The sequence below is a fragment of the Kitasatospora sp. NBC_01539 genome (assembly GCF_045040525.1).
Lineage (GTDB): Bacteria > Actinomycetota > Actinomycetes > Streptomycetales > Streptomycetaceae > Kitasatospora.
In genome coordinates this window covers 8467843-8524217 of the sequence record NZ_CP109390.1, presented here as the reverse complement: position 1 = coordinate 8524217, position 56375 = coordinate 8467843, and the positions used below count along the sequence as shown (strand labels likewise).

At 72.9% G+C, this 56375-nt stretch carries 50 protein-coding genes; 23 read left to right on the top strand and 27 right to left on the bottom strand.

What is annotated here, in order from left to right; translation table 11 throughout:
• Positions 1 to 96 precede the first annotated feature (96 nt).
• From OG335_RS36950 to OG335_RS36930, 5 genes are all read right to left on the bottom strand, one after another.
• Complete coding sequence (locus OG335_RS36950; protein ID WP_405009503.1) at positions 97 to 978, bottom strand: geranyl diphosphate 2-C-methyltransferase; 882 nt, start codon at positions 976 to 978, stop codon at positions 97 to 99.
• A 14-nt stretch (positions 979 to 992) separates the two neighbouring features.
• Complete coding sequence (locus tag OG335_RS36945; RefSeq protein WP_405009504.1) at positions 993 to 2342, bottom strand: family 2 encapsulin nanocompartment cargo protein terpene cyclase; 1350 nt, start codon at positions 2340 to 2342, stop codon at positions 993 to 995.
• 324 nt (positions 2343 to 2666) lie between these two features.
• Entirely contained in the window at positions 2667 to 4079 is a 1413-nt protein-coding gene (locus OG335_RS36940; RefSeq protein WP_405009505.1) for a family 2B encapsulin nanocompartment shell protein, read from the bottom strand.
• A 565-nt stretch (positions 4080 to 4644) separates the two neighbouring features.
• A complete protein-coding gene (locus OG335_RS36935; RefSeq protein ID WP_405009506.1) occupies positions 4645 to 5094 on the bottom strand; it encodes a MarR family transcriptional regulator in 450 nt (149 codons plus the stop codon).
• A complete protein-coding gene (locus tag OG335_RS36930; protein WP_405009507.1) occupies positions 5091 to 5585 on the bottom strand; it encodes a MarR family winged helix-turn-helix transcriptional regulator in 495 nt (164 codons plus the stop codon). Before OG335_RS36930 ends, OG335_RS36935 begins: the two co-directional genes overlap by 4 nt.
• 611 nt (positions 5586 to 6196) lie before the next feature.
• Between OG335_RS36930 and OG335_RS36925 the strand changes: the two genes are divergently transcribed.
• Positions 6197 to 7711 carry a glycoside hydrolase family 43 protein gene (locus OG335_RS36925; protein WP_405009508.1) on the top strand — a complete coding sequence of 505 codons (1515 nt, stop codon included), beginning with the start codon at positions 6197 to 6199 and terminating at the stop codon, positions 7709 to 7711.
• A gap of 333 nt (positions 7712 to 8044) precedes the next feature.
• On the opposite strand, the gene OG335_RS36920 is transcribed toward OG335_RS36925, so the two are convergent.
• From OG335_RS36920 to OG335_RS36905, 4 genes are all read right to left on the bottom strand, one after another.
• Positions 8045 to 9538: an NCS1 family nucleobase:cation symporter-1 gene (locus OG335_RS36920; protein WP_405009509.1), complete on the bottom strand. Its 1494-nt coding sequence runs from the start codon at positions 9536 to 9538 to the stop codon at positions 8045 to 8047.
• A 101-nt stretch (positions 9539 to 9639) separates the two neighbouring features.
• Entirely contained in the window at positions 9640 to 10656 is a 1017-nt protein-coding gene (locus OG335_RS36915; RefSeq protein WP_405009510.1) for a TIGR03842 family LLM class F420-dependent oxidoreductase, read from the bottom strand.
• 8 nt (positions 10657 to 10664) lie between these two features.
• Positions 10665 to 12068, bottom strand: a complete 1404-nt coding sequence (hydA, locus tag OG335_RS36910) for a dihydropyrimidinase (RefSeq protein ID WP_405009511.1) — start codon at positions 12066 to 12068, stop codon at positions 10665 to 10667.
• Positions 12069 to 12082: 14 nt separating this feature from the next.
• Positions 12083 to 12925, bottom strand: a complete 843-nt coding sequence (locus OG335_RS36905) for a nitrilase-related carbon-nitrogen hydrolase (RefSeq protein WP_405009512.1) — start codon at positions 12923 to 12925, stop codon at positions 12083 to 12085.
• A 325-nt stretch (positions 12926 to 13250) separates the two neighbouring features.
• Here OG335_RS36905 and OG335_RS36900 point away from each other — a divergent pair, with 325 nt between their 5' ends.
• Positions 13251 to 15749, top strand: a complete 2499-nt coding sequence (locus tag OG335_RS36900; RefSeq protein ID WP_405015298.1) for a DEAD/DEAH box helicase — start codon at positions 13251 to 13253, stop codon at positions 15747 to 15749.
• Positions 15750 to 15942: 193 nt separating this feature from the next.
• Here the strand turns inward: OG335_RS36900 and OG335_RS36895 are convergent, their stop codons facing one another.
• A complete protein-coding gene (locus OG335_RS36895) occupies positions 15943 to 16812 on the bottom strand; it encodes a hypothetical protein (protein WP_405009513.1) in 870 nt (289 codons plus the stop codon).
• Positions 16813 to 17021: 209 nt separating this feature from the next.
• Here OG335_RS36895 and bioB point away from each other — a divergent pair, with 209 nt between their 5' ends.
• From bioB to bioD, 3 genes are read left to right on the top strand one after another with little or no spacing between them, the layout of a single operon-like run.
• Positions 17022 to 18275 carry a biotin synthase BioB gene (gene bioB, locus OG335_RS36890; protein ID WP_405009514.1) on the top strand — a complete coding sequence of 418 codons (1254 nt, stop codon included), beginning with the start codon at positions 17022 to 17024 and terminating at the stop codon, positions 18273 to 18275.
• Complete coding sequence (locus OG335_RS36885; RefSeq protein WP_405009515.1) at positions 18275 to 19570, top strand: adenosylmethionine--8-amino-7-oxononanoate transaminase; 1296 nt, start codon at positions 18275 to 18277, stop codon at positions 19568 to 19570. Before bioB ends, OG335_RS36885 begins: the two co-directional genes overlap by 1 nt.
• On the top strand, positions 19567 to 20307 hold the full coding sequence (gene bioD, locus OG335_RS36880; RefSeq protein ID WP_405009516.1) for a dethiobiotin synthase: 741 nt from the start codon (positions 19567 to 19569) through the stop codon (positions 20305 to 20307). Before OG335_RS36885 ends, bioD begins: the two co-directional genes overlap by 4 nt.
• Before the next feature lie 16 nt (positions 20308 to 20323).
• Here bioD and OG335_RS36875 read toward each other — a convergent pair whose 3' ends face one another.
• Together OG335_RS36875 and OG335_RS36870 are read right to left on the bottom strand one after the other, a co-directional pair.
• On the bottom strand, positions 20324 to 20632 hold the full coding sequence (locus OG335_RS36875; protein WP_405009517.1) for an AzlD domain-containing protein: 309 nt from the start codon (positions 20630 to 20632) through the stop codon (positions 20324 to 20326).
• On the bottom strand, positions 20632 to 21348 hold the full coding sequence (locus OG335_RS36870; protein WP_405009518.1) for an AzlC family ABC transporter permease: 717 nt from the start codon (positions 21346 to 21348) through the stop codon (positions 20632 to 20634). The genes OG335_RS36875 and OG335_RS36870 overlap by 1 nt, the downstream gene beginning before the upstream one ends.
• Before the next feature lie 169 nt (positions 21349 to 21517).
• Here OG335_RS36870 and OG335_RS36865 point away from each other — a divergent pair, with 169 nt between their 5' ends.
• Positions 21518 to 22000, top strand: a complete 483-nt coding sequence (locus OG335_RS36865; RefSeq protein ID WP_405015299.1) for a helix-turn-helix domain-containing protein — start codon at positions 21518 to 21520, stop codon at positions 21998 to 22000.
• A 13-nt stretch (positions 22001 to 22013) separates the two neighbouring features.
• Here OG335_RS36865 and OG335_RS36860 read toward each other — a convergent pair whose 3' ends face one another.
• Together OG335_RS36860 and tnpA are read right to left on the bottom strand one after the other, a co-directional pair.
• Positions 22014 to 22517 (bottom strand): GNAT family N-acetyltransferase, encoded by a 504-nt coding sequence (locus OG335_RS36860; protein ID WP_405009519.1) that lies wholly within the window; start codon positions 22515 to 22517, stop codon positions 22014 to 22016.
• Positions 22518 to 22665: 148 nt separating this feature from the next.
• Complete coding sequence (gene tnpA, locus OG335_RS36855) at positions 22666 to 23094, bottom strand: IS200/IS605 family transposase (RefSeq protein WP_405009520.1); 429 nt, start codon at positions 23092 to 23094, stop codon at positions 22666 to 22668.
• An 11-nt stretch (positions 23095 to 23105) separates the two neighbouring features.
• Between tnpA and OG335_RS36850 the strand changes: the two genes are divergently transcribed.
• On the top strand, positions 23106 to 24278 hold the full coding sequence (locus tag OG335_RS36850; RefSeq protein ID WP_405009521.1) for an RNA-guided endonuclease InsQ/TnpB family protein: 1173 nt from the start codon (positions 23106 to 23108) through the stop codon (positions 24276 to 24278).
• 71 nt (positions 24279 to 24349) lie between these two features.
• Here OG335_RS36850 and OG335_RS36845 read toward each other — a convergent pair whose 3' ends face one another.
• The 5 genes from OG335_RS36845 to OG335_RS36825 form a co-directional block, all read right to left on the bottom strand.
• Positions 24350 to 25069 (bottom strand): class I SAM-dependent methyltransferase, encoded by a 720-nt coding sequence (locus OG335_RS36845; protein WP_405009522.1) that lies wholly within the window; start codon positions 25067 to 25069, stop codon positions 24350 to 24352.
• Positions 25070 to 25153: 84 nt separating this feature from the next.
• Positions 25154 to 25444, bottom strand: coding sequence for a hypothetical protein (locus OG335_RS36840; RefSeq protein ID WP_405009523.1), 291 nt, complete (start codon positions 25442 to 25444; stop codon positions 25154 to 25156).
• Between the two features lie 205 nt (positions 25445 to 25649).
• The gene (locus OG335_RS36835; RefSeq protein ID WP_405009524.1) at positions 25650 to 27785 is read right to left on the bottom strand and encodes an MMPL family transporter; all 2136 of its coding nucleotides are present in this window, start codon (positions 27783 to 27785) and stop codon (positions 25650 to 25652) included.
• A 323-nt stretch (positions 27786 to 28108) separates the two neighbouring features.
• Positions 28109 to 29491 carry an alpha-amylase family protein gene (locus OG335_RS36830; protein ID WP_405015300.1) on the bottom strand — a complete coding sequence of 461 codons (1383 nt, stop codon included), beginning with the start codon at positions 29489 to 29491 and terminating at the stop codon, positions 28109 to 28111.
• 458 nt (positions 29492 to 29949) lie between these two features.
• The gene (locus tag OG335_RS36825) at positions 29950 to 30873 is read right to left on the bottom strand and encodes an NADP-dependent oxidoreductase (RefSeq protein ID WP_405015301.1); all 924 of its coding nucleotides are present in this window, start codon (positions 30871 to 30873) and stop codon (positions 29950 to 29952) included.
• Between the two features lie 354 nt (positions 30874 to 31227).
• Between OG335_RS36825 and OG335_RS36820 the strand changes: the two genes are divergently transcribed.
• Complete coding sequence (locus tag OG335_RS36820; protein ID WP_405009525.1) at positions 31228 to 31899, top strand: enoyl-CoA hydratase-related protein; 672 nt, start codon at positions 31228 to 31230, stop codon at positions 31897 to 31899.
• 335 nt (positions 31900 to 32234) lie between these two features.
• Positions 32235 to 33395, top strand: coding sequence for an ROK family protein (locus tag OG335_RS36815; protein WP_405009526.1), 1161 nt, complete (start codon positions 32235 to 32237; stop codon positions 33393 to 33395).
• Positions 33396 to 33506: 111 nt separating this feature from the next.
• Here the strand turns inward: OG335_RS36815 and OG335_RS36810 are convergent, their stop codons facing one another.
• On the bottom strand, positions 33507 to 34283 hold the full coding sequence (locus OG335_RS36810; RefSeq protein ID WP_405009527.1) for a GntR family transcriptional regulator: 777 nt from the start codon (positions 34281 to 34283) through the stop codon (positions 33507 to 33509).
• Between the two features lie 261 nt (positions 34284 to 34544).
• On the opposite strand from OG335_RS36810, the gene OG335_RS36805 reads away from it, so the two are divergent.
• Positions 34545 to 35348 carry an exodeoxyribonuclease III gene (locus OG335_RS36805; protein ID WP_405009528.1) on the top strand — a complete coding sequence of 268 codons (804 nt, stop codon included), beginning with the start codon at positions 34545 to 34547 and terminating at the stop codon, positions 35346 to 35348.
• 205 nt (positions 35349 to 35553) lie between these two features.
• A complete protein-coding gene (locus tag OG335_RS36800) occupies positions 35554 to 36201 on the top strand; it encodes a dihydrofolate reductase family protein (protein ID WP_405009529.1) in 648 nt (215 codons plus the stop codon).
• A 106-nt stretch (positions 36202 to 36307) separates the two neighbouring features.
• Here OG335_RS36800 and OG335_RS36795 read toward each other — a convergent pair whose 3' ends face one another.
• From OG335_RS36795 to OG335_RS36780, 4 genes are all read right to left on the bottom strand, one after another.
• Complete coding sequence (locus tag OG335_RS36795) at positions 36308 to 36595, bottom strand: DUF1905 domain-containing protein (RefSeq protein ID WP_405009530.1); 288 nt, start codon at positions 36593 to 36595, stop codon at positions 36308 to 36310.
• Positions 36596 to 36698: 103 nt separating this feature from the next.
• Positions 36699 to 37259 carry a hypothetical protein gene (locus OG335_RS36790; protein WP_405009531.1) on the bottom strand — a complete coding sequence of 187 codons (561 nt, stop codon included), beginning with the start codon at positions 37257 to 37259 and terminating at the stop codon, positions 36699 to 36701.
• 212 nt (positions 37260 to 37471) lie between these two features.
• Positions 37472 to 37786, bottom strand: a complete 315-nt coding sequence (locus tag OG335_RS36785; RefSeq protein WP_405009532.1) for a DUF2316 family protein — start codon at positions 37784 to 37786, stop codon at positions 37472 to 37474.
• Between the two features lie 75 nt (positions 37787 to 37861).
• Entirely contained in the window at positions 37862 to 38803 is a 942-nt protein-coding gene (locus OG335_RS36780) for an aldo/keto reductase (RefSeq protein WP_405009533.1), read from the bottom strand.
• An 85-nt stretch (positions 38804 to 38888) separates the two neighbouring features.
• Here OG335_RS36780 and OG335_RS36775 point away from each other — a divergent pair, with 85 nt between their 5' ends.
• The 4 genes from OG335_RS36775 (at position 38889) to OG335_RS36760 (ending at position 41131) form a co-directional block, all read left to right on the top strand.
• Positions 38889 to 39542, top strand: coding sequence for a TetR/AcrR family transcriptional regulator (locus tag OG335_RS36775; RefSeq protein ID WP_405009534.1), 654 nt, complete (start codon positions 38889 to 38891; stop codon positions 39540 to 39542).
• A 219-nt stretch (positions 39543 to 39761) separates the two neighbouring features.
• Entirely contained in the window at positions 39762 to 40226 is a 465-nt protein-coding gene (locus OG335_RS36770) for an SRPBCC family protein (RefSeq protein ID WP_405009535.1), read from the top strand.
• Positions 40223 to 40561: an ArsR/SmtB family transcription factor gene (locus tag OG335_RS36765; RefSeq protein ID WP_405009536.1), complete on the top strand. Its 339-nt coding sequence runs from the start codon at positions 40223 to 40225 to the stop codon at positions 40559 to 40561. The genes OG335_RS36770 and OG335_RS36765 overlap by 4 nt, the downstream gene beginning before the upstream one ends.
• Positions 40562 to 40690: 129 nt before the next feature.
• Entirely contained in the window at positions 40691 to 41131 is a 441-nt protein-coding gene (locus OG335_RS36760) for an SRPBCC domain-containing protein (protein WP_405009537.1), read from the top strand.
• A 112-nt stretch (positions 41132 to 41243) separates the two neighbouring features.
• Here OG335_RS36760 and OG335_RS36755 read toward each other — a convergent pair whose 3' ends face one another.
• Positions 41244 to 42860 carry an ADP-ribosyltransferase domain-containing protein gene (locus tag OG335_RS36755; protein WP_405009538.1) on the bottom strand — a complete coding sequence of 539 codons (1617 nt, stop codon included), beginning with the start codon at positions 42858 to 42860 and terminating at the stop codon, positions 41244 to 41246.
• A gap of 231 nt (positions 42861 to 43091) precedes the next feature.
• Here OG335_RS36755 and OG335_RS36750 point away from each other — a divergent pair, with 231 nt between their 5' ends.
• Positions 43092 to 43769 (top strand): macro domain-containing protein, encoded by a 678-nt coding sequence (locus OG335_RS36750; RefSeq protein ID WP_405009539.1) that lies wholly within the window; start codon positions 43092 to 43094, stop codon positions 43767 to 43769.
• A gap of 149 nt (positions 43770 to 43918) precedes the next feature.
• Here OG335_RS36750 and OG335_RS36745 read toward each other — a convergent pair whose 3' ends face one another.
• Complete coding sequence (locus OG335_RS36745; RefSeq protein ID WP_405009540.1) at positions 43919 to 45172, bottom strand: PP2C family protein-serine/threonine phosphatase; 1254 nt, start codon at positions 45170 to 45172, stop codon at positions 43919 to 43921.
• Positions 45173 to 45445: 273 nt separating this feature from the next.
• On the opposite strand from OG335_RS36745, the gene OG335_RS36740 reads away from it, so the two are divergent.
• The 3 genes from OG335_RS36740 to OG335_RS36730 all read left to right on the top strand — a co-directional run bounded on the left by OG335_RS36740 (position 45446) and on the right by OG335_RS36730 (position 46763).
• Positions 45446 to 45916: an ATP-binding protein gene (locus OG335_RS36740; protein ID WP_405009541.1), complete on the top strand. Its 471-nt coding sequence runs from the start codon at positions 45446 to 45448 to the stop codon at positions 45914 to 45916.
• 237 nt (positions 45917 to 46153) lie between these two features.
• On the top strand, positions 46154 to 46396 hold the full coding sequence (locus tag OG335_RS36735) for a hypothetical protein (RefSeq protein WP_405009542.1): 243 nt from the start codon (positions 46154 to 46156) through the stop codon (positions 46394 to 46396).
• Between the two features lie 43 nt (positions 46397 to 46439).
• Positions 46440 to 46763 carry a plasmid stabilization protein gene (locus OG335_RS36730; protein ID WP_405009543.1) on the top strand — a complete coding sequence of 108 codons (324 nt, stop codon included), beginning with the start codon at positions 46440 to 46442 and terminating at the stop codon, positions 46761 to 46763.
• A 139-nt stretch (positions 46764 to 46902) separates the two neighbouring features.
• Here OG335_RS36730 and OG335_RS36725 read toward each other — a convergent pair whose 3' ends face one another.
• Positions 46903 to 47241 carry a carboxymuconolactone decarboxylase family protein gene (locus OG335_RS36725; protein WP_405009544.1) on the bottom strand — a complete coding sequence of 113 codons (339 nt, stop codon included), beginning with the start codon at positions 47239 to 47241 and terminating at the stop codon, positions 46903 to 46905.
• Between the two features lie 530 nt (positions 47242 to 47771).
• Between OG335_RS36725 and OG335_RS36720 the strand changes: the two genes are divergently transcribed.
• From OG335_RS36720 to OG335_RS36705, 4 genes are all read left to right on the top strand, one after another.
• On the top strand, positions 47772 to 48728 hold the full coding sequence (locus OG335_RS36720; protein WP_405009545.1) for a polyphosphate kinase 2 family protein: 957 nt from the start codon (positions 47772 to 47774) through the stop codon (positions 48726 to 48728).
• A gap of 20 nt (positions 48729 to 48748) precedes the next feature.
• The gene (locus OG335_RS36715) at positions 48749 to 51463 is read left to right on the top strand and encodes a cation-translocating P-type ATPase (RefSeq protein ID WP_405009546.1); all 2715 of its coding nucleotides are present in this window, start codon (positions 48749 to 48751) and stop codon (positions 51461 to 51463) included.
• Positions 51464 to 51560: 97 nt separating this feature from the next.
• Positions 51561 to 52055, top strand: a complete 495-nt coding sequence (locus tag OG335_RS36710) for a peptidylprolyl isomerase (RefSeq protein WP_405009547.1) — start codon at positions 51561 to 51563, stop codon at positions 52053 to 52055.
• 755 nt (positions 52056 to 52810) lie between these two features.
• Entirely contained in the window at positions 52811 to 56191 is a 3381-nt protein-coding gene (locus OG335_RS36705) for a CARDB domain-containing protein (protein WP_405009548.1), read from the top strand.
• Positions 56192 to 56375 lie beyond the last annotated feature (184 nt).

The window sequence follows — 56375 nt, the reverse complement described above, 5'->3', positions numbered from 1 at the left end:
GACCACCGGGCTCACCGACCGGCCGTCGGGCGACGGCCGGTCGGCACGCTCCGACGCGGCATGCTCCGCGGCGGATGCGGCGCCCGCCCCTGGTGGTCAGACGCGGTCGGCTGCGATCAGCAGGTACTGGAACGAGCCGTCCTTGTACGAGTTGATGAACGCCTCCTCGATGCCGGTGACCAGCGAGGACGTGGCCCGCAGCTCCCAGTACGGCAGGGTCGCCGGGGTCAGGTCGATGACGGCCTGCGGAACGAGGCGGTTGTCGGCCATGGCCCGCATGTACTCCCGGCGGGAGTGGATGTTGCATTCGAAGTGCGCGTTGATCTGGGAGACCCACTTCGACGGCTGGCCGTAACGGGGGTTCCAGCAACCGGTGATGGTCACGTAGCGACCGCCGACGCCGAGGATCCGGGAGTGCTCGGCGAAGAGGTCCTCCAGGTCGACGTACATGCTCGACTCGTTGTTCCACGACGCCGCGGCCCGGCCGGTCTCGAAGGGCATGGCGAGCATGTTGCAGACGCGGGCGCGCACCGAGTCGTCGATGCCCAGTTCGTGGGCGCGCCGGTTCGCGAAGTCGGCCTGCTTGGCCGACAGGGTGACGCCCTCGACCTTGCTGCCGAAGCGCTGGTGGGCCATCACCATCGAGCCCCCGCGGCCGCAGCCGGCGTCCACGAGGGTGTCACCGGGCCCGACGGCCCCGAGGTGGTCCAGGAGGACCTCGGCCTGTGCCGACTCCAGGCGGTGGAGTTCGGCGACCAGCTTCTTCTCGTACGTGCTGTCCTCGGTGTCGCCGAGGGCGGCGTGGTCGATGTCGCCGATGCCGTAGTGGTGGTGGTACAGACCGTCGACGTCGCCCAGGCGCAAGTTCACGGGCCGGGCCTCGTGGTCCCAGTACCGGGCGATGTCACCCTGGTAGGGCGTCGCCGGGCCGGGGATGAACGCCGGGGTGGTCGCGGTGGTGAGGTCAGTGCTGGTCACAGGTGAATCCGTTCTTACCAGAAATCGGGCAGGCTGTAGCGGTAGGTGTTGGTCCGGTGCCAGTAGTGGTTGCCGTCGACCCACACGGCGACGCCCCGCAGGAAGCGGAGCACGTTCGGGGCCGGGCAGCTGACGGCCAGGTCGGCGGCCTCGGCCTCGAAGGCGCGCATCAGGTCGTTGTGGACCTCGACGGCCTTCAGGTAGGCGTCGCGGACGGAGCAGTCCTCGCGTTCGGCGATCACCACCGGAAGGTTCAGGTGCCGACCGGGACTGGCGAGTTCCTTGGTGTACGAGTACAGGTCGTTGACGATGGTGGTGGCGTTCCCGGCGAGCGCGATGACCCGTTGCATGGCGGGCAGGGCGTGCACGTCCGCGGGGAGTTCGTAGCCGCCGACGGTGTCGGTGATGGTGGGGCAGGGGCGGAAGTTGTTGAACTGCCGCATCGCCAGGTACTCCCACACCTCCGGCACGTGGTCCGTCTCGGCCCAGGCCGCCTCCGCGAGGTAGCCCAGGTGCAACCGGGCCATGTCGTGCCGGTACCTGTCGGCCTGGGCGTGGCCGGCCTCCTGGACGAAGTACTGCATGGCCGAGCGGTAGGCGCGCCGCGGCGCGTCCGCGTGGAGCGATGCCGCCCACTCCGGTTGGTACTCGGTCGTCGTGTGGAGCGGGTCGAGCGCGGTGTGGGCCAGCAGCAGACGGCCGCCGAGCCCGACGGGCGAGCCGCCGTGGTCCTCGCAGTAGACGTCGTCCAGGGCGTTCTCCGCCGCCATCAACCGGGTGGCGATCATCAGGTGGTCGACGGTGGGGGCATCGGGATGGCAGGCGACCATGTAGCGCCCCAGCGAGAAGCCGTCGAACTGGTCCTCCCAGTCCGGCGGGAACAGCTCGACCTCGTCCACCGCCCAGGCCTTGATCCGACGGCCGACCTCCTCCACCCGCACGGGGTCGGGTTCGGCCACCGGGTGGTGGTAGAGACCCGGAACCGGATTGCCCGCCGCTGCCGGTTGCGCGGGCGCGGGCGGCTCCTCGTGACGGGTCATGTACAGCCCCGCCGTACCGAGACCGCTCGGGCCGCGGAGGATCCGTTCGAGCACGGGGCTCGGTGCTGTCCGCACCGCGGCAGCACCCTGCGGCACGGGGTTCACCGCCGGACCGACGCCCGGCTCGTCGACGGTCACGGAGACGGGGGCGGGGACGGAGACAGGGGCGGCTGCCGGGGCGGAGAAGGGCAGCGAGGGCGGTCCGGGGAGGCCGCCACCCCCGGTTCCGGGGACGGAACCGGCGCCGCGGCCGTGCGTGAGGGGCCCGGGGCCCGGGGCGGACGGCGGCCTCGACTGCGCGGGGGGAGGCGCAGGTACGGGCATCGGTAGCTCCTGGGTGAGTGGTGGGACGTCGCGGACCCCGGGCACGCCGGGCCGGACCGAGGGGTGTGTGCTGCGGTTTCATCGGGCGGGCCCGTCCGGCCGTCTCCCGGACCGGCTCTTCCGGACCGGTTCTCCCGGACCATGACGCCCGGGCCGGGCCGGCTGTGCCTCGGCGCCCCGCGCCCCGCCGGATGGCCACGGCTCCGGGGCAGGCCCGGCAGCCGACCGGGCCCGACGCCCGGTCGGGGTCCGGCGCCCCGCGGCGAACGACACCGCACGCTGCGTGCGCGGCCGGGCAGACCTGGCAGCCCTGGCAGAGGCGGTCTAGCCGTGCCTGCGGCCGATCTGCACGTCCTCCAGCACGCCGAGCGCGTCGGGCACCAAGATCGCCGCGGAGTAGTAGGTGCTGACGAGGTAGGAGATGATCGACCGCTCGTCGATCCCCATGAACCGGACCGACAGGCCCGGCTCGTACTCCTCCGCCAGGCCGGTCTGGTGCAGGCCGATGACGCCCTGCTTGTCCTCCCCGGTCCGCATCACGAGGATCGAGGTGGTGTTCTCCTTGCTGATCGGGATCTTGCTGCAGGGCAGGATCGGGACCCCGCGCCAGGCGGGGACCTGCTGTCCGCCGAGGTCGACGTGGTCCGGGTAGAGTCCGCGGGAGTTGAACTCACGGCCGATGGCCGCGATCGCCCGGGGGTGGGCGAGGAAGAACCGGGACCCACGTCGGCGGCAGAGCAGTTCGTCGAGGTCGTCCGGGGTCGGCGCACCCGAGTAGGTCTGGATCCGCTGCTTGAAGGCGGCGTTGTGGAGCAGCCCGAACTCGGGGTTGTTGATCAGCTCGTACTCCTGGCGCTCGCGCAGCGCCTCGATGGTGAGCCTGAGCTGCTCCTCGGTCTGGTTCATCGGCTCGTTGTAGAGGTCCGCGACCCTCGTGTGGACCCGCAGCACGGTCTGGGCGATGGACAGCTCGTACTCGCGCGGGTTGAGTTCGTAGTCGACGAACGCGCCGGGCAGTTCGGCTTCGCCGGTGTGGCCGGCCGACATGGCGATCTCGGCCTCGCCGTGCCGGTTCTGCCGCTGGAGCGGAATCTCGGCGAACCGCTCCAGGTGGGCCCGGAGGCCCGGCGCCGTGGACAGCACGGCGTGGAAGTCGGCGCGCGAGAGGGTGAGCAGGGTGCCGGCGGTCTCGGCCGTGACGGTGGACTCCCACCTCGCGTCGGCGTCCAGCAGGGCGTTCTCGCCGAAGTGGCTGCCGTCGGCCAGCACGCCGACCGCCACCACGTCACCGTAACGGCCTTCGGAGGTCTGGCCGACCCGGCCGTGGGCGATCAGCTGGATCGACTCGGCGGGAGTGCCCCGCTCGGCGAGCACCTCGCCCGCACGGAACTCGCGCTGGACGCAGCGGTCGGCGAGCGCGGTCAGTACGGCGACGTCCTCGAAGCCGCGCAGCAGCGCGAGTTCGCCGAGCTCGCGGGGGATCACCCGGACGCGGGCGCCGTCCTGGACGAAGTCGATGCGCCCGTCCCCGACGGTGTAGGTCAGCCGTCGGTTCACCCGGTAGGTGCCGCCCTTGGTCTCCACCCAGGGGAGCATCCGCAGCAGCCAGCGGGAGGTGATCTCCTGCATCTGCGGAGCGGACTTGGTGGTGGTGGCAAGGTTGCGCGCAGCCGCCGTGCCCAGGCTGCTCTGCCTGGTCGGCTCCGACTGCACGTGCTGGCTGGTGTCCACCGTCATCGGGCGGGCTCTCCTTCATAGGAACGGTGCCCGGCACACGTCCATGTCCTCTGTGACCGGGGATGAACAGGCGGATGCCCGCGCAATTCGCGCAAACCACGCGATCCGCTCGTCTCCAGAAGGAAGTTAGCCGTCGGCAGGGCCGATCGGCCCCGTAAACCCATGGGTTTAGCCCGATGCAGTGATCTTTTCGGGACCGGTGTTTGCGATCACCCTTCAGGGAGCCAGGGCTGCGCCCTGCGCCGCCGGGGTTTCCCGCGGGCGGCCGCCGCAGCGCGGACGGTCACCCTGCCGGCCGGGCCGCACGGGCGGCGCGCGGCCACGGGAGGTATGCCCTGACCTGCGACATCAAGGTGCTGGGCGAACCTCTGCGGTACCGGCAACGGCGCCCGGCTGCGCGGTGACATCACGCGCCCCACCGGTTGCAGGTCCCGACCGTCTCGGCCCGGCCCTGCGTTCGTACGACTGCGGCGGACGGACCTGTGGCGCCCGAGCGACCTGTCCGATCGCCATGATCCGGTACCGGGTGGCCGGTCACGACCGGCCACCCGGCCATGGCGGGCGGTCAGGTCAGCTTTGCGAGCTCCGCGTTGGCCCGTTCGGTGACCAGGGCGAGGACGCGGCCAGCGGCGGCGAGGTCCTCGTCGGGTATCCCGCCCCAGATGCGGGCGGAGACGGGGGCGGACTCCGCAGCGGCGGCGGCGAGCAGTTCGCGCCCCGCGTCGGTGGGGTGAAGGCGCGCGCCGTCCGCGACGAGCAGCCGTCGGGCCAGCAGTTCGTCGAACGTGGCGCGGATGTCGGCCGGATCCGCCTTGAGGGAGCCCCGGACCTGGGCGACGAGGTCGTCCGGCGTCTGCGGGGCGTCGGCCGTGACGACCGCGCGCAGGGCGACCTGTTGCTGGAACGTGACGCCGTGCCGGGCCAGGACGTGCTCCAGGACGCCGCGGGCGGCGTAGTGGGCCAGGCCGAGCGCGCGGGCGTCGGCGGGTGCGGGTGCGGCTGCGGTACCGGTCATGGTGTTGCCCCCTGAGTGTTCTCGTCGTTCGGTACGGATGGAGCGAGAGGTGCGTCGAGCAGGGCCGTCAGCTCGTCGGTGAACGCGCGTGCCCGCGGGGCGTCGAGGCCGCCGAGGGGCTCCAGCAACTGCTGGAGCAGGTCCTGGACCACCGCGAGGGCCTGCCGCGTGACGGCCTGGCCCTGCTCGGTGAGGGCGAGCTGCACCGCGCGCGGATCGCGGGGGTCGCGGGTGCGCTCGATCAGGCCGGCCGACTCCAGGGCGCGCGCCAGCTTCGAGACGTACAGCGCCTCCATGCCCGTGTGGTCGGCGAGCCGGCGCTGGCTGGGCCGCTCGCCGGCGCGCTGCATGCCGTACAGCGACGCGACCAGCGAGTACTGCGCATGGGTGAGGCCCAGCGGAGCCATCGCACGATCGACCGCGACGCGCCACTTGTTGGCGAGCCGCCACACCAGGAAACCGGGCGTGGGGCCCGGGGAAGCCTTGCTCATGCCCGACACATTACATGGCTATTATATCCATGGCTACTATTTTCAGGCAGCCCCGTACCGGCGCACGTGATCGCCGCAGCCGCACGGCCGCGCAGGCCGCCCGGAGCGACCGCCCCACGACCGCCACGTTCGCCGACTCACCGACGCACCGCCGACCCCGAACGCGACATCGGACACGGCGGAGGAGGCGGGCGACACAGGGACCCCTCGGGATGCCGACAGCGAGGCCCGCCACGGCAGGCACCGCGGACCGGCGATGCCCACGGCCCGGAACACCGGCCGACAGAAGGGCCGTCACCCACCTTTCGAAGCGCTTCGACTGTCGAGACATCCGGCAGGGGTGGACGAGGTCAGGCGCGGCCCCACCACCACGCGGGAGCCGTGCGGGGAGACACCAACTCCGGTGGTCACCGACGTTTTCGCGAGCCCATCTCTTGACACGGGGGTGGATGCCTGCCAGCGTCGAAGCGCTTCACCAACGGCGTCGAGAGGCTGTGGCGACCGCCGCACGGGCACCGGCTCTGCAAGGGACTTCCCGCCTGCATGTACGTGTACCCGGCCGCACCCGGGGAGCGCCGAACCGAACCATCCTGCCGAAAGGACCTGCAGAGGTGTCCGACGAGTACGCACCGGTGCCCGCCGCCAACCCGGTGATCCCGGGGTTCCATCCGGACCCCAGCATCTGCCGCGTCGGCGAGGACTACTACCTCGCCTGCTCCAGCTTCGAGTACTTCCCGGGCATCCCCGTGTTCCACAGCCGGGATCTGGTCAACTGGGTACAGATCGGCAACGCCCTGGACCGGCCCGGCCAGCTCCGCCTGCCCCGGGACACCCCCTCCTCCGGGGGCCTGTACGCGCCCACCCTGCGCCATCACGACGGGCGGTTCTGGCTGATCGTCACCAACGTCACGCCGGGCGAGGGCAATCTGATCGTCACCGCGACGGACCCCGCCGGCCCGTGGTCCGACCCGGTACGCCTCCCCGGCGTCCCCGGCATCGATCCCGACCTGGCCTGGGACGAGGACGGCACCTGCTGGTGCACCGTCGCCGGGGTCTCCCAGATCCGCATCGACCCCGGCACGGGTGAGACCTTCGGCGAGTTGCGGCCCGTGTGGTCCGGCACCCCGGGCGCCGCCGCCCCCGAGGCCCCGCACCTGTACCGCATCGGCGACCACTGGTACCTGCTGATCGCCGAAGGCGGCACCGAACGCGGCCACTGTGTCTCCGTCGCCCGCGGCCCCTCGCCCGACGGCCCGTTCGAGCCCTGTCCGGCCAACCCGATCCTGACCCGCCGCAGCACCAGCGGGCCCGTCCAGAACACCGGTCACGCCGACCTCGTCCAGGCCGTGGACGGCTCCTGGTGGATGGTGCTGCTCGGCGTCCGCCCGCAGGGCGGCACCCCCGGCTGGCACGTCCTGGGCAGGGAGACCTTCCTGGCCCCCGTCTCGTGGGTCGACGGCTGGCCCGTCGTCGGCGAGGTCGGACCCGAACTCCCCACCATGCCCTGGCCTCTGGTGCCGACACCGCCGTCCGCCGAGCGCGACGACTTCGCCTCCACCGAACTGCGGCACTCCTGGATCTCCCTGCTCGACCGCCCCGCCGAGCACTACAGCACCCGGGAGCGCCCCGGCTGGCTCACCCTGCGTGCCCGCGGCGCATCCCTGGACGAACCCGATGCCGTCCTGCTGGGACGACGCCAGCAGCACCTCACCTTCCGGGCACGCACCCTGATCGACCCCGCCGAAGGCAGTGGCGGCCTCGCCGTCCGCCTCGACGACCGGCACCACTACGCCGTCGAGGCCCGGCCCGACGGCACCGCCCGGGTGATCGCCCGGATCGGATCGCTGCGCACCGTGGCAGCGGAACTGCCACTGCCCACGGGGCCCGTCGTCCTGACCGTGCACACCGGCAGGGCCCCCGAGCCCCATGACGCGCGCACCGGCCCCGACACCCTGATCTTCGGTGTCGAGGCGTCCGACGGGACGATGACGGACATGGCCTCTCTGGACGGCCGCTACCTCTCGACCGAAGTCGCCGGAGGCTTCACCGGCCGGGTCGTCGGCCTGTACGCCACCGAGGGCGCCGTGCACTTCGACTGGTTCGACTACCTCCCCGGTCACCGCTGACGAGAACCGTGCTCCTCGCCCCTCCGACAACCGCCCTGGCCCGCACACGAGTCACGGCGGCGGCCCGGCGGCGGGCGTGCCGGACGGGAGGAACTCGCCGACGGGCAGCGGGACTTCCCGCCGGGCCCGGCCGTCGGCGGGCCGCCGGCGGTGTGAACGGCGGGCCGTTGTGCGTGCCGGGGAGCAGGCAGTGCCGCCTACTGCCGGCCCATGCTGTCCCCGGTGGCACCGGCCGACGGCGTGGCCGTGGCAGTGGGCCGGCCGGTCTGGTCGCTCTGGTCGGCGGCGGCGAGGGCGGGGGCCACCGGTAGTCCGGCGGCCCCCGCCCCACGGTCACGCGGCCGTACGGCGGGTGCCGGCGCTGAGGGCGAGGTAGAGGGCGAGGGAGGAGGTGACGCCGACGGCCCAGCCGTAGTCGGCGAGGGGCTTGAGGAACGGGATGAGGCCGTCGGCGGGGAAGGGGCCGCCGTAGGAGCCGCCGACGGCGAGGAGGCCGCCCACGAGCAGGGCGGTGACGGCGCGCCAGTTCCAGCCGCCCGCGTACCAGTAGCGGCCGCCTGCGCGGTAGAGGTCGGCGAGGTCGAGGCGGGTGCGGCGCAGGAGCCAGTAGTCGGCGATGAGGATGCCGGCGACGGTGCCGAGCAGGCCGCCGACGACGCCGAGCCAGGTGAAGATGTAGACGTGCGGGTCGGAGATCAGCTTCCACGGCATGATGACGACCCCGACGACGCCGGTGATGAACGCGCCGGTGCGGAAGGTGACCCGCTTCGGCAGCAGGTTGGCGAGGTCGTACGCCGGGGAGACGACGTTGGCCGCGATGTTGACCGACAGCGTGGCGATCAGCACGGTGAACAGCGCGAAGAGGATGCCCGCGGTGGAGTCCATCTTCGCGGCGAGTGCGATCGGGTCCCAGATCGGCTCGCCGTAGACGGCCTGCGAGCCGGAGGTGACGAGCACGGACAGCAGCGCGAAGAGGGTCATGGTGGTGGGCAGGCCGAGGGCCTGGCCGCGGATCTGGGCCTTCTGGGAGCCGCCGAAGCGGGTGAAGTCCGGGATGTTGAGCGACAGGGTCGACCAGAAGCCGATCATGCCCATCAGCGCCGGGAAGAAGACCTTCCAGAAGTCGCCGTCCCAGCCCAGCTTCGAGGGCTGGTCCAGCAGCGGCCCGAAGCCGCCCGCCTTCACGGTGATCCACACCAGCAGCGCGAGCGCGCCGACGATGACGAACGGCGCGGCCCAGTTCTCGAAGCGCCGCAGGGTCTCCATCCCCCGCGCGATGATGGCCATCTCGATGACCCAGAAGATCAGGAACGACAGCCACTGCGTCCACGGGTAGCCGCCGATCTCACCGGCGGTCTGCCAGCCGGAGCCCAGCAGTTTGCCGGCGAGGAGGAAGATGCCCTCGCCGCCGATCCAGGTCTGGATGCCGAACCACGCGCACGCCACCGCCGCCCGGATCATCGCGGGCAGGTTCGCCCCGCGCAGCCCGAACGAGGCCCGCGCGAACACCGGGAACGGGATCCCGTACTTGGTGCCCGCGTGCCCGGTGAGCAGCATCGGCACCAGCACGATCAGGTTCGCCAGCGCGATGGTGAGGACGGCCTGCTTCCAGTCCATGCCGAGCGCCACCAGACCCGAAGCGAGCGTCCAGGACGGGATGTTGTGGGCCATGCCGACCCAGAGGGCGAGGAAGTTGTAGGTCGTCCAGCGGCGTTGTGCGACGGGGACGGGGTTGAGGTCCGCGTTGGCGAAGCGGGGGTCGGAGAGGTCGGCGTCGGCGGCGAGTTCGACTCTGCCGTCGGGGTGCGGGCTCTGGGTTATCGACATGGGCGACCGCCTTGTGGGGGACGGGCGGAGGCCACCCCGGCGGGGTGGCCTCCGTGGCGACGGTGGGTCGGGGGGAGAGGCGGAGGAAGACTGACGATCCGTCAGGAGAGCGCGGGGATGACGCTCTTGCCGTAGGCGTCGATGGTCTGCTCGATGGCGTCGTGCATGGCGTAGACGGCGAACTGGTCGACGCCGAGGGAGCGGAGGTGTTCGAGCTTGGCGAGCTGCTGCTCGGGCGGGCCGATCAGGCAGAAGCGGTCGACGATCTCGTCGGGCACGAAGGCGGTGTCGGGGTTTCCGGCGCGGCCGTGGTGGCTGTAGTCGTAGCCGTGCCGGTCCTTGATGTAGGCGGTGAGCTCCTCGGGCACCATGGCGGAGTGCTCGCCGTAGCGCGAGACGAGGTCGGCGACGTGGTTGCCGACCATGCCGCCGAACCAGCGGCACTGCTCGCGGGCGTGGGCGAGGGCCTCGGGCGAGTCGTCGGCGGTGACGTAGGCCGGTGCGGCGACGCAGATGGTGACGGACGCGGGGTCGCGGCCGGCCTCGGCGGCGGCGTCGCGGACGGCCTTGACCATCCACTCGGTGAGGTAGGGGTCGGCGAGCTGGAGGATGAACCCGTCGGCGGCCTGCCCGGTGAGGTTCAGGGCCTTGGGGCCGTAGGCGCCCATCCAGACGGGCAGCCGGGCGCCCTCCCTGACCCACGGGATGTGGATCTCGGTGCCGTCGATCTCGACGGTGCGGCCCTCGGCGAGGTCCCGGATGGCGTGGATGGCCTCGCCGAGCGTGGCGAGGCCGGCGGGCCGGCGGCCGGCGACGCGCTGTGCGGAGTCGCCGCGGCCGATGCCGCAGACCGTCCGGTTGCCGTACATGTCGTTGAGGGTGGCGAAGAGGGAGGCGGTGACCTCCCAGGTGCGGGTGACGGGGTTGGTCACCATCGGGCCGACGGTCATGCGCTCGGTCTCGGCGAGGATGCGGCTGTAGATGACGAAGGGCTCCTGCCAGAGCACGACGGAGTCGAACGTCCACCCGTGGGTGAAGCCGGCGGCCTCGGCACGCTTCATCCGGTCGATGAGCAGCTGGGCGGGCGGGTCGGTCTGGAGGACGAGGCCGATGTCCACGGTGTTTCCTATCGGTCGAGGTACTGGCAGGTGGCGCGCGGCTGGTAGCGGCCGTGGCCGGCGCGGCCGAGGTAGGTGTCGCCGTCGATGACGACGGTGCCGCGGGAGAGCACGGTGCGGACCTTGCCGGTGATCTGCTTGCCCTCGTACGCGGAGTAGTCGACGTTCATGTGGTGGGTGTCGGCGGAGATCGTCTGGACGGCGTTCGGGTCGTAGACCACGATGTCGGCGTCGGCGCCGGGGGCGATGGTGCCCTTGCGGGGGTAGAGGCCGAACATCCGGGCCGGGGTGGCGCAGGCGATCTCGATCCAGCGGCGGCGGCTGATGCGGCCCTCGACGACGGCCTGGTGGAGGAGGTCCATGCGGTTCTCGACGCCGGGCAGGCCGTTGGGGATCTTCGAGAAGTCGCCGCGGCCGAGTTCCTTCTGGCCGCTGAAGCAGAACGGGCAGTGGTCGGTGGAGACGACCTGGAGGTCGTTGGTGCGCAGGCCCTTCCACAGCTCGGCCTGGTGCTCCCTGGGGCGCAGCGGGGTGGAGCAGACGTACTTGGCGCCTTCGAAGCCGGGCTCGGCGAGGTTGTCGGTGGAGAGGAAGAGGTACTGCGGGCAGGTCTCGCCGAAGACGGGGAGGCCGGCGTCGCGGGCGGTGGCGATCTCGGCGACGGCGGAGGCCGCGGAGACGTGCACGACGTACAGCGGGGAGCCGGCGACCTGGGCGAGTTTGATCGCGCGGTGGGTGGCCTCGGCCTCCAGGAGCTCGCGGCGGACCTCGCCGTGGTGGCGGGGGTCGGTCTTCCCGGCGGCGAGGGCCTGTTCGACGAGGACGTCGATGGCGATGCCGTTCTCGGCGTGCATCATGATCAGGCCGCCGTTGTCGGCGCCGCGCTGCATGGCCCGCAGGATCTTGCCGTCGTCGCTGTAGAAGACGCCGGGGTAGGCCATGAACAGCTTGAAGGAGGTGACGCCCTCCCCCACGAGCAGGTCCATCTCCTTGAGGCTGCCCTCGTTGACGTCGGCGAGGATCATGTGGAAGCCGTAGTCGATCGCGCAGTTGCCCTCGGCCTTGGCGTGCCAGGCGTCGAGTCCCTCGCGCAGGGAGGCGCCGACGCCCTGGACGGCGAAGTCGACGATGGTGGTGGTGCCGCCCCAGGCGGCGGCGCGGGTGCCGGTCTCGAAGGTGTCGGAGGCGGCGGTGCCGCCGAAGGGCAGCTCCATGTGGGTGTGGGCGTCGACGCCGCCGGGGATGACGTACGTCCCCGTGGCGTCGAGGGTGCGGTCGGCCGTCCAGCCGTCGGCGACGGTGCTGCCGGTGGTGGCGAGGGCGACGATCCGTTCGTCCTCGATCAGGACGTCGGCGTGGAGCTCCTCGGCGGCGGTGACGACGAGGCCGCCGCGGATGACCGTACGGGTCATGGGCCGTTCTCCTCTCAGGCCTCGGTGAGCGGGCCGTAGGCCTCGGGCCGGCGGTCGCGGTAGAAGGCCCACTGCTGGCGGACCTCCTCGATGACGTCGAGGTCGAGGTCGCGGACGACGAGCTCCTCGTCCTTGTCGGAGGCGACCTCGCCGACGAACTGGCCGCGCGGGTCGACGAAGTAGCTGGTGCCGTAGAAGTCGTTGTCGCCGTACTCCTCGACGCCGACGCGGTTGATGGCGGCGATGTAGTACTCGTTGGCGACGGCGGCGGCGGGCTGCTCCAGCTGCCAGAGGTAGGCGGAGAGGCCGCGGCTGGTGGCGGAGGGGTTGTAGACGATCTCGGCGCCGGCGAGGCCGAGTGCGCGCCAGCCCTCGGGGAAGTGCCGGTCGTAGCAGATGTAGACGCCGACCTTGCCGACGGCGGTGTCGAAGACGGGCCAGCCGACGTTTCCGGGCTTGAAGTAGTACTTCTCCCAGAATCCCTTCACCTGCGGGATGTGGTGCTTGCGGTACTTCCCGAGGTAGCTGCCGTCGGCGTCGATGACGGCGGCGGTGTTGTAGTAGAAGCCGGACTGCTCGACCTCGTACACCGGGACGACGATCACGATGCCCAGCTCGCGGGCGAGGGCCTGCATGCGTTGCACGGTGGGGCCGTCGGGGACGGGTTCGGCCCAGGCGTAGTGCTCCGGCTCCTGCACCTGGCAGAAGTACGGGGCGTTGAAGACCTCCTGGAATCCGATGATCTGGGCGCCCTGCGCGGCCGCGTCGCGGGCGGCCTTTTCGTGGGCGGCGACCATGGTTTCCTTGTCGCCCGTCCAGGCGGTCTGGAAGAGGGCGGCCCTGACGACTCGGCTCATCGCTCAACTCCTTGCGGAAGTCGGTGGTAGACCGCTGACATTAGGAGTTTCCCGGCGGAAGGTGCAGTACCACGCTGTAACGCTCTCCGGCGTTTTGCGTTCCGTCGCGAAACCATGATCGGATGTAAATCCGATGCGGATAACGGAGTACCGCCCGACGGGTTACACCGGCGTTTCGAACGGGGATACTCGGTTAATTCGAACCACCCCCCGTGCGGGGCGTGTACGAGCCGTGCCGCGGCGGGTCCGCGGCCCGGCTCCGGCCCGGGCTTTGCCCCCGGTGATCCCGGCCAGGCAAGATGGGCCGGTGACCCTCCTGGACCTGATGCCGAAGCCCGCCACCCCCGACGCCCTGTTCGAGACCTTCGCCGAGTGGGCGATGGAGCGCGGCATCACCCTCTACCCCGCCCAGGAGGAGGCGCTGATCGAGCTGGTCTCGGGGAACAACGTCGTCCTGGCGACCCCCACCGGCTCCGGGAAGAGCCTCGTCGCGGCGGGTGCGCACTTCGCCGCGCTGGCCGAGGGCAAGCGGACGTTCTACACCGCGCCGATCAAGGCGCTGGTGTCCGAGAAGTTCTTCGACCTCTGCAAGATCTTCGGCACCGAGCAGGTCGGCATGATGACGGGCGACGCGAGCGTCAACCCGACCGCGCCGATCATCTGCTGCACCGCGGAGGTGCTCGCCCAGATCGCGCTGCACGACGGCGAGCGGGCCGACATCGGCCAGGTCGTGATGGACGAGTTCCACTTCTACGCCGAGCCCGACCGCGGCTGGGCCTGGCAGATCCCGCTGCTGGAGCTGCCGCACGTGCAGTTCCTGCTGATGTCGGCCACCCTCGGCGACGTCCGCCGCTTCGAGGACGACCTCACCCGCCGCACCGGCCGGCCCACCACCGTCGTCCGCTCCGCGACCCGCCCGGTGCCGCTGTTCTACGAGTACCGCCGGACGAACATCCACGACACCCTGGAGGAGCTGCTGACGACCGGCCAGGCGCCGGTCTACGTCGTGCACTTCACCCAGAAGGAGGCGGTGGAGCGGGCGCAGTCGCTGATGAGCATCAACATGTGCACCAAGGCCGAGAAGGACGCCATCGCCGACCTGATCGGCGGCTTCCGCTTCACCACGAAGTTCGGCCGCAACCTCTCCCGCTTCGTGCGGCACGGCATCGGCGTGCACCACGCCGGCATGCTGCCGAAGTACCGCCGCCTGGTGGAGCGCCTCGCCCAGGCCGGCCTGCTCAAGGTCATCTGCGGCACCGACACCCTCGGCGTGGGCGTCAACGTGCCGATCCGCACGGTGCTCTTCACCGCCCTCTCGAAGTACGACGGCCAGCGGGTGCGGGTGCTGCGCGCCCGTGAGTTCCACCAGATCGCGGGCCGCGCGGGCCGGGCCGGGTTCGACACCGTCGGCCAGGTCGTCGCGCAGGCGCCCGAGCACGTCGTCGAGAACGACAAGGCGCTCGCCAAGGCCGGCGACGACCCGAAGAAGCGCCGCAAGGTCGTCCGCAAGAAGGCGCCGGAGGGCTTCGTCGGCTGGTCGGAGGAGACCTTCGAGCGGCTCATCGGCGCCGATCCGGAGCCGCTGGTCAGCCGCTTCAAGGTCAGCCACGCGATGCTCCTGTCGGTGATCGGCCGGCCCGGCAACGCCTTCGAGGCGATGCGCAAGCTGCTCACCGACAATCACGAGGACCGTCCCGCGCAGCGCCGGCACATCCGTTCCACCATCGCGATCTACCGCTCGCTGCTGGAGGGCGGCGTCGTGGAGCGCCTGGAGGAGCCGGACGCCGAGGGCCGCATCGTGCGCCTCACCCTCGACCTGCAGGAGAACTTCGCGCTCAACCAGCCGCTCTCCACCTTCGCCCTCGCCACCTTCGACCTCCTCGACCCGGAGTCCCCCGGCTACGCGCTGGACGTCGTCTCCGTCGTCGAGGCCACCCTCGACGACCCGCGGCAGATCCTCGCCTCGCAGGAGAACAAGGCCCGCGGCGAGGCCATCGGCGAGATGAAGCGCGACGGCGTCGAGTACGAGGAGCGGATGGCCCGGCTCCAGGACATCACGTACCCCCGGCCGCTGGAGGAACTGCTCGGCCACGCGTACGAGGTCTACCAGCGGGCGCACCCGTGGATCGGCGACCACCCGCTGCGGCCGAAGTCCATCGTCCGCGACCTGTACGAGCGGGCGATGACCTTCAGCGACTTCGTCGGCCACTACGACCTGGCGCGCACCGAGGGCATCGTGCTGCGCTACCTCGCGAGCGCGTACAAGGCGCTGGAGCAGACCGTCCCCGAGCACATCAAGACCGACGACCTCAAGGACGTCATCGCCTGGCTCGGAGAGCTGGTGCGGCAGGTCGACTCCTCGCTGCTCGACGAGTGGGAGCAGCTCGCCAACCCGACCGACCCGCAGTCGGCCGAGGTGCGGCTCGACGACAAGCCGGCGCCCGTCACCGCGAACGCCCGCGCCTTCCGCGTGCTGGTGCGCAACGAGATGTTCCGCCGTGTCGAGCTGGCCGCGCTGGAGAACTACCACGCGCTGGGCGAGCTCGACGGCGAGGACGGCTGGGACTCCGACCGGTGGGCGGACGCTCTGGACGGGTACTGGGAGGAGTACGACGACCTCGGTACCGGCCCCGACGCCCGCGGCCCGAAGATGCTGCTCATCGAGGAGGTCGAGGACGAGGGTCTGTGGCGGGTCCGGCAGATCTTCGACGACCCGGCGGGCGACCGCGACTGGGGCATCAGCGCCGAGGTCGACCTGTTCGGCTCCGACGAGGAGGGCCGGGCGGTGCTGCGGGTGACCGGGGTGAACCGGCTCGGCGGCTGATCCGGCAGGCCCGGCCTGCCGGGCTGACCGGGCTGACCGGGCGGGCCTGACCTGCCGTGACGGACCCTGCGGGCCCGGTGCCTCCCGCACCGGGCCCGCAGGGCGTCCGACGGCCGGCGGCTGGCGCCCGGCGTCCGGTCGGCGAGGGAACGGGAGGGCGCGAGCCGTTCCCGGTCGGGGCTACATGCCGGGGCTACATCCAGAGGAACGGTGCGCGGACGACGTAGGAGAGCGCCCGGGCCGCGTGGTCGAGCGTGCGGTCGTCGGGCGGCGTCGTGGTGCGCCCGTCCGCGTAGCGGGAGACGGTGACCGTCAGGTAGCGGCCCACGGGCTCGACCCGCACCGCGGTCACGGGCTTCGGCGCGGGCTGCGTGGCGGACGCGCCGGGCTGGGCGGTGGCCGCGGTCTGGGTGGACGGGGCCGTGCCGGCCGGTGCGCCGGGCGACGCGCTCGCGGTGCCGGCCCCGGGGCTCGCCGTCGAGCCGGTCGTCGGGGAGGGTGTCGCGGGGGCGGAGGTCCGGAAGAGCAGCGCGCCGGGGTCGGTGAGCGCCTGCCGGGCCTTCCGCGCGCCCTCCTCGTCGGCGAAGCGGAACACCGTGACGCTGCTGACCACCTTCTGGTCCACGTGGTCGAAGGCGACTCCGACGTACGCCTGGCAGCCGGTGTCGTGCAGCGGGTCGTGGGCGCGGTCGAGGAGGGTCTCCGCGCAGTCGCCGCCGCCGGCGGCCGCGGTGCGGCGTGCCTGCACGCCGTCCTGGTCGACCGTCCGGTCGCCCGGGAAGTAGTGGTCGGCGGTGAACACCTGGGCTTCCGTCAGGGGCTGCTGCGAGTCGAGGCCGGGTGCGGGCTGGGCCTTCGGGCCGCCCGCGGTGGAGCCGAGCCCGGGTATGAGGTCGCCCGGGTGCGGCAGGCTGACGACGAAGCCGACGGCGGCGGCGGCCACCACCAGGGCGCACCACAGCGCGGTGCGGCGGCGTCCGAAGCGCCGCCCGCGGCGGTCGGCGGCGGGCGTCCCGCCCTCCTGGCCTGCGGCGGACTGGTCGGGCTCCCCCTGCGAAGTCATGCGGGTGATTGTAAGCAGATGATCAGTCGGGCCCGGAGGGAGGGCCCGGAGAAGGGCGCCGGACGCGGCCGGGGGGCGCGCGTGAGCTGCGCACCACCCTGCGCCACTACCCTGTGCGGCGGCACTGTGACAACTCGCACACCGCCGCGCCGATCTTCTGGCGGGTTCCCTCTGGCGGAACGCGACGTGCCCCGGGCAGGATCGAGCGCATGGATCTGCTCGACACCCTCACCGCCAAGGGCCTGCGCCGGGAACTCCCCACCCGGGAGGAGGCCCTGGCCGTCCTCGCCACCACCGACGACGAACTGCTCGACGTCGTCTCGGCCGCCGGCAAGGTGCGCCGCCAGTGGTTCGGACGGCGCGTCAAGCTCAACTACCTGGTGAACCTCAAGAGCGGCCTCTGCCCGGAGGACTGCTCCTACTGTTCGCAGCGGCTCGGCTCGAAGGCGGAGATCCTCAAGTACACCTGGCTGAAGCCGGAGCAGGCCGCCGAGGCCGCCAGGGCGGGCGTGGCGGGCGGCGCCAAGCGGGTCTGCCTGGTCGCCAGCGGGCGCGGCCCGACGGACCGCGACATCGACCGGGTCAGCGACACCATCGCCGCCATCAAGGACGCCGACGAGCAGGTCGAGGTGTGCGCCTGCCTGGGCCTGCTCTCCGACAACCAGGCCGAGCGCCTGAAGGCGGCCGGTGCCGACGCCTACAACCACAACCTCAACACCTCCGAGGCGACGTACGGCGACATCACCACCACCCACACCTACGCGGACCGCGTCGACACCGTCGCCAAGGCACACGGCGCGGGCCTGTCGGCGTGCTCGGGCCTCATCGCGGGCATGGGCGAGAGCGACGCCGACCTCGTCGACGTGGTCTTCGCGCTGCGCGAGATCGGCTCGGACTCCGTGCCGGTCAACTTCCTGATCCCGTTCGAGGGAACGCCGCTCGCCCAGGAGTGGAACCTCACCCCTCAGCGCTGCCTGCGCATCCTGGCGATGGTCCGCTTCGTCTGCCCCGACGTCGAGGTGCGGATCGCCGGCGGCCGCGAGGTGCACCTGCGCAGCCTGCAGCCGCTCGGCCTGGAGATCGCCAACTCGATCTTCCTCGGCGACTACCTCACCAGTGAGGGCCAGGCCGGGCAGGCCGACCTCGACATGATCAAGGACGCCGGCTTCACCGTCGAGGGCGCGGGCGAGGCCACCCTGCCCCGGCACCGGGCCGACGCCGCCGCTGCGGCGAGCGAGCACGGCTGCGGCACCGCCACCCCGGGCGGCTGCGGCTCCGCGGCGTCCGGGGCCGGTACGGCGGCGGACGCCGCGGACGGCGGGCACGCCTGCGGCAGCGGCGGCTGCGGCCCCTGCGGCGGACACGTCCCCGCCCCGGCCGGGGAGGAGGCCGACGAGGCCCGCACCGACCTCGTCCGGGTGCGCCGGCGCGGCGCCGGCACCGAGCTGGCGCCGAACGCCTGATGGGCGACGTGCACCAGCTGCTCGACCTCGACCGGGCGCACGTCTGGCACCCGTACGGGCCGATGCCCGGCACCGTCACCCCGTACGTGGTGGAGTCCGCGTCCGGGGTGCGGCTGCGGCTCGCCGAGCCGGTCGCCGGGCACCGCGAACTCGTCGACGGCATGTCGTCCTGGTGGGCCGCGATCCACGGCTACCGGCACCCCGTGCTCGACGAGGCCGTGCGCGACCAGCTCGGCCGGATGAGCCACGTCATGTTCGGCGGCCTCACCCACGAGCCCGCCGTCCGGCTGGCGGCCAGGCTCGTGGAGATCACGCCTGCGCCGCTGCAGCACGTCTTCCTGGCGGACTCCGGGTCGGTGGCCGTCGAGGTCGCGCTGAAGATGTGCCTGCAGTACTGGCGGTCGGTGGGCCGGCCGGCCAAGCGCCGGGTGCTGACCTGGCGCGGCGGCTACCACGGCGACACCTTCCACCCCATGTCGGTGTGCGACCCCGAGGGCGGCATGCACCAGCTGTGGGGCGGGGTGCTGCCGCGGCAGCTCTTCGCCGGCGAGCCGCCCGCCGGGTTCGACGCCCCCGTCGACGAGGCGTACGCCGCCTCGCTCGCCGACCTGGTCGAGCGGCACGCCGACGAGCTCGCCGCCGTCATCGTCGAGCCGGTCGTGCAGGGCGCGGGCGGCATGCGCTTCCACTCCCCCGCGTACCTGCGCCTGCTGCGCGAGCTGTGCGACGCGCACGGCGTGCTGCTCGTGTTCGACGAGATCGCGACCGGCTTCGGCCGCAGCGGCGCGCTCTTCGCCGCCGACCACGCCGCGGTGTCGCCCGACGTCATGTGCCTGGGCAAGGCCCTCACCGGCGGGTACCTGACGATGGCGGCGACCCTGTGCACCGCCGAGATCGCGGACGGGATCAGCCGCGGCGAGGTGCCGGTACTCGCCCACGGCCCGACCTTCATGGGCAACCCGCTGGCCGCGGCCGCCGCCAACGCCTCCCTCGACCTGCTCCTCGGCCAGGACTGGGCACAGGAGGTCAAGCGGATCGGGGCCGGCCTGGTCGCGGGCCTCGCCCCGCTCGCCGGGGCACCGGGCGTCCGCGACGTGCGGGTGCTCGGCGCGATCGGCGTCGTCCAGCTCGACCACCCGGTCGACATGCGGGCCGCCACCGAGGCCGCCGCCCGGGAGGGCGTGTGGCTGCGGCCGTTCCGCGACCTCGTCTACACCATGCCGCCGTACGTGACCGGCGACGACGACCTGGCGCGGATCACCGCCGGGGTGACCGCGGCGGCGGTGGCCGGATGACCGTGCTCTTCGTGACCGGCACCGGGACGGAGGTCGGCAAGACCGTCGCCACCGCGGCGGTCGCCGCCCTCGCGGACGGCCCGGTGGCCGTCCTGAAGCCGGGGCAGACCGGTGTCGCCCCGGGCGAGCCCGGTGACGTCGCCGAGGTGCTCCGGCTGACGGGCCGCGAGCTCACCGTGCGCGAACTCGCCCGCTACCCCGAGCCCCTGGCCCCCGACACGGCGGCCCGGCGCTCCGGCCTGCCGCCCGTCGGCCCCGGGCAGGTCGCCGAGGCCGTGGCCGAACTCGCCGCGGAGCACGCGCTGGTGCTGGTGGAGGGCGCGGGCGGGCTGCTCGTCCGCTACGACGACGAGGGCCGCACCCTCGCCGACATGGCCCGGGCGGCCGCCGCGCTGGGTCTGGCGCCGGCCGTGCTGCTGGTCGCCTCGGCGGGCCTCGGCACCCTCAACACCACCGCGCTGACCGCGGAGGCGCTGCGGGCGCGCGGGCTGGACCTGCGCGGCGTGGTGATCGGTTCCTGGCCCGCCGAGCCGGACCTCGCGATGCGCTGCAACCTGGCCGACCTGCCGACCGCGGCGGGTGCACCCCTGCTCGGCGCGCTCCCGCTGGGTGCGGCGGCGGTCGGCGGCGCGCCGTTCACCGCAGCGGCCCGCACGGCACTGGCGCCCGCGCTGGGCGGCACCTGGGACGCGGCGGCGTTCACCGCCGCGCACGCGGTGGCCGCACCGGGGCGGTAGCGGGACGGGCCCGGGGTCACGGCACCCCGCCGAGCCGGAGCAGCGCCGTGGTCGCCGCCGCGGCCACCACCACCAGCGGGAACGGCGCCCGGCGCAGCACGAGGACCCCGGCGACGAGCACCCCGGCCGGGCGGGCCCAGCCGGCGAAGCCCTGCGCCTGGGTGAGGGCCGCGGTGGCCACCAGGGCGATGAGCAGGACGGCGGTGGCCGTCGACAACAGCTGCTCCAGGCCGGCGGAGAGCCGGAGCCGGTCGCGGAGCAGCGGCCCGGCCAGCCGCAGGCCGTACGTGCCGAGGGCGAGCAGGAGGATGGCGGGCAGCGGCATCAGCGGGCCTCCCCCGCGGTGGCGACGGCCCGGGCGGGTGCGGCCCGGAGTGCCGAGCGGACGGCGGGCAGGAGCGCGAGCAGTGCGCACAGCACCGGCAGTCCGGCAGGCAGGAACGGTGTCGCGCCGACCGCGAGCACCGCGCCGAGGAGGGCCGGGTTGCGGACCGAGCGGTCGCCGAGCGAGGGCAGGACGAGGGCGAGGAGGACGGCCGGGAAGGCCGCGTCCAGCCCGAGGGCGTCGGTGTCGCCGATGACGCCGCCGGCCAGCGCACCGAGCAGGACGGCGATGTTCCAGAAGGCGAACAGCGCCGCGCCGGATATCCAGTAGGCGGCGCGGCGGGCGGCCGGGTCGCGCTGGAGCAGGGTGAAGGCGGTGGACTCGTCGGTCAGCAGGTGGCTGCCGAGCAGGCGGTCGCGCCACCGGCCGCCGAGGACGTCACCGACCGCGAAGCCGAACGGCAGGAGGCGGGCGTTCAGCACCAGGCCGGTCACGACGGCGGCGACCGGGCCGCCGCCGGCCAGCACCACGCCGACCGCGGCGAACTGCGAGCCGCCGGCGAAGACCAGCAGGGACATCACGACCGGCACCCACGGCGGCAGGCCGCCGGAGACCGCGATCGCGCCGAAGGACGCCCCCACGAGGGCGTCGGCGAGACAGACGAGGGCGATGTCGCGGAGCGTGCCGCGATCGAGTGTTCGCAATACCGAACGCATGTCCATTAGAATGAACAGCATCACCGCCGTTCGTCAAGTCGAACGATCGGCAGTCTGGAGCGAACACGTGGACAACGCGTCGGCAGCGGGCGGACACCGTTCCTCGCTCGACCTCATCGCCCTGATCTCCGCCTCGATCCGCCGGGAGCGCGAGCGGGCCGGACTCTCCATGGCCGAGCTGGCCCGGCGGGCCGGGATCGCCAAGTCGACGCTCTCCCAGCTGGAGTCGGGCGCGGGCAACCCCAGCGTGGAGACCCTGTGGGCGCTGGGCGCCGCACTGGAGGTGCCGTTCAGCCGGCTCGTCGACCCGCCGCGACCCCACGTGCGGGTCATCCGCGCCGGGGAGGGGCCGGTCACCTACGCCGAGCGCGCCGACTACGCGGCGACCCTGCTCGCCTCCTGCCCGCCCGGCGCCCGCCGCGACATCTACCGGATCACCGCCGAGCCCGGCGAGCCCCGGATCTCCGATCCGCACATCCCGGGCTCGGTCGAGCACCTCGTGCTCGGCGCCGGGCGCGCACTGGTCGGCCCGGTCGAGGCACCGGTCGAGCTCGGCCCCGGCGACTACGTCACCTACCCGGGCGACGCCCTGCACGTCTTCGAGGCGCTCGCGCCCGGCACCGCGGCGGTGATCGTCATGGAGCACGTCTGACGGCCGGCGGCGGTCAGCCCTCCAGGGGCTTCACCCAGCGCCGCCACTGCTCCTCGGGCCGGTAGCCCGCGGCCTCCCACGCACGGCGGCCGAGGTCGTTGTGCTGCAGCACCATGGCATCCGCTCGGCGCCCGCCCAGTGCCGCGAACCGCCGCTCGGCCGCCGCCACCAGGGCCGCCCCGACGCCGCGGCGCCGCAGGTCCGGGGCGACCGCGAGGCGGTAGAGGTGGCAGCGCCAGCCGTCGAACCCGGCGATCACGGTGCCCGCGAGCACCCCGCCGACCTCCGCGACCAGCAGGGCCTCCGGGTCGCGCGCGACCAGACCGGCGACGCCCGCCGTGTCGTCGGTGATGCTCGCGCCCTCCGCCGCCCGGGCCCAGAACTCCAGCAGGGCGGGGACGTCCGCCGACACCGCAGCCCGGATCCGCACGGCACGGCCGTCCGGGCCGACCGGGTCGGCCGGGTCGGTGGCGCTGCGGTCCTGGGTCCGGGCGTCCGCCGCGGGGCTCTCGTTCATGCGGACTGTCTAGCAGCCGCACCGCCCGGCGGCCCGGCGTTTTCAGCGGGATCTAGCGAGGAACTCCGGCCGTTCATGGCCGGGAGGAATCGCTTTCTGGGCTCGGAGGCGCGGAGCGCCGGAGTGTTGTGCGCCTCCGTAGTGACGGTTAGACGGGCTGCTTCTGGTTCTCGATGTACTCCTTGATGATGCTCAGGGGTGCGCCACCGCAGGATGCGGCGAAGTAGGACGGTGACCAGAAGTGCGTTCCCCACAGGTACCGGCGGATGTGGTCGGGATACTCCTGGCGCAGTCGGCGCGCGGATACGCCCTTGAGTGATCCGACCAGTCGTGACAAGGCGACCTTCGGCGGGTAGTGAACCAGCAGATGTACGTGATCACGTTCGCCGTTGAACTCGACCAGCTCGGTTTCGAAGTCCGCGCACACGGCGCGCATGACCTCTTCGCAGCGCGTCAGGATCTCGTCGGTGAACGGTCCGCGTCGATATTTCGGGGTGAAGACCAAATGAGCGTGCAGGGTGTAGACGACGCTACGACCCCTGCGGATGCTGGGGTTTGGTTCCCATCGTGGTGACATAGATCAATGCTATGGTCTTGCTCGTGAAGATCGTGACGCAGGTGAAGCTGTTGCCGGAGGCCGACCAGGTCGCCGCGCTGCGCTCCACCCTGCGCGCGGTCAACGATGCGGCGTGCTGGGTGTCGTCCGTGGCGTTCGAGCGCGGTGTCCCTCGTGAGTACGAGCTGCGCAAGCACACCTACGCGGAGTTGAAGGCGCGTGGGCTCGGGGCTCAGGTCGCACAGCACGTGATCAGGAAGACGTGCCATGCCTATGCGACGTTGAAGGCCAACATCAAGGCCGGGAACCTCGGGAAGCCGGGTTCGAAACGTCGGACCAAGGCGGAGTCCAAGCCGATCGCGTTCCGGCTGAAGGCCGCTCAGCCCTATGACGATCGCTGTCTGTCATGGCAGTTGGATGCGAAGACGGTGTCACTGTGGACGACGGGCGGCCGGTTGAAGGGCGTTCGGTTCACGTGCTCGCCGGACGCGTTGAAGATGCTGCGCGACTACCGTCAGGGTGAGTCGGATCTGATCGAGCGTGACGGGTCGTTCTACCTGATCGCGACCTGCGACGTCCCCGAGGCGCCTCCAAACGGGACGCCGACCGGATTCGTCGGTGTGGATCTCGGGATCGCCAACATCGCCACCACCAGCACCGGATACCGGGCCACCGGACGCGGCCTGAACCGCCGTCGCACACGGCAACTCGACCTGCGGAAGAAGTTGCAGGCCAAGGACACCAAGTCCGCGAAGCGGCTGCTCAAGAGGCGCCGCCGCGCCGAGGCCCGGCACACCGCGAACGTCAACCACATCGTCTCGAAGACCATCGTCACGACCGCTGAACGCACCGGCCACGGGATCGCCCTGGAAGACCTCACGGGCATCCGAAGCCGGGTACGGCTCCGAAAGGACCAGCGGACCTCGCTGCACTCGTGGAGCTTCCACCAGCTCGCTGCCTTCGTGGAGTACAAGGCGCGCCGGGTTGGGGTGCCGCTGGTGTATGTCGACCCGGCGTACACCAGCCAGCAGTGTTCCCAATGCGGACACATCGACCGGAAGAACCGGTCGAAGCAATCCGAGTTCGCCTGCCTGGCCTGCGGGTTCATGGCACACGCGGACGACAACGCGTCCCGCAACATCGCTCGCAAGGGCGAGATTATGTGGACAGCGGGGCGTGAGTCACGCGTCCCAGCACCCGTATAGGTGCTCAGACGTGGGAGGCCACGCGACAGCCAGTCGCGCCCTACCCACAAACCCGGCCGCTCACGGCCAGGTCAAGTTGACCGCTCGGACGCCGCCCCGCCGGCGGCGAGGGGCACGAGCTGCCAGACGGTGGTGCGCTTGAGCGCCGTGTCCTCCAGATCCGCCACGACCGGCACCTCGTACGAGGCCAGTTCCGTGAACCGCTCCCGCGGCAGGTAGGCCCGGCCCGGGTCGCCGACCACGACGACGGCACCGCGGGCCAGGGCGCGCTCCAGGAACGGCAGGAAGCGCGCCGCCATCGCGCGCTCGTAGAAGACGTCCCCGGCGAGCACGACCTCGGCGGGTCCGCCATCGCCGTCGAGGAGGTCCTCGACGGCCGCGTCGACGTGCACGCCGTTCGCCTCGGCGTTGATCCCGACCGCCGCCACCGCGTAGGCGTCGATCTCCGCGGCACGCACCGCCGCGGCACCGGCCAGCGCCGCCGCGATGCCCACCAGACCGGAGCCGGCCGCCACGTCGAGGACCGTCCGGCCCCGCACCAGCCCGGGGTGGTCGAGGACGTACCGGGCCACCGCCACACCGCCCGCCCAGGCGAACGCCCAGAACGGCGGCGGCAGGCCGACCTCGCCGCGCGCCGACTCCGTGGTCTCCCACAGCGTGATGGCGTCGTCCGCCATGTGCAGGCTGACCTCGGGCACGAAGGGAACGAGCGCCGGGCTGGTCTCCCTGCGGACGAAGGCCGCGTCCACGGGAGCGGCCCGGTCCGGAAGGGTGGGGGTCTCGTTCGGCATGCCCGCAGCATAGAGGGCCGGCGACCGGCCGGAGCGCCGCCGCCGACGCCCGGAGCCGTCGGCGGAGGCCGACGGCTGCCGGGTTCAGTATGCGGTGAGGTGGTGCACGGCCGCGGCGCAGTCGTCGCAGACCCGCTGGGCCCAGCGCGCCGGGTACCACTCGCCGTCGGCGTCGTCGGGCTGCGCCGGGTCGCGCTGCAGCCCGGCCGTGTCCAGCCCGCAGAAGGTCCGCGGCCCTGCCCGGGACGGGTCGGCTGCGGGCCCGGCCGCGTGGACGACCAGCGCGGCCCTGCCCGGCGTGGGGTGCTCGCCGCCACCGAGGTCGCGCGCGGCGTCGAGCTCCTCGATCTCCAGCATCACCACGATCCTGGCCATCGTCGGGGCCGCCTTCCGTCGGGACCGCTCCCCCGTGTGCTGCCGGGAGCCACCTTCCACTCTGGACCCGGGCACTCCCGCTCCGCCTGCGCAGCGGGAGCCGGGCCGGACGGGACCGGTGCCGGACGCGCGGACGGCCCTGCCCGCGCACCGGTCGGTCCGGTGCGCGGGCAGGGCCGGGGCAGCACGCCGGCGGCGGGTTCGGCTACCGGTGGGCGTCCTCGGGGAGCCCGGCGGAGTCCGCCGTGTCGTCCGGGCCCGTGCGGGCGGCGGCCGGGGCGGGCAGGCGTGCGGGCCACCAGACGCGGTCGCCGAGGTCGTGCACGAGCGCGGGGACGAGGAGCGAGCGCACGAGCAGCGTGTCGAGCAGGACGCCGAAGGCGACGATGAACGCGATCTGGGCGAGGAACGCGAGCGGGATGACGCCCAGGGCGGCGAACGTCGCCGCGAGCACGACGCCCGCCGAGGTGATCACGCCGCCGGTCGCGGTGAGGCCGCGCAGCACGCCCTCCCGGGTGCCGTGCCGGAGGGCCTCCTCGCGGACCCGGGTCATCAGGAAGATGTTGTAGTCGACGCCGAGGGCGACGAGGAAGACGAAGCCGTACAGCGGCACGGAGGGGTCCGTCGCGCTGAAGCCGAAGACGTGCGGGAAGACGATCGCCGAGACGCCGAGCGTGGCCAGGTAGGAGAGGGCCACGGTCGCGGCGAGCAGCACGGGCGCGAGCAGGGAGCGCAGCAGCAGCACGAGGACGGCGAGGATGCAGACGAGGACGACCGGGATGATGACCGCACGGTCGTGCCGGGCGGTGGTCCGGGTGTCGTACTGCTGGGCGGTGTAGCCGCCGACGCGGGCGTCGGAGCCGGGCACCGCGTGCACGGCGGCGCGCAGCCGCTGCACGGTGGCGACGGCGGCGTCGCTGTCGGCCGGGTCGTTCAGCGTCGCGTCCAGGCGGACCCTGCCGTCGACCGTCTTCGCGGGGGCGGACGGGTCGCCGCCGGTGTACGGGCGGACGGAGGTCACGCCGGGCACCGTGCGGGCGGCCGCGGCGACGGCGTCGGCGCCGCCGACGGAGGTGACGATCACCGCCGGGTTGCCGGAGCCGCCGGGGAAGTGCGCCGACAGGACCTTCTGCGCGGTGACGGAGGGCTGCTCCTTGATGAAGAGCTCGGTCTGCGGCACGCCGCTGCTGTCGAGCGCGGGGGCGAACGCGGCCAGGGCGGTGAGGACGACGAGGCTGGCCGCCCAGGTGGTACGGGGGCGGCGGCCGACGATCGCGGCGACCCTGCGCCAGATGCCGTGCACCGGGGCGGTGCCGTCGGCGGGCGGACGGGCGGGCCAGTAGGCGGCGCGGCCGAGCAGCACCAGCGCGGCGGGCAGGAAGGTGAGGGCCGACAGGACGGAGCACACGATGCCGATGGCGCCGACCGGGCCGAGGGCGCGGTTGTTGGTGAGGTCGGAGAGCAGCAGGACGAGCAGGCCGAGGGCCACGGTCATGCCGGACGCGGCGATGGGTTCGAGCGACTGCCGCCAGGCGATGCGCATGGCGGTGAAGCGGTCGCCGTGCTGCTGGAGCTCCTCCCGGAACCGCGCGGAGAGGAGCAGCGCGTAGTCCGTGGCGGCGCCGATGACCAGGATCGACAGCAGGCCCTGGACCTGCCCGTCGACGCGGACGATGCCGTGGTCGGCGAGCACGTAGACGACGGCGCAGGAGACGCCGAGGGCGAAGACGGCGCCGAGGATGACGAGGAAGGGCAGCAGGACGCTGCGGTAGACGGCGAGCAGGATGATCAGCACGACGCCGAGGGCGACGCCGAGGAGCAGGCCGTCGATGCCGGCGAAGGCCCCGGAGAGGTCGGCCTGGATGGCTGCCGGTCCGGCGATGGCGACGGTGGTGCCGGGCACCTTCTCGGCCAGGCCGCGGATCGCGTCCACGCTGTCCGGGGTGGCGGTGCCGAGGTCGGCGCGGAGCTGGAGGATCGCCTCGGCGGCCTTGCCGTCGGACGACGGGATGACCGGCGACGGTCGGCCGACGGCGCCGGGCACGGAGGCGGCGGACTCGATCGCGCGGCCTGCGGCCTCCTGCTGGGCGGGCTCCAGGGCGCCGCCGCCGCTGTGTTCCCAGATGACGATCACGGGGAGGGTGGAGTCGGCCTGGAATCCCTTGTCGAGGCGGACGACCTCGGTGGACTCGGCGCTCCGGGGGAGGAACGCGGCGTTGTCGTTGGTCGCGACCTCGGACAGTTTTCCGGCGTAGGAGCCGAACGCGCCGCCCAGGGCGAGCCAGGTGATCAGGAGGGCGAGGGGCAGGAGGAGTCTGAGGCGACGTCGGTTGGCGAGCATGGCGAAGGAGCCCTTCGGGCGTGCTGTGAAAGACCGGACGGCCGATGGTATCTCAATGATTGAGAGTCTTTATCGGTGAACCACAGCACCGGGGACCCGCGGACGCCGACACCCGCCCCGTCTGCCCGCGATCCTGGACCGAATGCGCCTCACACCGGTGTCGCATCGATCGTGCATCGAATGATCCGGCCTCCTCGCCGCCACCGCCGCCCGCTGCCACCCAGCCACCGCCGGGCCCGCCGCCCCGCCTGCGCCGCGGGGCCCGGTCCGCGCTGCTCGCACAGCGCGCACCGGACCCCGCGGTCACGGCTCCGGGGTCGGCGCTACGCCGTGGCCCCGACGTAGAGCGCCACCGCGTCACCCGCCCCGACGGTGGCGGTGAAGGTGCCGGTCGAGCCGACGGTGTAGGTGGGTCCGGTGCAGCCGCCGCCGGCGGTCGGGTCGCCGTGCTGGACGTCGCAGTAGGTGCCGGCCGGCAGCGAGGTCTGGAACGTCCGGCTGATCGCGCCCGACTCGCGGTTGACGGCGACGTACCCCTTGCCGCCGCGGCCGAAGGCGATGGCGTTGTTGCCGTTGGACCACCAGTTCGTCACCGAGGCGCCCGCGACGGCGTTGCGGAAGCCCACCATGTTGGCGATCTGCCGCCACTTGTGCTGACACTTCCAGCCGTCGGAGAAGCAGGCGTTGACGGTGCCGCCGTTGGGCGGGCCGGCGTCGGCGTTCGAGAACTCGTAGCCGGAGTGGACGTTGGGCGAGCCGTACGGCCAGGCCAGCATGTAGACGTTGGCGAGGGTGTAGGTGGAGCCGTACGTGTAGTTGAGCGTGGAGCCGTTGCGCTCGGTGTCCCAGTTGTCCGTGAAGGTACGGGCGCTGGCGCCCGGCAGGTAGCCCGCGCCCCAGGAGTCGTTCCAGTTGCTCAGGTAGGCGAGCTTCTCGGAGGTGAAGATCCGCTTGAGGTCGTACGCGCCCTGGAACGCGTCCACGTCCCCGGTGCCGGTGTACTCCCCCGGCTGGACGGCCTCGCCGGAGCCGTAGATCACCTCCTGGACCCAGTAGATGCCCGGCTTGCTCAACTTGGCCTTGATCGCCGCCAGATCGGCCGCGGCCATGTGCTTGGCGGCGTCGATGCGGAAGCCGTCCACGCCCGCGGCGATCAGCGTGTTGAGGTAGGCCGCGATCGTGGAGCGCACGTAGTCGCTGCCGGTGTCGAGGTCGGCCAGCCCGGAGAGCTCGCAGTTCTGCACGTTGCCGCGGTTGCCGTAGTCGCTGATGTTCGTGCGGCAGGAGTGGAAGTCCTGGGTCTGGTAGTAGCCGGGGTAGTTGTACTTGGTGTAGGCGGTGCCGCCGGTGCCGGTGCCGGACCCTGCGCTCATGTGGTTCACCACCGCGTCGGCGACGACCTTGACGCCCGCCGCGTGGCAGGTGTTCACCATGGCCTTGAAGGCGGTGGCGTCACCGAGCCGGCCGGCGATCCGGTAGCCGACGGGCTGGTAGGAGGTCCACCACTGCGCCCCCTGGACGTGCTCCTGGGGCGGGGAGACCTCGACGTAGCCGTAGCCCTTCGGGCCGAGCGTGGCGGTGCACTCCTTGGCGACCGAGGCGAACGTCCACTCGAACAGCGTGGCGGTCACCGTCCTGGCACCGGGCGGGGTGGCGTGCGCGGCGGGGGCCTGGGCGAGGCCCGCGCCGAGCGGGAGGCTCAGCACGGCGGCGGTGGCGAGCACGCCCGCGGTGCGCGGCCTGCGGTGCCCGCGCCGGGGCTCGCGTCTGCGCTGCGGCTCGCGTACGGATCGGTCCACGGCGTCTCCTTGCGGGTGGGGGCAGCTCGGGGAGCTGGGCTGGGGCGCATGGGCACACAGGGGCATGCAAAGTCATTCGGAGAATTTCCGAAACAGTCCTGAAATTTGCTGGAAACTTTCCGAGCCCAGAACGTACGGTTTTGATGAATCGCCGTCAAGACTTCGCGCGGGGAACGCTGCTGAACACCCCTGGAGCGCACCCCGCTCCGGCCCGCGCCGGACGCCGCACGGCACGGCGACGTCCCCGCCGCGACCCGGCGCGGAGCCGGAAAGCGACGGGGGCGTCAGCGTCGCGGGTCAGATGCCCTGCGATCCGCGCCGCCGCGGCCCACCGGCCGCGCACGACTGCCCGCAGGCGCCCGCGGTCAGTCGGACACCCGGATGACGATCTTGCCGTGGGTGTGGCCCTCGCGGCTCAGGTCGAACGCCTCGCCCGTCCGCTCCAGCGGCAGCACCGCCGCCACCGGCACCACGAGCCGCCCCTCGTCGACCAGCACGGCCAGCGCCCGCAGTCCGTCGCCGTCCGGGCGCACCCACATCCACTGCCCGCCCGCGCCGACCACCCGGTCGTCGGCGATCGAGGCGTGCCGACCGCCCTCCCGCAGCACGGCCAGCGTGGTGTCGAGGACGCCGCCGACGTAGTCCGCGACGACCGTCACCCCCGACGGCGCCAGCCCGCGGACCCGCTCCGCCAGGCCCTCGCCGTACGCCACCGGCTCGGCACCCAGCGCCCTCAGGCGCTCGTGGTTGGCCGGCGACGCGGTGCCGATCACCCGGGCGCCCAGCGCCACCGCGATCTGCACGGCGAACGTCCCGACGCCGCCCGCGGCGCCGTGCACCAGCACGACGTCGTCCGGTCCCGTCCCGAGCCGGGTGAGCGTCTGGTGGGCCGTCAGCCCGGCCAGCGGCAGGCCCGCGGCCTCGTCCCACCCGAGCGAGGCCGGCTTGAGGGCCACGTCGCGGGCGGCCACCGTCACGAACTCGGCGAAGGTGCCGCCGTGCACGTGATCGCGGCGGGCGTAGGAGCAGACCTCGTCACCGGGCGCGAACTCGGGGGTGTCCAGACCGACCTGCTCCACGACGCCGGCGACGTCCCAGCCGGGCACGGCCGGGAAGGCGATGTCCATCAGCCCGTCCAGCCCTCCCGCCATCACCTTCCAGTCGACCGGGTTGACCGCGGCGCTCCGCACCCTGATCAGCACCTCGCCGGGCCCCACCTTCGGGCGGGGCAGGGTGGTCGTCGCAAGGACCTCGTTGCCGCCGTACTCGCGGTAAGCGACCGCTCTCATCACCCCGGCGTCGGACGATCCGGCCATGGTGAACCTCCACGTGCGCGCTCGTGGGCGGGGCGGGACGCCACGCCCGGCTCGACCACCATCGGACCACGACGGGCGGGCGGCGGGCGACCGCACGGCCGAGGGGCCACCCCGCCGGAGGTCGCCCGCGCGCCCCGGGTCGGCGCCCCGGGTCGGCGCCCGCGCGAACCGGGCCCCGCAGGACGGCGCTCCGCGGACCTTGCACGCACGCGGTCGCGCGCCATATGTTACCGACTGGTAGGTGAGGGTCCCGGTGCCCGGTGTCCGCAGGGCCCGTGACCGGGCCGCACACCCCGGCCCGCCGTCCGCCCCGCCGAAGGAGCCACCATGCCCGTGCTCGACCGCCACGACGACGTGTTCGTCCTCGACCTCGGCGACGGCGAGAACCGCTTCCACCCCGACTGGATCGCCTCCGCCGACGCCGCCCTCGACGAGGTGGAGAAGACCGATGGGGCCCGCGCCCTCGTGACCGCCGCCACCGGCAAGTTCTACTCCAACGGCCTCGACCTGGAGTGGCTCTACGCCAATGCGGACCGGTACGAGGAGTACGTCGTGTCGGTGCACCGGCTGTTCGCCCGCATGCTGTCGCTGCCCGTGGTCACCGTCGCCGCCCTCCAGGGGCACACCTACGCCGCCGGAGCCATGCTCTCCCTCGCCCACGACTTCCGGGTGATGCGCGCCGACCGCGGCTTCTGGTGCCTGCCCGAGGCCGACATCGACATCCCCTTCACCCCCGGCATGTCCGCCCTGATCCAGGCACGGCTGGCACCGCAGGTCGCCCACGAGGCCATGACCACCGCGCGGCGCTACGGCGGCACGGACGCCCTGGCCGCCGCCGTCGTCGACCACGCGGTGGGCGAGGACGCCGTACGCCCGACCGCCGTCGGCATCGCACGGGCCCAGGCCGCCAAGGCCGGCCCCACGCTCGGCACCATCAAGGCCCGCATGTACGCGACCACCCTGGAGACCCTGCGCTCCGAGGACAACCCCCTCGGCTGACGCCGCCGGACCGTCCCGGCCCGGACCCGGCGGTCGACCTCCCACCCCGGTCGCCGGGCCCGCCGGACCCGGCCGCCGCCGGAGCCCCCGCCTCCCGGTCGGCGGACGCACGGGAGCATCACCGGCTAAGTACCGTTTCCATACCGAAGCCATGATGAGCTGCGGAAACGCTCGCGGCCGAACGGGCGCCCGAGTACCATCCGGCTGACGCCCAGGGCGCCGGGAGGCCACGTGCCGCACCGGCCCGACGGCGGGCTCTCGCGGGGCAACGGAGGTCACCGCGCACTCGGCACCGCGCGCCAGAGCTGTCGCGCGAACGCGGGAAAGGCAGCGACTTGACGGATCGGCTCACCGGCGGGGACTCCTCACTGCTGCGTCGTATCAACGCGGCAGTCACCCTGCGGGCGCTGCGGGACGGGCACTCCGTGACCCTGACCCGGCTGGTCGGCGACACCGGGCTCTCCCGGCCCACCGTCGAGGGCGTCATCGAGGGACTGTTGGAGGCCGGGCTCGTCGCCGAGGTCGAGAACGGCCAGGACGGCGGAGGCCGCCGCGGCCGCCCCGCCCGCTGGTTCCGCTTCCGTGCCGAGGCCGGCCACGTGCTGGGCATCGAGATCGGCGTGCACGACGTCCGCGTGGTGCTGGCCGACCTCGCCGGCGAGATCCTCGCGAGCCACGCCAAGCCCGTTCACGAGACGCTCGACGCCGAGGAGCGGCTCGGCGTCATGCGCACGACGGTCGCCGAGGTGCTCCGCAAGGCCGGTGTCTCGCGCGACAGCCTGTGGGCGGTCGCCGTCGGCACGCCCGGCATCGTCGACGGCGAGGGCACCGTGCAGCTCAGCACCGCCATGCCCGGCTGGACCGGCCTCGACCTCGGCGCCCGGCTGCGCCGCTCGTTCCGCTGCACCGTCACCATCGAGAACGACGCCAACCTCGCCGCGATCGCCGAGCACTGGAAGGGCGCAGCCGTCGGCAAGGGCGACGTCGTCTTCGTCATGGCCGGGCTCAGCCCGGGTGCGGGCTCCCTGATCAACGGGCGGCTGCACCGCGGCTACGGCGGCGCGGCCGGCGAGATCGGCGCCCTGCACCTGCTCGGCCAGGAGGCCACCCCCGAACGGCTGTTGTCGACCACCGGCAAACCCCTCGACCCGCTGGACGAGGCCGCCGTGGCCCGCGTGCTGCGGCTGGCCCGCGAGGGCGACGAGGTCGCCCAGGTCGCGATGGACCGCTTCATGCGACGGCTCGTCCACGACGTCGCCGCGCTCGTGCTCGCCCTCGACCCGGAGCTGGTCGTGGTCGGCGGCTGGGCGGCCGGGCTGGACGGCGTGCTGGAGCCGCTGCGCGAGCGGCTCGCGCAGTTCACGCTGCGCGCACCCGAGGTGTCGCTCGCCACGCTCGGCACGGAGGTCGTGGCGACGGGCGCGCTGCGGGTCGCTCTCGACCACGTCGAGGTGCAGCTCTTCGCCGTCGACCCGCCCGGCACCGGCAGCCGCTGACCGGCCGTCGGCGGCCCGGCCGGCCACCACGTGCAGCCCCGGCCCGCCACCACGTGCAGCGGCGCCCGCCCCCGAAGGGACCGGCGCCGCGTACGGGTGGTGCGGGCGGGCTCAGGCGGAGCGGACCGCCTCGACCGGGGTGACCTCGACGGCCCCGGCCTCGCCGAACGTGAGCTTGCAGGTGTCCGCACGGTAGGTGCAGACCGCACGGGCGATCCGGCGGCCGGCCGCGGCGTACTGCGTGGTGACGATCAGCACCGGCGTGCCCGGGGGACGCTCCAGCAGGACCGCCTGCTCGGCCTCGGCGACGCCCAGTTCCACGGTGCGCGACTCCCCGTCGACCCCGCACCGCTCCAGCTGGCGCAGCACCGAACGGGCGCGCTCGCCCTCGGCCGTCGAACCGACGAGCTGCGGGAGTGCGGGCAGGTGCGGCACCGCGGAGTCGGGCACGTGCAGCGACTCCGTCGCCATCACGCGGCCCTGCACCAGCCGCAGCCGGCGCACGGTGTGCACGATCTCGCCCTGGGGGATGCCCAGTTCGGCGGCGAGCCGCTCGGCGGCGGGGGCACTCGTGCAGTCCACCACCCGCCAGGCCTGGCTGCGCGAGGCACTCGGCCAGCCTTCCTCGCTACTGCTCACCGGCACACCGACCCGCGGGGCGGCGATCAGGGTGCCGATGCCGCGGCGGCGGACGAGCCGGCCCTCCAGCTCCAGCTGGTCGAGGGCCTGCCGCAGTGTCGCCCGGGCCACCCCGAAGCGCGCTGCCAGCTCACGCTCGTTGGGCAGCACCTGCCCCGTGGAGAACTCCGAGTCGATGGTGCGCACCAACACGGTGCGCAGGTGCCAGTACTTCGGCTCCGGGGCCGCCGTGAGCTGTCCTTGCGCCACCGTGTCCTCCACCCTGAAGGTCCTGAAGGTGTGGGCCGCCCACCACTCCCCTGTTTCGGCAGGTGGGGAGGGTGGGCTTTATCCGTCCTTCTTTATTAAAGGTCTTTGCAGTATGTGACCTTAGGGGGTGCCGAAGGACATGGTCAAGACCAATGACGGGCCGCCGACCGACCCCTGCCGCGGCCCGGCCGTTCGTGGGCCCCGCCACACCCGGGGCCTGCCGCTTCGGCGATCCGGGCCGCCGCCCGGTACCCTCCCGGGGTGATCGTGGTTTCAACCGTCAACGTCAACGGCATCCGTGCAGCCGCCAAGAAGGGCCTCGTCGGCTGGCTCGCCGACACCAAGGCCGACGTGGTCTGCCTGCAGGAGGTCCGCGCCGAACCCGGCCAGCTCCCCCCGGAGATCCGCGACCTCGACGGCTGGCACGCCGTGTGGGCACCCGCGGCGACCAAGGGGCGCGCGGGGGTCGCCGTGCTATCCCGCCGCGCGCCCGAGCGCACCGCCGTCGGGTTCGGCTCCACCGAGTTCGACGGCTCCGGCCGGTACGCCGAGATCGACCTGCCCGGCCTCACCGTCGCCAGCCTCTACCTGCCGTCCGGCGAGGTCGGCACCGAGCGCCAGGACGAGAAGGAACGCTTCATGGCGGAGTTCCTCGTCCACCTCGACGACCTGCGGCGCCGGGCCGCCGAGGACGGCCGCGAGGTGCTCGTCTGCGGCGACTGGAACATCGCCCACCGCGAGGACGACCTCAAGAACTGGCGCGCCAACCAGAAGAACGCCGGCTTCCTCCCCCAGGAGCGCGCCTGGCTCACCCGCCTCTTCGACGAGGTCGGCTACGTCGACGTCGTCCGCCGCCTCCACCCCGACCGGCCCGGCCCGTACTCGTGGTGGTCCTACCGCGGCCGGGCGTTCGACAACGACTCGGGCTGGCGCATCGACTACCACATCACCACCCCCGGCCTGGCCGCACGGGCGCTCTGGGCGGAGACCGAGCGCGCCGCGACCCACGACGAGCGCTGGTCCGACCACGCGCCGGTCACCGTGGCGTACGACGACAAGGTCTGACGGCAGCGCGGCCGGAACGGCCGCGCTGCCCGTGGCCACCTCCCCGGCGGTCGGGTCGGGTCGGTGCGGACCCGGCGGACGCCGGTGAACGGCCGGGATCCCTCCGTCACCGTGCACCTGCTTCACGATGCGGCGGCGGGTTTTCCCGGCCCGGCCGGTCTACCGTTCGTCAGGTGAGCAGCGAGCGCGAAGCAGGAGGAACGGGATGAGCCAGTTGCTGCGGGTCCAGAACTTCACCGTGTCGAGCGACGGGTTCGGTGCCGGCGAGGGCCAGAGCCTGGAGAGGCCGTTCGGCCATGCCGACCCGGGGAGCATGTTCGCCTGGGCCATCGCCACCGACCACCCGCCCGTCGACCGCTCCGGACCCGGTGGCAGCCGGGGTCTCGACGACTACATCACGCGGGACTACGCCCGCAACATCGGCGCCGAGATCATGGGCCGCAACAAGTTCGGTCCGCAGCGCGGGCCCTGGCAGGACCACGAGTGGCAGGGGTGGTGGGGTGACGAGCCCCCGTTCCACACGCCGGTGTTCGTCATGACGCACCACGGCCGCCCGTCGTTCACGCTCTCCGACACCACCTTCCACTTCGTCGACGGCGACCCGGCCGCGGTGCTCGCGCAGGCGAAGGAGGCGGCGCAGGGCCGGGACGTCCGGCTCGGCGGCGGGGCCACGATCATCCGGCAGTTCCTCGATGCCGACCTCGTCGACACCCTGCACGTGGCGGTCGTGCCGGCGGCGCTCGGGTCCGGAACCCGCCTGTGGGAGTCCCCCGATGAGCTGCTCGACCGGTTCCACCAGGACGTCGTGCCCAGCCCGAGCGGCGTGACGCACCACCTCTTCTGGCGGAAGTGAGGCCCGACCGGCCGACCGGCCGACCGTCGCGGACGCCGCCCGGCGGCGCCCGCGCCCGGGTACGAGAGCCGCAGCCGTACGGCTACGGGGCCGTCGCCCGGGGCGGTCAGAGGCGGACGGTCATCTCCACGGCGACCGCGTCGCCCGGCAGGAGCTCCAGCGGCTTGCGCACGGCGTCCTTGATCGGCAGCAGGTAGCCGCCGTCCCTCGGGATGAGGGACGTGGTGAAGGCCGTCCCGGCGATGCCGGCCTCGACCGGCACGACGCCCCAGCCGTACGTGGCCCTCGACGCCACCTCGCGGATGTCCGCGGACTGCTCCTCCGGCACGGGGACGAAGTAGTACGGGGAGGGCCCACGCCATTCGATGACGTGGCCGTCGAAGACGAGGCGCATGGGGTCGGTCCGCTTCTCGATGGGGCTCGGATCCGGCTCAGGCTACAGGCGTTGCCGCGGGACGGACGGGCCGGCGGTCCGCCCGCGACGGGTCCGGAACGCCCTACGGGTGGTCGGGGATCCGGCGGGCGTCGAGCAGGTGGAGGTCCGCGGAGGTGTCCGGCGGCCGGCCGGCGGGCTCGTACCGCAGGGCGAGGGCCCCGAACCAGACGACGATGAGCAGACCTGCGGGGTACAGGGCCTCCTCGGGCGCGACGTTGCCGACGAAGGAGTAGCCGGCGAGCCACACGCCGGTGAGGGCCCCGAGGACGCGGATCACCGGCCGGTGCGCGAAGGCGGAGCTGACCGCGATCCAGATCCCGGCGAAGACGTGGCCGCCCAGCCGGATCGGCCAGGTGAGGTCGTGGGTGACGCCGTTGATGGCGAGGATGCCGGTGAGGACGTCGAGCGCGATCCAGCTGTAGCCGGCGGCCTTGGCCCAGACCGGCGCCTCCATCCGTGCGATCAGGAAGAGGATCGCGAGGTGGAAGAGCACGCCGGTGTACTCGGGCCAGACGACGCCGTGCTCGGCGACGGCGAAGGACACGAGGGTGGGGAGGAACAGCACGATCGGCAGGATGGCGAGCGTCCTGAATCCGAGGTGGATGTCGCGTGCGTCGGGCACGGAGCTGCCTTTCGGTCGGGTGCGGGCGTGCGGAGTCCCCGGGCGGACCCGGCGCGGCCGCGACGGGGGCGCCGCCCGGCCCGGGGTCAGGACGAGGCGGGGTCAGGACGGATGGTGGGGTCCGGATGGTGGGTCCGGATGGTGCGGGCCCAGGACGGCCCCGCGTCGGGACGCGTGGGGTCAGGGCGCGTGGGGTCAGGACCGCCCGGGCGTCAGGACGCGGCGGGCGGGCGGCGGGGTGCTTCGCGCAGCGGGAACCACCGGGTGGCGAGGAGGCGGGCCTCCCCGGTCAGGACGGTGTGGGCGACGGGCTCGCGGCCGGCGTCACGGACCGCCTGTTCGAGGTGGTCGCGCAGGTACCACACGTCGACCGGACCGGCGGCGGGGTCGAGGTCGAGTGCGGCCTGCAGTTGCCGGGGCGTGAGGTGAAGGTCCTGGGCCACCTGCTGCGGCGTCAGGCCGGACAGTGCGAGGTTCTGCGCCAACTCCTCGCTCGTACGGCGGCGTTCGGCAGCATTCAGGGTCATGTCGGCCTCGCTTCGGTGGAGGTTCGGCGGTGCGGCCCGACGGCCCGGGTCGCGTGACGGGCGCGCCCCGGCGGGTCAGCCGCGGGCGATGACCGCCGGACGCGACGGGACGGCGTCGAGCGCGGCGAGCGTCGCGTCGTCGAGGGTGACCGTGCCGGCGGCGACGTTCGCTTCCAGGTGGTCGGGGGTCACGGTGCCGGGGATGAGGAGGAGGTTCGGGTCGTGCCGGAGCAGCCAGGCGAGCCCGACCTGCGACGGCGTGCAGCCCAGGGATTCCGCCGCGGCGCGGACGGCCGACTCGTCGGTCACCTTCGGCAGGCTGGGTACGGCGCTGCCGAGGGGGAAGTACGGCACCCAGGCGATGCCTTCGGCGGCGCACAGTCGGAGCATGTCCTCGTCGTCGCGGGCGACGAGGCTGTAGGCGTTCTGCACGCACACGATGCCTGCGGGCAGCGCTCGGCGCAGCCCGTCGAGGGTCACGCTGCTCAGGCCGATCGCGCCGATCTTGCCCTCGTCGCGCATCGCGGTCATGACCGCGAGCTGGTCGTCGAGGTCCACCGCCTGGTCGCCCTCGGCGCGCAGGCCGGGGCCGGTGTCGATGCGGCGGAGGTTCACGACCGGGATCCGGTCGACGCCGAGGCCGCGGAGGTTGTCCTCGACGCCTGCGCGCAGCTGCTCGGGGCGCTGCGCGGGGCGGAACGGGTGGGGGCCGACCGGGTCGGGCTCCGCGCCGACCTTGCTCACGACGAGGACGTCGTCCTCGGGGCGCAGCGCCTCGCGGAGGAGGTCGTTGACGAGGCCGCCGCCGTAGAACTGGGCGGTGTCGATGTGGTCGACGCCGAGCTCGACCGCGCGGCGGACGAGCGCGACGGCCGCGCCGCGGTCGTCGCGCAGGCGGGCGAGCTGCATCGCGCCGTAGCCGACGCGGGAGACGGTGCGGTCGCCGAGGAGGCCGGGGCCTCCGGGGCGCGGGGCGCCGGTGGCCGTGGTGTGGGGGGAGCGGGTGTCGGTGGGCATCGCAGATCTCCTGCCGTGTGGGAGGATGAGGGAAGCGGAGGAGCCTCCGTCTTTCGACTGTAGCACTACCGGAGGTGCCTCCGTTTTGAATCTCCCGGACCCGACCCCCGCAGGCGCCCCCGACTGCGCTCTCGACCACACCCCCGACCGCACCCCCGGCGGCGCACCCTCCCCCGCCGAACGCCCGCTGCGCGCCGACGCGCGACGCAACCGCGACAGGCTCGTCGCCGTCGCACGGGCCTCCTTCGCCGCCGCCGACGACACCGTCCCGCTGGAGAACATCGCCCGCGAGGCCGGGGTCGGCATCGGCACCCTGTACCGCCACTTCCCCACCCGCGAGGCGCTCGTCGAGGCGGTCTACGCCGTCGAACTCACCGAGGTCACCACCAGCGCACCCGGCCTGCTCGCAGAACTCCCGCCCGAGGAGGCGCTGCGCGCGTGGATGGGCCGGTACGCCCGCTTCGCCGCGGCGAAGCACGGGATGATCGACACCCTCCGCACCGGCTGGGCCGCGGGGCGGATCACGCCGCCCACCAGGGAGCGGATCACCACCGAGATCGCGACGATCCTCGCGGCGGGCGCGAAGACGGGCTCGCTCCGCGGCGACGTCGACCCCGCGGACGTCACCGCGATGCTGCTCGGGGTCGCACTGTCGACGGCCGCCGACGGCGCCACCGGGCGGACCGCACGGCTGCTCGACCTCGTCGTCGACGCACTGCAGCCGCGCCCCGGCCGGTAGGAACGCGCCCGCCCGGCACCCGCCCCGCCGCAGTGCCGAGGGTGGGGCTCGACAGCACCCGGCAGGCGCCCGCGGCGGCCTCCACCTGCGCCGTCGCCCCGGCGCGTCCGCCCCGGCCGCCGATCCGGCCCACCCCTTGAGCAACCAAAGGTTGCACATGGCCGCGGAGCGGTCTACCGTAATACGCAACCAAAGGTTGCGAGAGGACGGAGGGGCACGATGGAGTACGGCAGCATCGAGCGGGAGATCCACATCGACGCCACGCCCGAGGTGGTCTACGAGGTGGTCAGCGCCCCCGAACACCTCCAGGAGTGGTGGCCGGACGAGGCGGAGCTGAAGCCCGTGCCCGGTGCCACCGGGGTCGTCACCTTCGGAGACCGGTCCGCACCGGACGCGACGGTCGTGCCGCTCACCGTGGTCGAGGCCGATCCTCCCCGGCGGTTCTCCTTCCGGTGGGTCTACGACCGGGACGAGGCCGCGACCCCGGCCAACTCGCTCCTGGTCATCTTCGACCTGGTCCCGTCCGGCGCGGGCACGCTGCTGCGCTTCACCGAGACGGGGTTCCGGGAGAAGGGCTGGGAGGCCGCCGTCCTGGAGGAGCAGTACCGCGACCACGTCAACGGCTGGGACTACTTCCTGCCCCGCCTCGTCACGTACGTCGCCCGGCTGGTGTCGACGCCGTGAGCGTCACCGTCGACGACGAACTCTGGTCCGCGGTGGGCGATCCCATACGACGGCGGATGCTCGACCTGCTGCTGACCGGCGGCGGCGGGACGGCGACCACGCTGAGCGAGCAACTGCCGGTCACCCGGCAGGCGGTCGCCAAACACCTCGGCGTCCTCGACCGGGTGGGGCTGGTCCACGGCACACCGTCCGGCCGCGAGCGCCGTTACGAGGTCGACGAGGCCCAACTCGCCCGTGCGGTCGCCCAGCTGTCCGCGGTCGGAGCCGCCTGGGACGCCCGGCTGCACCGCATCAAGCGGATCGCCGAGGCGATCCAGCGCCGCCAGGAGGGCTGACCCCGCACCCCGCACGTCACGAACGCCCCACAGACACACAGACAGACCGAACAGAACGTCGCCACCACCGTGGTGGCGCCGGCGAACCGCGCCCGCCTGCGGGCGCCTGCACCAGGGAGAGGTACCGAGATGGTGGACATCCTGCACAGGATCGGCATCACATCGTCCCCCGAGGACGTCTACGCGGCCCTGACGACCGTCGAAGGCCTGGCGGGCTGGTGGACGGAGGACACGGAAGGTGACGCGAGCCCCGGAGGCATCGTCCGATTCCGCTTCCTGCCCGGCGGGTTCGACATGAAGGTGCTGGAGACCGAGCCCTCGGAGCGCGTGCTCTGGGAGGTCGTCGAGGGCCCCGAGGAGTGGATCGGCACGCAGGTCGCCTTCGAGCTCAAGCAGGAGGACGACTACACGATCGTCCTGTTCCGGCACGAGGGCTGGCGGGAGCCGGTGGAGTTCATGCACCACTGCAGCACCAAGTGGGCGATCTACCTGATGAGCCTCAAGAAGCTGGTCGAGACCGGCAGGGGCGAGCCCTCGCCCCACGACGTCCAGATCAGCAACTGGCACTAGCCACACCGGCCGTGACACCCCGGACGGCCGCCCGCGTGCATGCGGGCGGCCGTCCGGGGCGTCGGCGCGGCAGGCCGCCCGACAAGGCCTCACCGGCCCGACCGGCACCCGCTCAGGACACGACCGCCTGCTCCTCCACCTCCGTCAGCGTCACGGTGCACAGACCGCCGCGCTCGCTCCTGACGTCCGTCACCTTCAGCTGCGTGCCGGGCAGCAGGATGAACTCCTCCTCGCCGGTGAACGCGGAGAAGTTCCGGATGCCCGTGGCCCGGAGGGGACGCACCTCGAAGAACGTCCGCCGGCCGCGGCTGCCGAGGAACGACCGGGCCACACCGGGCTCGGACGTGCACGAGGACACGCCCCACCAGGTGACCGTCCGCCCGAGCGGGTACTGCGCCCGCAGGTCCAGCGACACCCCGCGCCACAGCGGCTCCGTCCGGGCGGGGAGCTGCGACACCGCCGCGAACAGCAGCCGCAGGTACGGGAGGTAGGGGACGACCCTGGTCCGGTCCGGGGAGCGCAGGACGGCGTTGATCTCCCGGTAGAACGCGGACTCGCAGGTGTAGAGGTAGAGGGCGGAGATCGCGTCGGCGGACAGGCCGCCGGGCGTCTCGTCCGCGCGCCGCTTGCCGAACTCGTACGAGCGGTCGACGTGTCGGCCCAGACCGGGCAGCAGGTCGGCGACCGGCGAGACGGCGGCGCGGAAGTCCATGAGCGCGGTGTCGAACACGCCGGTGATCGGTGGGAGGACGAGTCCCTCGTCCTTGACGCTCGCGAGCCGTTCGAGGTAGAGCTGGTGCAACTCCATGGTGGACGCGATGAACGCGCCCATCCGTTCGGCGGTCCCGTCGCCCGCACCGCCGCTCTCCGCCGCGCGCGCGTTCCACCCCGTGCTCGGCAGCCAGTCGATCTCGTCGGCGCCCAGCGAGGCGAGGGCCGCGTTGACCGTCCCGAAGTGGTCGCCCTCGCAGAAGACGTCGCCCTGCGCCGCGGGGTTGGGGTGGTCGATGTGCCGGACCTCGACGTCGGGGTACTTCTTCTGGAGCCGGAGGACGACCGCCTTCAGGCTGCGTGCGTGCGCACCCCACCAGGCGAAGACGACACCGCGGTCCTCCTCCCCGGCGTCCTGCTTGGCCCTGAGGATCTCCTCGACGATCCGCTCGGCGACCGGCCGCCAGAACGCGGTGTGCCGGTCGGGCCCCACCGCCCCGTCGCTGTCGGCGGTGAGGGCCGCGTTGAGCAGCAGCACGCCCTGCGTCAGCATCGCCTGGAACCACTCCGGCGGCTGCACGGTGTCCTGCTTCCTCAGCAGCGCACGCACCTCGGCGATCGGGGTCTTCCTGGGGATGCCGTACTTCCACATCGCCGCCGCCTTGATGATGCAGCGGATGCTGACGACCCTGCCGAACTGGCTGTCCTTCCAGTCGTGGAAGGTGTTGTCGAACATCGCGATGCCGGTGGCGCTCTCCGGCCGCGGATACGGGTTCTGGCCGAAGACGACGACCTTCCACCGGTGCGGCGCATGGGGCTTGAGCGCCTGGAACGTCAACTCGCGCACCGGGACGACCGACGGGCCTCGGCCGGGGCCGATGAACGAGGCCGCGTCCGGCTGCGCCTCGATGACCGGCTTCAGCAGCGGGAGCCACGGTTCGCCGCCGCCCGCGAAGAGTTCCGCGAGCGCGAGCGGGTCGTTCGGGTCGGGGGTGGCGGGGGTGCTGGCATCGCTCATGGTGGAGGGGCTCCGAGATGTCGAACCGTACGGGGAAGGGCATGACCGCCGGGCGGCCGATCGTCCGGCGGTACCCACAGGAATACCGGCCGCGTGTGACAACCCGCGGCCCGGGCCGGCCGACCGGACGGCCCTCCCAGGGAACGGGCCCACCCGACGGCGGACGTCCTGTCAGCGGGCACCGATAGCTTCGTGATCGGCAAGGAGACAGTTTCCCGATCGGAGTGGACCATGACCGAAGACCGCGTGCAGCCGCCGCTCAGGGTCGTGCTGACCGACATCGACGCGCCGGTGGTGGAGGCGTGGCGGGCGGCGTTCGCCGACACTCCCGGCATCGAGATCCGCCGGGGTTCCATCCTCGACCAGGACGTCGACGCCTGGGTCAGCCCGACCAACTCCCGTGGCCGGATGGACGGCGGGGTCGACGCGGTCGTCAAGCGGCATCTCGGGGCGGGCATCCAGCTGCGGGTGCAGCGGGCGATCCGCGACCGGTACGCGGGACGGCTCCCGGTGGGAAGCGCCGTGTGCGTCCCGTCCGGAGCCGTGACGCCGAGGTTCCTGATCTCGGCCCCGACGATGCAGGAGTCCTCGCAGAACGTCAGCGAGACCCTGAACGTGGCCCTGGCGTGCGCCGCCGCGTTCCAGGCGATCCACCGGCAGAACCGGCAGGTGCCGGGCAGCATCGGGTCGGTGGCCCTGGTCGGCATGGGCGCCCGGACCGGCCGGGTGCCGGCGCGGGTCTGCGCCAACCTCATGTGGACGGGCTACACGCTGTTCAACGACCACGTCTTCGAGGACGACGACGACCTGCGCAGCACGATCCGTGCGCAGCTCGACGACATCGAGAGCGCACCCGTCGCGAAGCGGGTCCGCATCGCCCCGCCGACGGGCCGCACCTCCCGGCGCTGACCGCGGGGTTCACCCCTCGGCGGGTCGGCCCCTGCGCTCCGCCGGCCGGATCGCCCGCAGGGCGACGTACGGTTCCGCGGCGCCGATGCACCGCACCGTGCCGCACCGCCCTGCCGGCGAGGCACGGCTCACGGCTCACGGCTCACGGCTCACGGCTCACGGTCGGGGTGCCACTCGACGAGGAGGACGGTCGCGTCGTCCCGCAGCCGGTGGTCGCGGTGGGTGAGGAGGGCGTGCACGAGGCGGCGCAGCGCCTCGGGGGCGGGATCGCCCGCCGCGGTCGTCCGGACGATGCTGTCGACGAGGCGCTGCTCGCCGAAGAGGTCTCCGCCGGCGGACCGGGCCTCGGTGACGCCGTCGGTGTGGATCAGGACCCGGTCGCCGGGCTGGAGCCGTGCCCGGTGGACGGGCGCGCGCCGGTGCTCGCCGATGCCGAGCGGCAGGTGGGCGGCGCGTTCCAGCGCGGCGGGGACGACGCGGCCCTCCCTGATCAGCAGCGGCGGCGGGTGGCCGCAGTTGACCCAGGTGAGTCGGCCGGTGGCGGTGTCGAGGTCCGCGAGGACGGCGGTGAGCAGCCGGTCGGGGATCCAGCGGGCGAGGGTGGTGTCGATCGCCTCGGCGATGTCGGCGAGCGAGCCGTCCGCCCGCCGGGTGGAGCGGCAGGCGGCGAGGGCGGCGGCGCTGGCACCGCCGGAGGCGAGGTCGTGTCCCATGGCGTCGACGACGGCCAGGTGGAGCGTGTCGCCGGCCAGGCTGTGGTCGAAGGCGTCACCGGCCACGTCGTAGGCGGGTTCGAGTACCGCGCTGGAGGTGACGTGCCGGGTGCCGATGGTGCGGGGCGGCACGAACGCCCACAGCAGTTCGGCCTGCAGGGTCATCGGGCGGGTGCGGACGGTACGGACGATCACGTCGCCGAAGGTGCCCTTGGAGACCAGGATCAGCGTCACGAGGGACGCCAGCGCGCGGGCGCGCTCCATCAGCACGCCGGCCGGCGCCCCGGCAGGCCCGGTGAAGCCGACGCGGAGCACGCCGATGCGCTCGATGCCGTCGATCAGCGGGATCCAGGCCGCCGGGGGCGGACCGGGAGCGATCCGGGTGTGCTCGGTGCGGTAGGCGCGGCCGGCGAGGGTGCCGTCCACGTCCATGGCCTCCGCCGGCACGCGCAGTTCCGGGGCCGGCAGGGGCACCAGCAGCCGCTGCTGGAGGTCCGCGAGGAACACCTCGGCGCCGGTCAGGCCGAGCGCCCGGCCCCACGCGGCCACCAGCCCGGGAAGGTCCTGCGGTGCGGCCTGGTGCGAGGCCTCCAGGGCGGTGGCCAGCACCGCGCCGAGCAGGCCGTCACCGCGGCCGGGGTCGGCGCCGTCCGCGGCGGGACCCGCGGTGCCCTGGGCCGGTCCGCCCATCCGCCCACCTCCGGGTGCCGGTCCCACGGCGCCGCCCGTGCGGCGCCCTCCGGCGACGCTACGTCGCCGCGGGCCTCCGCGCAGGGGAGGCCCGCGTACGGGGGCGGCGGTGCGCGCGGTCGCTCCTCCCCCGCGGCCTCCCCCGCGGCCTCCCCCGCCCCCTGCAACCTCCCCCCGCGACCTCGACGAATTCCGTCCGTGTCGTGTGGGAGGCCCGCAGGGCGGGAAGGCCCTCTGGGGGAGATCACCGTCGTCGGCCGCCCGGGGAACGCCATGAACAGTCCCGTCGCCACGGCCCCGCTGCACCGCAGCCTCAGCTTTCCGCAGCGTGCCGGGCCCCAGCACCTGCCTGCCGCTCTCGACTTCGTCCGGGAGACGCTGGCCGAGTGGCACCTGCCCCCGGCCTCGGAGGCGGAGAGCACCACCGCGCACGACGCGGTCCTGGTGACCGCGGAGCTGGTCACGAACGCCATCGAGCACGCGGCCGGCCCGCGGTGCCTCGACCTGGACCACCGCCACGGTCTGCTGCGGATCACCGTGACCGACCGGAGCACCGCCCGTCCGGTGCCGTACCGGCATCACGGCGCGTCCCGTACCGGCGGGCGCGGCCTGCACATCATCGGTGCGCTCACCGACCACTGGGGCACGATGCCGCTCCCGGGCGGGAAGACCGTCTGGGCCGAGATCCCGGTGACCGGTCCGCGGGGCGCCGCGGGCGGGTCCGGCCGACCGCCGCCGTCCTGAGCCGGGCGCGGCCGCCGGGCACGGTTCTGTACGCCCGTCCCACCCCGCCCCACAGCCCCGCAGTCCCGCAGTCCCGCCGCTTCGCCGCTCCATCACCCCCGCCCGACCCGTCCGTCCCGGTACCGCTCCGGCCGGTGTCCGGACCGCGCGTGCGGGTAGACGCGGTCGTGCGCCCGGCAGCGGGAGATTCCCGGCCGGGCCCGCCGGATCCGATCCGGGACGGAAGGAGTGGAGTCGATGTCGGGATTCGAGCTCGCCCTGGCGGTGGCCGCCGGAGTGGCGGTCACCGCCTTCCTGATCACGGCGTTCGTGGCAGGCCAGCGCCGCAGGAGCAAGGAGCCGCCACCGGTGCCGGTGCCCGGGGCTGCCGGTACCGGCCCCGGGGACCGTCCCTGGCGGACGCCCCGGCCGGACGACGGGTCGGCGCCCCGCACCCCGGGGAACACCGGCGACGGAACGGGATCGCGCCGGGCGTCGTAGCGCCGGAGGAACCTGCACGGCCTGCACGGAAGGAGGAGCCGTCATGCCACGCGGATCGAGTGCGAAGCGGGAACGGCAGTACGAGCACATCAGGGACAGCGCCCTCGGCCGGGGCGAGAGCGAGCAGCGGGCGGAGGAGATCGCCGCCCGGACGGTCAACAAGGAGCGGGCCCGGCACGGCGAGTCGCGGACCGCGAGCCGCAGCTCGGTCGAGGACATCTCCTCCGGCCGCCGGGGCGGCCTGCGCTCGCACTCCGGGGCGCAGGGGCCGACCTACGAGCAGCTCTACAACGAGGCCAGGCAACGCAACGTCAGGGGCCGCTCCACGATGAACAAGCAGCAGCTCGCCCGGGCCCTGGGGCACTGACCGCACCGGTCGCCCCGACCGCCGCCTGCGTCCGTCGGGGCCGGCACGGCACGTGGCGGCCGGAGGCTCCTCCCGGAGCCTCCGGCCGCCACCGCGTGCCGTGGAGCCTGCCCGTGCCCGCGACGGGGCCGGGCGGGTGTCAGCCCTGGGCTTCGGCCTCGGCCTCGATCTCCGCGTCGGCGACGGCGATCGCGATGCCGAGTGCGGAGGCGATGTTGCCGGCGGCCGTCATGACCCGCGCGGTGCCGACGATGGGGGCCACGGCCACCAGGACGTCCTGCAGCTGCGCGGAGGTCAGGCCGGCGCGGAGGGCGGGGTCGATGTGGGCAAGGTAGGAGATCGGCGGGGCGTCCGAGGCGGCGAGCGCGGCGATCCGGGTCAGGATGAGCATGTCCGGGGACAGCCCGCACCGCTCGATCGAGTCGATGGTCATGGCGGCGAGGGTGTCCAGGACAGGGGTGTCAGATGCGGTGGACATGTCGAACGACCTCCTGGTAGCAGGCTGCCGGCGCCCGGGACCGCTAGGGCCCGTCCGTAGGCGCCGGACACTTCGCTCACCGTAGGAGCCATCCCCGGCGGCCGCCCGGCGGCCGCCCGCCGCCCGGGGCGCGCGCGGCGGCGGTGGCACCGTCGGGGCGGTGCCGAGCCGGGCGGCACGGCCTCCCGGCGGCGGTGCCGCCCCGCACCTCCGGGCCTTCCCGGGTCATGACGCCCGCTCCCGGGACGGAGTCCGGCGCGGTTTCCGCGGACTGGGCTGTTCGGGTGCCGGACCCGGATCGTCACCCGGCGGCGACGGGCCCTCAGGGGGCGTTCCGCGGGCCGCGCCGGCGCTTCGGCGGACCTGCCGGCCTCCCGGTCCGTTTGACGGCCGTGCCGGCCGGGCGGACCGTAGCGGGTACCACCCGGCCGTCGGGGCGGGCCCCGCCCCGGCCCCGGGCGGCCTGCGGTCGGCGCCGTTCCCGGGTGTCCGGGCGCGCCGCGGTGCAGTGCGAGAGGACGTGGTCGGCGATGGCGGACAAGCGGGCCAAGCGGCTGGAGAAGTTCATCCGGCCGCTGCGCGTGGAGCCCGGCTCCGAGGTCGACCTGGAGCGGGATTTCGACCCCCGGTACCGGGGCGACCTGAGGAAGCGCGACAGCGCCGAACTCCTGCAGACCGGCGTCTCGCTGCTCGCCGAGTACCAGGCCCGGCTGGCCGCGCAGAACACCCACGGGGTGCTGCTCTGCCTCCAGGCCATCGACGCCGGCGGCAAGGACGGGACGATCCGTCACGTGATGAGCGGGGTGAACCCGCAGGGCGTCCACGTCAGCAGTTTCAAGGTGCCCTCCGCCGAGGAGCTCGACCACGACTACCTGTGGCGGTACGCCTGCCGGGTGCCGGCCCGCGGCGAGATCGGGATCTTCAACCGCTCGCACTACGAGGAGGTGCTGGTGGTGCGGGTGCACCCCGAGAACCTCGACCGGCAGCGGCTGCCCCCGGAGAGCCGGGGGCCCGGGATCTGGGAGCGCCGGTACCGGGAGATCAACGACTGGGAGCGCCACCTCACCGACAACGGGTTCGCGGTGGTCAAGATCTTCCTGAACCTGTCGCAGGAGGAGCAGCGCACCCGCTTCATGAAGCGGCTCGACCTGCCGGAGAAGAACTGGAAGTTCTCCGCGGCCGACATCCGCGAACGGCGCCGCTGGGACGACTACCGGGAGGCGTTCTCCGAGATGCTGTCGGCGACCAGCACCGCCTGGGCGCCGTGGTACGTCGTGCCCGCGGACCGCAAGTGGTTCGCGCGGATCGGCGCCGCGGCGATCCTGGCCCGCACGCTGATGACGATCGACCCGCAGTACCCGACGGTGGACGAGCGGGCGCGCAAGGAACTGCGGGCCGCCCGGCGCGAACTCGAGAAGCAGGCGCCCGTGGGCGCCGCGGCCGACCCGTACGCGGCCGGCCACCCGGAGAGCCGGCGACGCCGGTGACGGACGGCGGAGGTACCGGGATGACGGCGGAGCCGGATCCGGCGGGTGGACGGCCCGCCCGGGAGGCGTGGTGCACGCGGACCCCGGAGGACGTCGCCGCGCGGCTGGGTGTCGACCCGGCCGTCGGGCTGCCCGCCGTGCGGGCCGCCGAGCTGCTGGCGGCGGACGGGCCGAACGTGCTGCCGGAGGAGGAGCCGCCGCCGGGCTGGCGGCGCTTCCTGGAGCAGTACCGCAGCTACATGCAGATCATCCTGGTGGCCGCGGCCGTGGTGTCGATGGCGATCGGGCAGTGGAGCACCGGGATCCTGCTCGTCCTCCTGACCCTGCTCAACGCGGTGGTCGGGCTGCGTCAGGAGGGCAAGGCGGAGAGCGCGATGAACGCGCTCAGGTCGATGATGAAGGCGACCGCCCGGGTGCGGCGCGACGGCGTCGAGTCGGAGATCCCGGCGGAGCAGCTGGTGGTGGGCGACGTGGTGCTGGTCGCCGCCGGTGACCAGGTGCCCGCGGACGGGCGGATCGTCGCAGCGAGCGCCCTGCAGATCGACGAGTCGGCGCTGACCGGGGAGAGCGTCCCGGCCGCGAAGGACACCGCCACGCTGACCGTTGCGGATGCGGGACCCGGCGACCAGTCGAACATGGCGTTCATGAACACGCCGGTCACCCACGGCAGCGCGGTGCTGGTCGTCACCGCCACCGGCTCCGGCACCGAGCTGGGCCGGATCGCGGGGATGCTGTCGGCCACCGAGAAGGAGGAGTCGCCGCTCACCCGCGAGCTCAACACCCTGACCCTGTGGATCGCCGGGGCGGCCGGACTGACCATGGTCGTGATGTTCGTCCTCGGCCGGTCCCGCGGACAGGCCTGGGACGCCCTGTTCGTCAGCGCGGTGTCGCTGGCCATCGCGGCCATCCCGGAGGCGCTGCCCACCGTCACGCAGGTGATCCTCTCGTTCGGCAGCCTCAACCTGGCGAAGCGGAACGCGATCGTCAAGGAGCTGCCGTCGGTCGAGACGCTGGGGTTCACCTCGGCGATCAACTCCGACAAGACCGGCACCCTGACGATGAACCAGGTGACCGTCGTGGAGGTGCTGAGCCCCACGGACCGGTACACCGTCTCCGGCACCGGCTACGGCCTGGAGGGCAAGGTCCACCACGCGGCGGGCACCGCGGGCGGCATCGAGGACGCGGTGCTGCCGTACCTGATCGCGAGCGACACGAAACTGGTGGACGGCCGGGTCGTCGGCGATCCCACCGAGGGGGCGCTGCTGGTGCTCTGCCACAAGGCCGGCCTGGACATCGAGGGCACCCGCGAGCGGTTCCCACGCCTGGCCACCCTGCCGTTCGACCCCGACTACAAGCTGATGGCCACCTTCAACTCCGCCGTGGACGACGCGGGCCGCCCGGTGGTGCGCTGCTTCGTCAAGGGTGCGGCCCCCGCGGTGACGGCCCGGGCGACGACCGCGCTCGCCGCGGGAGCGGCCGTGCCGTGGGAGGGCGAGCCGAGCCGGCGCGCCGCAGAGCAGAGCGAGCGGATGGGCGGGGAGGGCCGCCGGGTGATGGCCGCGGCCTTCCGGGACCTGGATCCGGCCGTGTTCGACCCGGACGGCGACCTGCTCGCCCTGGTCACCGACCTGCGGATGACCAGCCTGGTCGGCATGGTCGACCCGCCGCGGGCGGAGTCGAAGGCCGCGGTGGAGAGCGCGCAGGCGGCGAACATCCGGGTCCGGATGGTGACCGGCGACGACGTCACGACCGGCGAGGCCATCGCCCGTCAGCTCGGCATCCCGGGGGAGGCCGTGCTCGGCGCCGACTTCGCGGCCATGTCGGAGGCCGAGCAGCTGGCCCGGATCGACGGCATCGGCGTGGTCGGCCGGGTCGCGCCCGAGCACAAGGTGCTCCTCGCGGCGACGCTGAAGAAGAAGGGCGAGGTCGTGGCGATGACCGGCGACGGTGTCAACGACGCGCCCGCCATCAAGGCCGCCGACATCGGCATCGCCATGGGCAGCGGCACGGACGTCGCGAAGAACGCCGCCCGGATGGTCCTCTCGGACGACAACTTCGCCACGATCGTCTACGCCGTGGCGGAGGGCCGGAAGCTCTACGACAACCTCACCAAGTACATCCGGTTCGTCCTGCTGCTGCTGGTCACGTTCGTGCTGACGTTCCTCGGCGCGACGATTCTCAACATCGCGGCCGGCGAGCCCTTCACGCCGCCGCAGGTGCTGTGGATCCACTTCGTGGTGAACGCGCCGTTCGGCTTCGCGCTCGGCTTCGACCAGGAGAGCCCGGGCCTCATGCGGCGCACTCCGCGCCCGCGCGGCGAGTCCGTCCTGACGAGGCCGGTCGTGACCACGGTCGCGCTGAGCGGGATCGTCGTGACGGCCCTCCTGATCGGGCTGATCAAGCTGGGCGAGTGGCGCTACGACAGTGCCCCGGTGGGCAACTCGATCGCGTTCACGGCGTTCGCGCTCTGCCTGATCGTGGCCGCGTTCGAGTGCCGCAGCGACACCGCGTCCGCGCTGACGCCGACGACCTTCGACAGCAAGCAGATGAACCGGGCAGCCCTCGGCGAGTTCGTGCTGGCCGTACTGGTGACCCAGACGGACGCACTCCGCCACATCCTGGGCACCACCCGGCTGACCGTCCAGCAGTTCGGCTGGGCGCTGCTCGCCGCCGTGGTGCTGCTGGTGCTCTGGGAAACCGGCAAGTACCTGGCGCGACGCCCGGCGGCGGCGTGAGCGGCGCCGCACACCGCGCCGTCGGAGGGTCCGCCGTGCGTCGGCCCGCGCCCTCCCGGGTTCGGCCCGGGCCGCCGGAAGTGACAGGATGGGGGTCATGAACAACGTCTACTTCGACATCACCATCAACGGCGAGGCCGCCGGTCGCATCGTCTTCAAGCTCTTCGACGACGTCGTACCCGACACCGCCCGGAACTTCCGCGAGCTCGCCACCGGCCAGCACGGCTTCGGCTACGCCGGCTCGCCCTTCCACCGCGTCATCCCCGGCTTCATGCTTCAGGGCGGCGACTTCACCCGCCGCAACGGCACGGGCGGCAAGAGCATCTACGGCGAGAAGTTCAAGGACGAGAACTTCCAGCTGAAGCACGACCGCCCGTTCCTGCTGTCGATGGCGAACGCGGGCCGCAACACCAACGGCTCGCAGTTCTTCATCACCACCGTCGTCACCTCGTGGCTCGACGGCAAGCACGTCGTCTTCGGCGAGGTCGTCGAGGGCAGCGACCTCGTCCAGAAGATCGAGTCGCTCGGTTCGCAGTCCGGCGCCACCTCGGCCACCATCGAGGTCGGCGCTTCCGGCGTCGTCGAGAGCTGATCCTCCCGCCCGTGCCCGGGGATCTCCCCGGGCACGGCGGCTCCGTCCCCGCGCGGTGAAGACTCCCGCGCGGTGAAGACCCCCGCGCGGTGCGGGAGTCACGTGTGTCCCCGTGTGTCCCCGCGTGCCACCTTCCGCGGGGCCGCGGTTCGGCCGGGCCGGTGCGGTCACGTCCACCGGTCGGGTACGTCATCGAGTGCCGATGAACAGTCCGGACACGACCCGTAGGGCCCCTGCAGCGGGCGGTGCGGCCGCCCTGGCGCCCGGCCGCCCCGGCCCCGTCGCCGGGCCAACTCCCCCGGAACCGCGTCCGATCCGCCGACGGCCCGCGCCGCGGCGGTCCCCGTGCCCGCCGTCACCGCCCCGGTCGCCCTGCCCGCCTGCCGTACGTGCAGGTCGGGAGCCCTGTCCCCCCGCGCCGGACCACCGCCGACGTGGGGCGGGTCCGACGGGCCGTCAGCGGCGCGGACCGCCGCCGCCAAGTACCTGTCAGGTCAGGACCGTTGACAAAGTCGTCACCCCGTAGAAACATTCCAGCTCGGCAGTGCAAAAGATCGACCAAGTCATGCAAAAGACTTTCACATGGACTGCCGATCCTCGCCACATCCGTGTCAGGCGGCCGGCGAGACCCGCCACCGTCCTCGGCGCAACCGGTACGCGCCCCGACTGCCCCGCTCCCCCGTCGCCCCGTGCGCCGTCGGGCTGCGGGCGCCGAACCGCGTCCGGATGCCCCCGATCACGAACAAGAGGATCTGATGAGTTGGAAACACCAGGGCTGGCGGCTGATCGCCGGCACGGTGGTCGCCGGACTGCTCGCGGTGGGACTGGTACCCGCGAACGCCGCCGCGGCGCAGGGACCCAACCTCGCTCTCGGTAAGCCCGTCACCGCCAGCGGGGCCAACGGCGGCTACCCGGCCGGCAACGTCACCGACGGCAGCCAGGCGTCCTACTGGGAGAGCCCCACGGGCGCGTTCCCGCAGTGGCTGCAGGTCGACCTCGGCAGCAGCGTCGCCGTCAACGAGGTGGCCCTGAAGCTGCCGTCCTCGTGGGGAGCCCGCAACGAGACGCTCAGCGTGCTCGGCAGCACCGACGGCAGCACCTTCGGCACCCTCGCCGGGTCGGCCGCCCGCACGTTCGACCCGGCCGCCACCAACACCGTCAGCCTGCCGTTCACCGCCTCCACCGTCCGGTACGTCCGGATCCAGGTGACCGGCAACACCGGCTGGAACGCCGCCCAGCTCTCCGAGGTGGAGATCTACGGCACGGGCGGCGGCGGGGGCCCGGTCGACCCGCCGGTCAACGGCTCGAACCTGGCGCGCAACAAGCCGATCGAGGCCTCGTCGACCACGCAGACCTACACCGCGGCCAACGCCGTCGACGACAGCGTCAGCACGTACTGGGAGTCCGCAGGGTTCCCGTCGACGCTCACCGTGAAGCTCGGCTCCAACGCCGACGTCGAGGGCGTGGTCGTCAAGCTCAACCCCGACCCCGCCTGGGGTGCCAGGACGCAGGCGATCCAGGTCGAGGGCCGGGAGCAGTCCGCGACCGCCTTCACCTCGCTGCGCGCACGGGCCGACTACGTGTTCAGCCCGGGCGGCCAGAACACCGTGACGATCCCGGCGACCGGCCGCTACGCCGACGTCCGGCTCACGTTCTTCTCCAACACCGGTGCGCCCGGCGCGCAGGTCGCCGAGCTCCAGGTGATCGGGTCCGCGGCCCCCAACCCGGATCTCACCGTCACCGACCTCGTGTGGTCGCCCACCGCCCCGACCGAGGCGGACGACGTCACCGTCAACGCGACGGTGCGCAACGCCGGCACCGCCGCCTCCCCGGCGACGACCGTCAACGTCAGCCTCGAAGGCGTCGTCGCCGGCTCGGCCTCCGTGGGCGCCCTGGCCGCCGGCGCCTCGACGACCGTCGCGGTCGCCGTCGGCAAGCGCCCGATGGGCAGCTACACCGTCTCCGCGGTCGTCGACCCCACCGACACCGTCACCGAGCAGGACAACTCCAACAACAGCCGGACGGGCTCCGCGAAGCTCGCCGTCTCCCAGAGTCCCGGCCCCGACCTGACGGTCACCGGCATCGCCACCAACCCGGCCTCCCCGGCCGTGGGGGCGTCCGTCGGCTTCACCGTGGCCGTGCAGAACCGCGGCACCACCGGTGTCGCCGCCGGTTCGGTCACCCGCCTGGTCGTGGGCACCACCACGCTGAACGGCACCACGGGCGCCATCGCCGCCGGTGCGACCGCCCAGGTGCCGATCACCGGCACCTGGACCGCCGCCAGCGGTGGCGCCACGCTCACCGCCACCGCGGACGCGACCGGCGTCGTCGCCGAGACCAACGAGAACAACAACGTGTTCGCCCGCTCGGTCGTCGTCGGCCGCGGTGCCGCGCTGCCGTACACCGAGTACGAGGCGGAGGACGCCCAGTACAACGGTGTCCTGCTGCAGTCGGACCAGAAGCGCACGTTCGGCCACACCAACTTCGCGACCGAGTCGTCCGGCCGCCGGTCGGTGCAGCTCAACTCCTCCGGCCAGTACGTGGAGTTCACCTCCACCAACGCCGCCAACTCGATCGTCGTGCGCAACTCGATCCCGGACGCCGCGAACGGCGGCGGCCAGTCGGCGACGATCAGCCTCTACGTCAACGGCACCTTCAACCGGAAGCTGACGCTGTCCTCCAAGCACAGCTGGCTGTACGGCAGCACCGACAGCCCCGAGGGCCTCACCAACACGCCGGGCGGCGACGCCCGTCGGCTGTTCGACGAGTCCAACGCCCTGCTGCCGCAGTCGTACCCGGCGGGCACGAAGTTCCGCCTCCAGCGGGACGCCGGTGACAGCGCCGCCTTCTACATCATCGACCTCGTCGACCTGGAGCAGGTCGCCCCGGCGCTCTCCCAGCCGGCCGGCTGCACCTCGATCACCGCGTACGGCGCCGTGCCCAACGACGGCCTCGACGACACGGACGCCATCCAGCGGGCCGTGACGGCCGACCAGAAGGGCGAGATCGGCTGCGTGTGGATCCCCGCCGGCCAGTGGCGGCAGGAGCAGAAGATCCTGACCGACGACCCGCTGAACCGCGGCCAGTTCAACCAGGTCGGCATCCGCGACGTGACGATCCGCGGCGCGGGCATGTGGCACACCCAGCTCTACACGCTGACCGCGCCGCAGGACGCGGGCGGCATCAACCACCCGCACGAGGGCAACTTCGGCTTCGACATCGACGACAACACCCAGATCTCCGACATCGCGATCTTCGGCTCGGGCACGATCCGCGGCGGTGACGGCAACGCCGAGGGCGGTGTCGGCCTCAACGGCCGGTTCGGCAAGAACACGAAGATCAGCAACGTCTGGATCGAGCACGCCAACGTCGCCGTCTGGGTCGGCCGCGACTACGACAACATCCCCGCGCTCTGGGGCCCGGCCGACGGCCTCGAGTTCACCGGCATGCGCATCCGCGACACCTACGCCGACGGCATCAACTTCGCCAACAGCACGCGCAACTCGACCGTCTTCAACTCCTCCTTCCGCACCACCGGCGACGACTCGCTCGCCGTCTGGTCCAACAAGGCCGTGAAGGACCAGTCGGTCGACATCGGTCACGACAACCACTTCCGCAACAACACGATCCAGCTGCCGTGGCGCGCCAACGGCATCGCGGTGTACGGCGGTTACGGCAACACCATCGAGAACAACATCGTCTCCGACACGATGAACTACCCGGGCATCATGCTGGCGACCGACCACGACCCGCTGCCCTTCTCCGGGCAGACGCTCATCGCCAACAACGCCCTGTACCGCACGGGCGGCGCCTTCTGGGGCGAGCAGCAGGAGTTCGGGGCCATCACCCTGTTCGCCTCCTCGCAGGACATCACCGGCGTCACCATCCGCGACACCGACATCTACGACTCCACCTACGACGGCATCCAGTTCAAGACCGGCGGCGGCTCCATGCCGAACGTCCAGGTCAGCAACGTCCGCATCGACCGGTCCCTCAACGGATCGGGCATCCTCGCCCACGGCGGCGCCCGCGGCTCCGCCACGCTGACCAACGTCACCATCACCAACTCGGCCCAGGGCAACGTGCTGATCGAGCCCGGATCCCAGTTCGTGATCACCGGGACGCCGAACCCCTAGCACCGGCACCGGCACCGGCACCGGCACCACCGTCCCGGCCGCCACGGCCGCCGGGACACCCCGCAGTCCGGCACCGGACGGACCGGGCCCCCGCGACCGTGGTACTCCCACCCACGGCCGCGGGGGCCCGCGGCGTTCCCGGCGGACGGCGGTCCGGTCAGCGCGGCAGTCCGGCCCCCGGTCG

Excerpts from the sequence above, each read along its gene's own strand:
- OG335_RS36945 (WP_405009504.1), bottom strand. The coding sequence starts at position 2,342 with ATGCCCGTACCTGCGCCTCCCCCCGCGCAGTCGAGGCCGCCGTCCGCC.
- OG335_RS36940 (WP_405009505.1), bottom strand. The coding sequence starts at position 4,079 with ATGACGGTGGACACCAGCCAGCACGTGCAGTCGGAGCCGACCAGGCAG.
- OG335_RS36935 (WP_405009506.1), bottom strand. The coding sequence starts at position 5,094 with ATGACCGGTACCGCAGCCGCACCCGCACCCGCCGACGCCCGCGCGCTC.
- OG335_RS36930 (WP_405009507.1), bottom strand. The coding sequence starts at position 5,585 with ATGAGCAAGGCTTCCCCGGGCCCCACGCCCGGTTTCCTGGTGTGGCGG.
- OG335_RS36920 (WP_405009509.1), bottom strand. The coding sequence starts at position 9,538 with ATGTCGATAACCCAGAGCCCGCACCCCGACGGCAGAGTCGAACTCGCC.
- hydA (WP_405009511.1), bottom strand. The coding sequence starts at position 12,068 with ATGACCCGTACGGTCATCCGCGGCGGCCTCGTCGTCACCGCCGCCGAG.
- OG335_RS36905 (WP_405009512.1), bottom strand. The coding sequence starts at position 12,925 with ATGAGCCGAGTCGTCAGGGCCGCCCTCTTCCAGACCGCCTGGACGGGC.
- OG335_RS36900 (WP_405015298.1), top strand. The coding sequence starts at position 13,251 with ATGCCGAAGCCCGCCACCCCCGACGCCCTGTTCGAGACCTTCGCCGAG.
- OG335_RS36895 (WP_405009513.1), bottom strand. The coding sequence starts at position 16,812 with ATGACTTCGCAGGGGGAGCCCGACCAGTCCGCCGCAGGCCAGGAGGGC.
- bioB (WP_405009514.1), top strand. The coding sequence starts at position 17,022 with ATGGATCTGCTCGACACCCTCACCGCCAAGGGCCTGCGCCGGGAACTC.
- OG335_RS36885 (WP_405009515.1), top strand. The coding sequence starts at position 18,275 with ATGGGCGACGTGCACCAGCTGCTCGACCTCGACCGGGCGCACGTCTGG.
- bioD (WP_405009516.1), top strand. The coding sequence starts at position 19,567 with ATGACCGTGCTCTTCGTGACCGGCACCGGGACGGAGGTCGGCAAGACC.
- OG335_RS36875 (WP_405009517.1), bottom strand. The coding sequence starts at position 20,632 with ATGCCGCTGCCCGCCATCCTCCTGCTCGCCCTCGGCACGTACGGCCTG.
- OG335_RS36870 (WP_405009518.1), bottom strand. The coding sequence starts at position 21,348 with ATGCGTTCGGTATTGCGAACACTCGATCGCGGCACGCTCCGCGACATC.
- OG335_RS36865 (WP_405015299.1), top strand. The coding sequence starts at position 21,518 with ATGGCCGAGCTGGCCCGGCGGGCCGGGATCGCCAAGTCGACGCTCTCC.
- OG335_RS36860 (WP_405009519.1), bottom strand. The coding sequence starts at position 22,517 with ATGAACGAGAGCCCCGCGGCGGACGCCCGGACCCAGGACCGCAGCGCC.
- tnpA (WP_405009520.1), bottom strand. The coding sequence starts at position 23,094 with ATGTCACCACGATGGGAACCAAACCCCAGCATCCGCAGGGGTCGTAGC.
- OG335_RS36850 (WP_405009521.1), top strand. The coding sequence starts at position 23,106 with ATGGTCTTGCTCGTGAAGATCGTGACGCAGGTGAAGCTGTTGCCGGAG.
- OG335_RS36845 (WP_405009522.1), bottom strand. The coding sequence starts at position 25,069 with ATGCCGAACGAGACCCCCACCCTTCCGGACCGGGCCGCTCCCGTGGAC.
- OG335_RS36840 (WP_405009523.1), bottom strand. The coding sequence starts at position 25,444 with ATGGCCAGGATCGTGGTGATGCTGGAGATCGAGGAGCTCGACGCCGCG.
- OG335_RS36835 (WP_405009524.1), bottom strand. The coding sequence starts at position 27,785 with ATGCTCGCCAACCGACGTCGCCTCAGACTCCTCCTGCCCCTCGCCCTC.
- OG335_RS36825 (WP_405015301.1), bottom strand. The coding sequence starts at position 30,873 with ATGAGAGCGGTCGCTTACCGCGAGTACGGCGGCAACGAGGTCCTTGCG.
- OG335_RS36820 (WP_405009525.1), top strand. The coding sequence starts at position 31,228 with ATGCCCGTGCTCGACCGCCACGACGACGTGTTCGTCCTCGACCTCGGC.
- OG335_RS36800 (WP_405009529.1), top strand. The coding sequence starts at position 35,554 with ATGAGCCAGTTGCTGCGGGTCCAGAACTTCACCGTGTCGAGCGACGGG.
- OG335_RS36795 (WP_405009530.1), bottom strand. The coding sequence starts at position 36,595 with ATGCGCCTCGTCTTCGACGGCCACGTCATCGAATGGCGTGGGCCCTCC.
- OG335_RS36785 (WP_405009532.1), bottom strand. The coding sequence starts at position 37,786 with ATGACCCTGAATGCTGCCGAACGCCGCCGTACGAGCGAGGAGTTGGCG.
- OG335_RS36780 (WP_405009533.1), bottom strand. The coding sequence starts at position 38,803 with ATGCCCACCGACACCCGCTCCCCCCACACCACGGCCACCGGCGCCCCG.
- OG335_RS36770 (WP_405009535.1), top strand. The coding sequence starts at position 39,762 with ATGGAGTACGGCAGCATCGAGCGGGAGATCCACATCGACGCCACGCCC.
- OG335_RS36760 (WP_405009537.1), top strand. The coding sequence starts at position 40,691 with ATGGTGGACATCCTGCACAGGATCGGCATCACATCGTCCCCCGAGGAC.
- OG335_RS36755 (WP_405009538.1), bottom strand. The coding sequence starts at position 42,860 with ATGAGCGATGCCAGCACCCCCGCCACCCCCGACCCGAACGACCCGCTC.
- OG335_RS36750 (WP_405009539.1), top strand. The coding sequence starts at position 43,092 with ATGACCGAAGACCGCGTGCAGCCGCCGCTCAGGGTCGTGCTGACCGAC.
- OG335_RS36745 (WP_405009540.1), bottom strand. The coding sequence starts at position 45,172 with ATGGGCGGACCGGCCCAGGGCACCGCGGGTCCCGCCGCGGACGGCGCC.
- OG335_RS36740 (WP_405009541.1), top strand. The coding sequence starts at position 45,446 with ATGAACAGTCCCGTCGCCACGGCCCCGCTGCACCGCAGCCTCAGCTTT.
- OG335_RS36735 (WP_405009542.1), top strand. The coding sequence starts at position 46,154 with ATGTCGGGATTCGAGCTCGCCCTGGCGGTGGCCGCCGGAGTGGCGGTC.
- OG335_RS36730 (WP_405009543.1), top strand. The coding sequence starts at position 46,440 with ATGCCACGCGGATCGAGTGCGAAGCGGGAACGGCAGTACGAGCACATC.
- OG335_RS36725 (WP_405009544.1), bottom strand. The coding sequence starts at position 47,241 with ATGTCCACCGCATCTGACACCCCTGTCCTGGACACCCTCGCCGCCATG.
- OG335_RS36720 (WP_405009545.1), top strand. The coding sequence starts at position 47,772 with ATGGCGGACAAGCGGGCCAAGCGGCTGGAGAAGTTCATCCGGCCGCTG.
- OG335_RS36715 (WP_405009546.1), top strand. The coding sequence starts at position 48,749 with ATGACGGCGGAGCCGGATCCGGCGGGTGGACGGCCCGCCCGGGAGGCG.
- OG335_RS36710 (WP_405009547.1), top strand. The coding sequence starts at position 51,561 with ATGAACAACGTCTACTTCGACATCACCATCAACGGCGAGGCCGCCGGT.
- OG335_RS36705 (WP_405009548.1), top strand. The coding sequence starts at position 52,811 with ATGAGTTGGAAACACCAGGGCTGGCGGCTGATCGCCGGCACGGTGGTC.